The 57167-nt window shown below is 67.6% G+C and carries 55 protein-coding genes and 1 riboswitch (2 of these 56 running past the window's edge); of the genes, 28 read left to right on the top strand and 27 right to left on the bottom strand.

Annotated elements, in window-relative coordinates; all coding sequences use genetic code 11:
- Positions 1 to 25 carry the start of a Rho termination factor N-terminal domain-containing protein gene (locus tag ABZ789_RS13560; protein WP_358424424.1) on the bottom strand. The gene continues 233 nt to the left of window position 1, outside the view, so 25 of the gene's 258 nt are visible here — the first part of the coding sequence; its start codon is at positions 23 to 25; its stop codon lies off the left edge, out of view.
- 98 nt (positions 26 to 123) lie between these two features.
- Between ABZ789_RS13560 and ABZ789_RS13565 the strand changes: the two genes are divergently transcribed.
- The 5 genes from ABZ789_RS13565 to ABZ789_RS13585 are packed head-to-tail and all read left to right on the top strand — an operon-like array spanning position 124 to position 9044.
- Entirely contained in the window at positions 124 to 1674 is a 1551-nt protein-coding gene (locus ABZ789_RS13565; RefSeq protein WP_358424426.1) for an AMP-binding protein, read from the top strand.
- Entirely contained in the window at positions 1671 to 3053 is a 1383-nt protein-coding gene (locus tag ABZ789_RS13570; RefSeq protein ID WP_358424428.1) for an FAD-linked oxidase C-terminal domain-containing protein, read from the top strand. Before ABZ789_RS13565 ends, ABZ789_RS13570 begins: the two co-directional genes overlap by 4 nt.
- A gap of 37 nt (positions 3054 to 3090) precedes the next feature.
- Complete coding sequence (locus tag ABZ789_RS13575) at positions 3091 to 3651, top strand: hypothetical protein (protein ID WP_358424430.1); 561 nt, start codon at positions 3091 to 3093, stop codon at positions 3649 to 3651.
- 31 nt (positions 3652 to 3682) lie between these two features.
- Positions 3683 to 8242: an ATP-dependent helicase gene (locus ABZ789_RS13580; protein ID WP_358424432.1), complete on the top strand. Its 4560-nt coding sequence runs from the start codon at positions 3683 to 3685 to the stop codon at positions 8240 to 8242.
- 1 nt (position 8243) lies between these two features.
- Complete coding sequence (locus ABZ789_RS13585; protein ID WP_358424434.1) at positions 8244 to 9044, top strand: DNA-formamidopyrimidine glycosylase family protein; 801 nt, start codon at positions 8244 to 8246, stop codon at positions 9042 to 9044.
- Here ABZ789_RS13585 and ABZ789_RS13590 read toward each other — a convergent pair.
- A complete protein-coding gene (locus ABZ789_RS13590; protein WP_358424436.1) occupies positions 9014 to 9658 on the bottom strand; it encodes a TetR/AcrR family transcriptional regulator in 645 nt (214 codons plus the stop codon). The genes ABZ789_RS13585 and ABZ789_RS13590 overlap by 31 nt on opposite strands.
- A 25-nt stretch (positions 9659 to 9683) precedes the next feature.
- Between ABZ789_RS13590 and ABZ789_RS13595 the strand changes: the two genes are divergently transcribed.
- Positions 9684 to 10685 (top strand): oxygenase MpaB family protein, encoded by a 1002-nt coding sequence (locus ABZ789_RS13595; protein WP_358424438.1) that lies wholly within the window; start codon positions 9684 to 9686, stop codon positions 10683 to 10685.
- A 54-nt stretch (positions 10686 to 10739) separates the two neighbouring features.
- On the top strand, positions 10740 to 11261 hold the full coding sequence (locus ABZ789_RS13600; RefSeq protein ID WP_358424440.1) for a hypothetical protein: 522 nt from the start codon (positions 10740 to 10742) through the stop codon (positions 11259 to 11261).
- A gap of 7 nt (positions 11262 to 11268) precedes the next feature.
- On the opposite strand, the gene glpD is transcribed toward ABZ789_RS13600, so the two are convergent.
- Complete coding sequence (glpD, locus tag ABZ789_RS13605) at positions 11269 to 12999, bottom strand: glycerol-3-phosphate dehydrogenase (RefSeq protein ID WP_358424442.1); 1731 nt, start codon at positions 12997 to 12999, stop codon at positions 11269 to 11271.
- A gap of 117 nt (positions 13000 to 13116) precedes the next feature.
- Between glpD and glpK the strand changes: the two genes are divergently transcribed.
- Complete coding sequence (gene glpK / locus ABZ789_RS13610) at positions 13117 to 14631, top strand: glycerol kinase GlpK (RefSeq protein WP_358424444.1); 1515 nt, start codon at positions 13117 to 13119, stop codon at positions 14629 to 14631.
- Between the two features lie 57 nt (positions 14632 to 14688).
- On the opposite strand, the gene ABZ789_RS13615 is transcribed toward glpK, so the two are convergent.
- Positions 14689 to 16086 (bottom strand): NAD(P)H-quinone dehydrogenase, encoded by a 1398-nt coding sequence (locus ABZ789_RS13615; protein ID WP_358424445.1) that lies wholly within the window; start codon positions 16084 to 16086, stop codon positions 14689 to 14691.
- 178 nt (positions 16087 to 16264) lie between these two features.
- On the opposite strand from ABZ789_RS13615, the gene ABZ789_RS13620 reads away from it, so the two are divergent.
- Entirely contained in the window at positions 16265 to 16735 is a 471-nt protein-coding gene (locus ABZ789_RS13620; protein ID WP_358424447.1) for a gamma-glutamylcyclotransferase, read from the top strand.
- Positions 16736 to 16833: 98 nt separating this feature from the next.
- Here the strand turns inward: ABZ789_RS13620 and ABZ789_RS13625 are convergent, their stop codons facing one another.
- From ABZ789_RS13625 to ABZ789_RS13635, 3 genes are all read right to left on the bottom strand, one after another.
- Entirely contained in the window at positions 16834 to 17991 is a 1158-nt protein-coding gene (locus ABZ789_RS13625; protein WP_358424449.1) for a M20 family metallopeptidase, read from the bottom strand.
- The gene (locus ABZ789_RS13630; RefSeq protein WP_358424451.1) at positions 17988 to 19148 is read right to left on the bottom strand and encodes a M20 family metallopeptidase; all 1161 of its coding nucleotides are present in this window, start codon (positions 19146 to 19148) and stop codon (positions 17988 to 17990) included. Before ABZ789_RS13630 ends, ABZ789_RS13625 begins: the two co-directional genes overlap by 4 nt.
- Positions 19149 to 19212: 64 nt before the next feature.
- On the bottom strand, positions 19213 to 19911 hold the full coding sequence (locus ABZ789_RS13635) for an enoyl-CoA hydratase/isomerase family protein (RefSeq protein WP_358424453.1): 699 nt from the start codon (positions 19909 to 19911) through the stop codon (positions 19213 to 19215).
- A 66-nt stretch (positions 19912 to 19977) separates the two neighbouring features.
- On the opposite strand from ABZ789_RS13635, the gene ABZ789_RS13640 reads away from it, so the two are divergent.
- Entirely contained in the window at positions 19978 to 20790 is an 813-nt protein-coding gene (locus ABZ789_RS13640) for a purine-nucleoside phosphorylase (protein WP_358424455.1), read from the top strand.
- A complete protein-coding gene (locus tag ABZ789_RS13645) occupies positions 20787 to 22286 on the top strand; it encodes a phospho-sugar mutase (RefSeq protein WP_358424457.1) in 1500 nt (499 codons plus the stop codon). The genes ABZ789_RS13640 and ABZ789_RS13645 overlap by 4 nt, the downstream gene beginning before the upstream one ends.
- Positions 22287 to 22292: 6 nt before the next feature.
- Here ABZ789_RS13645 and ABZ789_RS13650 read toward each other — a convergent pair whose 3' ends face one another.
- Together ABZ789_RS13650 and upp are read right to left on the bottom strand one after the other, a co-directional pair.
- On the bottom strand, positions 22293 to 22988 hold the full coding sequence (locus ABZ789_RS13650; RefSeq protein WP_358424459.1) for an MspA family porin: 696 nt from the start codon (positions 22986 to 22988) through the stop codon (positions 22293 to 22295).
- 200 nt (positions 22989 to 23188) lie between these two features.
- Complete coding sequence (gene upp / locus ABZ789_RS13655) at positions 23189 to 23812, bottom strand: uracil phosphoribosyltransferase (protein ID WP_358424461.1); 624 nt, start codon at positions 23810 to 23812, stop codon at positions 23189 to 23191.
- A 112-nt stretch (positions 23813 to 23924) separates the two neighbouring features.
- On the opposite strand from upp, the gene ABZ789_RS13660 reads away from it, so the two are divergent.
- The 5 genes from ABZ789_RS13660 to ABZ789_RS13680 are packed head-to-tail and all read left to right on the top strand — an operon-like array spanning position 23925 to position 27248.
- Positions 23925 to 24260 (top strand): type VII secretion target, encoded by a 336-nt coding sequence (locus tag ABZ789_RS13660; RefSeq protein ID WP_358424463.1) that lies wholly within the window; start codon positions 23925 to 23927, stop codon positions 24258 to 24260.
- Positions 24257 to 25231, top strand: coding sequence for a C40 family peptidase (locus ABZ789_RS13665; protein ID WP_358424465.1), 975 nt, complete (start codon positions 24257 to 24259; stop codon positions 25229 to 25231). The genes ABZ789_RS13660 and ABZ789_RS13665 overlap by 4 nt, the downstream gene beginning before the upstream one ends.
- 60 nt (positions 25232 to 25291) lie before the next feature.
- Positions 25292 to 25612, top strand: a complete 321-nt coding sequence (locus ABZ789_RS13670) for a hypothetical protein (protein WP_358424467.1) — start codon at positions 25292 to 25294, stop codon at positions 25610 to 25612.
- Positions 25609 to 25956, top strand: coding sequence for a YbaB/EbfC family nucleoid-associated protein (locus ABZ789_RS13675; RefSeq protein WP_358424469.1), 348 nt, complete (start codon positions 25609 to 25611; stop codon positions 25954 to 25956). The genes ABZ789_RS13670 and ABZ789_RS13675 overlap by 4 nt, the downstream gene beginning before the upstream one ends.
- Positions 25957 to 26015: 59 nt before the next feature.
- The gene (locus tag ABZ789_RS13680; RefSeq protein ID WP_358424471.1) at positions 26016 to 27248 is read left to right on the top strand and encodes a primosomal protein; all 1233 of its coding nucleotides are present in this window, start codon (positions 26016 to 26018) and stop codon (positions 27246 to 27248) included.
- Between the two features lie 27 nt (positions 27249 to 27275).
- On the opposite strand, the gene ABZ789_RS13685 is transcribed toward ABZ789_RS13680, so the two are convergent.
- Genes ABZ789_RS13685 through ABZ789_RS13695 form a run of 3 tightly spaced genes read right to left on the bottom strand, consistent with a single transcriptional unit; the run spans position 27276 to position 30114 of the window.
- Positions 27276 to 28361, bottom strand: coding sequence for an adenosine deaminase (locus ABZ789_RS13685; protein WP_358424473.1), 1086 nt, complete (start codon positions 28359 to 28361; stop codon positions 27276 to 27278).
- Positions 28362 to 28418: 57 nt separating this feature from the next.
- Complete coding sequence (locus ABZ789_RS13690; RefSeq protein ID WP_358424475.1) at positions 28419 to 29702, bottom strand: thymidine phosphorylase; 1284 nt, start codon at positions 29700 to 29702, stop codon at positions 28419 to 28421.
- Entirely contained in the window at positions 29695 to 30114 is a 420-nt protein-coding gene (locus ABZ789_RS13695; RefSeq protein ID WP_358424477.1) for a cytidine deaminase, read from the bottom strand. The genes ABZ789_RS13690 and ABZ789_RS13695 overlap by 8 nt, the downstream gene beginning before the upstream one ends.
- 253 nt (positions 30115 to 30367) lie before the next feature.
- On the opposite strand from ABZ789_RS13695, the gene sdhC reads away from it, so the two are divergent.
- Genes sdhC through ABZ789_RS13715 form a run of 4 tightly spaced genes read left to right on the top strand, consistent with a single transcriptional unit; the run spans position 30368 to position 33760 of the window.
- Positions 30368 to 30775, top strand: a complete 408-nt coding sequence (gene sdhC, locus ABZ789_RS13700; RefSeq protein WP_358424479.1) for a succinate dehydrogenase, cytochrome b556 subunit — start codon at positions 30368 to 30370, stop codon at positions 30773 to 30775.
- 1 nt (position 30776) lies between these two features.
- Positions 30777 to 31217 (top strand): succinate dehydrogenase hydrophobic membrane anchor subunit, encoded by a 441-nt coding sequence (locus tag ABZ789_RS13705; protein ID WP_358424481.1) that lies wholly within the window; start codon positions 30777 to 30779, stop codon positions 31215 to 31217.
- 15 nt (positions 31218 to 31232) lie between these two features.
- A complete protein-coding gene (gene sdhA, locus ABZ789_RS13710) occupies positions 31233 to 32984 on the top strand; it encodes a succinate dehydrogenase flavoprotein subunit (protein ID WP_358424483.1) in 1752 nt (583 codons plus the stop codon).
- Complete coding sequence (locus ABZ789_RS13715) at positions 32984 to 33760, top strand: succinate dehydrogenase iron-sulfur subunit (protein WP_358424485.1); 777 nt, start codon at positions 32984 to 32986, stop codon at positions 33758 to 33760. The genes sdhA and ABZ789_RS13715 overlap by 1 nt, the downstream gene beginning before the upstream one ends.
- Before the next feature lie 81 nt (positions 33761 to 33841).
- Here ABZ789_RS13715 and ABZ789_RS13720 read toward each other — a convergent pair whose 3' ends face one another.
- From ABZ789_RS13720 to ABZ789_RS13745, 6 genes are all read right to left on the bottom strand, one after another.
- A complete protein-coding gene (locus ABZ789_RS13720; RefSeq protein WP_358424487.1) occupies positions 33842 to 34075 on the bottom strand; it encodes a LapA family protein in 234 nt (77 codons plus the stop codon).
- A 66-nt stretch (positions 34076 to 34141) separates the two neighbouring features.
- Positions 34142 to 35170, bottom strand: a complete 1029-nt coding sequence (gene yhjD, locus ABZ789_RS13725) for an inner membrane protein YhjD (protein WP_358424489.1) — start codon at positions 35168 to 35170, stop codon at positions 34142 to 34144.
- Positions 35171 to 35186: 16 nt separating this feature from the next.
- Positions 35187 to 36227, bottom strand: coding sequence for a tryptophan--tRNA ligase (gene trpS, locus ABZ789_RS13730; protein WP_358424490.1), 1041 nt, complete (start codon positions 36225 to 36227; stop codon positions 35187 to 35189).
- 74 nt (positions 36228 to 36301) lie between these two features.
- Entirely contained in the window at positions 36302 to 37105 is an 804-nt protein-coding gene (locus ABZ789_RS13735; protein ID WP_358424659.1) for an exodeoxyribonuclease III, read from the bottom strand.
- 87 nt (positions 37106 to 37192) lie between these two features.
- Positions 37193 to 38386: a hypothetical protein gene (locus ABZ789_RS13740; protein WP_358424492.1), complete on the bottom strand. Its 1194-nt coding sequence runs from the start codon at positions 38384 to 38386 to the stop codon at positions 37193 to 37195.
- A gap of 128 nt (positions 38387 to 38514) precedes the next feature.
- Positions 38515 to 39732 carry an NADP-dependent isocitrate dehydrogenase gene (locus tag ABZ789_RS13745; protein WP_358424494.1) on the bottom strand — a complete coding sequence of 406 codons (1218 nt, stop codon included), beginning with the start codon at positions 39730 to 39732 and terminating at the stop codon, positions 38515 to 38517.
- 268 nt (positions 39733 to 40000) lie between these two features.
- Positions 40001 to 40112, top strand: a riboswitch (SAM riboswitch).
- 134 nt (positions 40113 to 40246) lie between these two features.
- On the opposite strand from ABZ789_RS13745, the gene ABZ789_RS13750 reads away from it, so the two are divergent.
- On the top strand, positions 40247 to 41374 hold the full coding sequence (locus ABZ789_RS13750) for a homoserine O-acetyltransferase (RefSeq protein WP_358424496.1): 1128 nt from the start codon (positions 40247 to 40249) through the stop codon (positions 41372 to 41374).
- Here ABZ789_RS13750 and ABZ789_RS13755 read toward each other — a convergent pair.
- The 3 genes from ABZ789_RS13755 to ABZ789_RS13765 all read right to left on the bottom strand — a co-directional run bounded on the left by ABZ789_RS13755 (position 41371) and on the right by ABZ789_RS13765 (position 43221).
- The gene (locus ABZ789_RS13755) at positions 41371 to 41655 is read right to left on the bottom strand and encodes a DUF3017 domain-containing protein (RefSeq protein WP_358424498.1); all 285 of its coding nucleotides are present in this window, start codon (positions 41653 to 41655) and stop codon (positions 41371 to 41373) included. The two genes, ABZ789_RS13750 and ABZ789_RS13755, sit on opposite strands and share 4 nt — an antisense overlap.
- 26 nt (positions 41656 to 41681) lie before the next feature.
- Positions 41682 to 42536, bottom strand: a complete 855-nt coding sequence (locus ABZ789_RS13760) for a bifunctional methylenetetrahydrofolate dehydrogenase/methenyltetrahydrofolate cyclohydrolase (RefSeq protein ID WP_358424500.1) — start codon at positions 42534 to 42536, stop codon at positions 41682 to 41684.
- A 70-nt stretch (positions 42537 to 42606) separates the two neighbouring features.
- Complete coding sequence (locus ABZ789_RS13765; RefSeq protein WP_358424502.1) at positions 42607 to 43221, bottom strand: maleylpyruvate isomerase N-terminal domain-containing protein; 615 nt, start codon at positions 43219 to 43221, stop codon at positions 42607 to 42609.
- Between the two features lie 170 nt (positions 43222 to 43391).
- Between ABZ789_RS13765 and ABZ789_RS13770 the strand changes: the two genes are divergently transcribed.
- Positions 43392 to 43856: a tRNA (cytidine(34)-2'-O)-methyltransferase gene (locus tag ABZ789_RS13770; protein ID WP_358424504.1), complete on the top strand. Its 465-nt coding sequence runs from the start codon at positions 43392 to 43394 to the stop codon at positions 43854 to 43856.
- On the opposite strand, the gene ABZ789_RS13775 is transcribed toward ABZ789_RS13770, so the two are convergent.
- Both ABZ789_RS13775 and ABZ789_RS13780 read right to left on the bottom strand, forming a co-directional pair.
- The gene (locus ABZ789_RS13775) at positions 43853 to 44161 is read right to left on the bottom strand and encodes a rhodanese-like domain-containing protein (RefSeq protein WP_358424506.1); all 309 of its coding nucleotides are present in this window, start codon (positions 44159 to 44161) and stop codon (positions 43853 to 43855) included. The genes ABZ789_RS13770 and ABZ789_RS13775 overlap by 4 nt on opposite strands.
- Before the next feature lie 196 nt (positions 44162 to 44357).
- Complete coding sequence (locus tag ABZ789_RS13780) at positions 44358 to 47612, bottom strand: error-prone DNA polymerase (RefSeq protein ID WP_358424508.1); 3255 nt, start codon at positions 47610 to 47612, stop codon at positions 44358 to 44360.
- 183 nt (positions 47613 to 47795) lie between these two features.
- Between ABZ789_RS13780 and ABZ789_RS13785 the strand changes: the two genes are divergently transcribed.
- Both ABZ789_RS13785 and ABZ789_RS13790 read left to right on the top strand, forming a co-directional pair.
- Complete coding sequence (locus ABZ789_RS13785; RefSeq protein WP_358424510.1) at positions 47796 to 48254, top strand: SRPBCC domain-containing protein; 459 nt, start codon at positions 47796 to 47798, stop codon at positions 48252 to 48254.
- A gap of 4 nt (positions 48255 to 48258) precedes the next feature.
- On the top strand, positions 48259 to 48576 hold the full coding sequence (locus ABZ789_RS13790; protein WP_358424512.1) for a metalloregulator ArsR/SmtB family transcription factor: 318 nt from the start codon (positions 48259 to 48261) through the stop codon (positions 48574 to 48576).
- On the opposite strand, the gene ABZ789_RS13795 is transcribed toward ABZ789_RS13790, so the two are convergent.
- The gene (locus ABZ789_RS13795) at positions 48570 to 49475 is read right to left on the bottom strand and encodes a D-isomer specific 2-hydroxyacid dehydrogenase family protein (RefSeq protein ID WP_358424514.1); all 906 of its coding nucleotides are present in this window, start codon (positions 49473 to 49475) and stop codon (positions 48570 to 48572) included. The genes ABZ789_RS13790 and ABZ789_RS13795 overlap by 7 nt on opposite strands.
- Before the next feature lie 112 nt (positions 49476 to 49587).
- Between ABZ789_RS13795 and ABZ789_RS13800 the strand changes: the two genes are divergently transcribed.
- From ABZ789_RS13800 to ABZ789_RS13810, 3 genes are all read left to right on the top strand, one after another.
- Complete coding sequence (locus ABZ789_RS13800) at positions 49588 to 49995, top strand: YciI family protein (protein WP_358424516.1); 408 nt, start codon at positions 49588 to 49590, stop codon at positions 49993 to 49995.
- A gap of 5 nt (positions 49996 to 50000) precedes the next feature.
- The gene (locus tag ABZ789_RS13805) at positions 50001 to 51155 is read left to right on the top strand and encodes a DUF6596 domain-containing protein (protein ID WP_358424518.1); all 1155 of its coding nucleotides are present in this window, start codon (positions 50001 to 50003) and stop codon (positions 51153 to 51155) included.
- Positions 51156 to 51651: 496 nt separating this feature from the next.
- Positions 51652 to 53775: an MMPL family transporter gene (locus ABZ789_RS13810; RefSeq protein WP_358424520.1), complete on the top strand. Its 2124-nt coding sequence runs from the start codon at positions 51652 to 51654 to the stop codon at positions 53773 to 53775.
- Positions 53776 to 53805: 30 nt separating this feature from the next.
- On the opposite strand, the gene ABZ789_RS13815 is transcribed toward ABZ789_RS13810, so the two are convergent.
- Positions 53806 to 54654, bottom strand: a complete 849-nt coding sequence (locus tag ABZ789_RS13815; RefSeq protein WP_358424661.1) for a sucrase ferredoxin — start codon at positions 54652 to 54654, stop codon at positions 53806 to 53808.
- Between the two features lie 89 nt (positions 54655 to 54743).
- The gene (locus ABZ789_RS13820) at positions 54744 to 55271 is read right to left on the bottom strand and encodes a hypothetical protein (RefSeq protein WP_358424522.1); all 528 of its coding nucleotides are present in this window, start codon (positions 55269 to 55271) and stop codon (positions 54744 to 54746) included.
- Positions 55272 to 55339: 68 nt separating this feature from the next.
- Here ABZ789_RS13820 and ABZ789_RS13825 point away from each other — a divergent pair, with 68 nt between their 5' ends.
- Positions 55340 to 56446 (top strand): alcohol dehydrogenase catalytic domain-containing protein, encoded by a 1107-nt coding sequence (locus ABZ789_RS13825; protein ID WP_358424524.1) that lies wholly within the window; start codon positions 55340 to 55342, stop codon positions 56444 to 56446.
- Here ABZ789_RS13825 and ABZ789_RS13830 read toward each other — a convergent pair whose 3' ends face one another.
- Positions 56447 to 57167: the 3' portion of an exodeoxyribonuclease III gene (locus ABZ789_RS13830; protein ID WP_358424526.1), read on the bottom strand. The gene runs 194 nt beyond the window's last position; the window shows 721 of its 915 coding nt (coding positions 195–915); its start codon lies off the right edge, out of view; it ends in the stop codon at positions 56447 to 56449.

Raw genomic sequence — 57167 nt, forward strand, 5'->3', positions numbered from 1 at the left:
CGTTCTTGATCGAGGAATTCGGCATCGTCCTCTCCCTTCGCCTCTTCCCACGTGAGTACCCTCCAGCGCTCTCCCCAATCAGAGATGCTGTGGTCCGGGACACATCCGTGGTAGACCAGGGGCATGTACCCGGGGAACTTCGTCGCCACCACGCCCGACAAACCCGCCGTCATCCGGCCCGCCACCGGAGAATCGCTGACCTACCGCGAACTCGACGAGCATTCGCTCCAGCTGGCGAAGTACCTGCGGTCCCTCGGTCTCGTGCGCGGCGACCACATCGCACTGATCTCGAACAACGACCTGCGCGTGATGGAGGTGTACTGGGCGGCGCTGCGCTCGGGTCTGTACATCACGGTGGTCAACCGGCATCTGACTCCCGCCGAAGCCGCCTACATCGTCGACGACTGCGGTGCGAAGGCACTCGTGGTGTCGGCTCAGGCCCTCGATGCCGTCGATTCGTCCCCCGACGCCTATCCCCGTGTGGCCCACCGCCTCGTGTTCGGCGGGTCGTCGGACGGTTTCGAGGACTACGAGGCCGCGCTCGGCCGGTTCGACACGACACCGCTCGACGACCAACCGCGGGGCCAGGACATGCTGTATTCGTCGGGCACCACCGGACGCCCCAAGGGAATCAAGCCGAAGCTTCCGGACGGGCAGGTGCAGGACATCCCCGACCCGTACACCGCGGTCTTCGCCCCGATGTACGGCTTCGACGACAGCACCGTCTACCTGTGCCCCGCCCCGCTCTACCACGCGGCGCCGCTGCGATTCTGCGGCACGATCCAGTCGGTCGGCGGCACCGTGATCCTCATGGACCGCTTCGATCCCGAGGAAGCGCTCGCGCTCATCGACCGGTACTCGGTCACGGCGAGCCAATGGGTGCCGACGATGTTCGTCCGGATGCTCAAGCTCCCCGAGGAGACCCGCGCGAAATACGACGTGACGAGCATGAAGGTCGCCGTCCACGCGGCCGCACCGTGTCCGCCCGAGATCAAGCGCGCGATGATCGAGTGGTGGGGTCCGGTGATCCACGAGTACTACGCGTCCACCGAGGGGGCGGGAGCGACGTTCATCGATTCGGAACAGGCTCTCGCTCATCCGGGTTCGGTCGGCCGCGACGGCACCTTGGGTGTCGTCCACATCTGCGACGACCAGGGCCGGGAATTGCCCACCGGCTCGACCGGGACGGTGTGGTGGGAGCGCGACGAGCGACCGTTCGAGTACCACAACGACCCGGTGAAGACCGAGGAAGCCACCCACCCCGAGCATCCGACCTGGACGACCAGCGGTGACATCGGTTATCTGGACGAGGAGCGCTTTCTCTATCTCACCGATCGCGCCGCGTTCACCATCATCTCCGGAGGCGTGAACATCTATCCGCAGGAAGCCGAGAATGTTCTCACGCTGCATCCCAAGGTTTTCGACGTCGCGGTGATCGGCATACCGAACGAGGAGATGGGCGAGGAGGTCAAGGCCGTCGTGCAGCTCGTCGAGGGAGTGGAGCCGAGTCCCGAACTCGAGCAGGAACTGCTCGCCTACGTGCGCGAACGCGTGTCGCACTTCAAGGCCCCTCGCAGCGTCGACTTCTCCGACGACCTTCCGCGCACCCCGACGGGAAAGCTCGTCAAACACAAGCTGCGCGCCCGATACATCCCGCAGGTGCACGGATCATGACCTCCGAGATCGGAACCGCGCTGCCACTCGGCGAACTCGCCGAGTTTCTGCCTGCCGGTGCGCTCGTCACCGATCCGGACATCCTGGCGGGCTACCGGCAGGACCGCGCACAGGATCCGGATGCCGAGATCCCGCGCGCGCTCGTCCGGGCCACCTCCACCGCGGACGTGCAGGCGACCCTGCGATGGGCGAACACCCACCGGGTTCCGGTGGTTCCCCGCGGCGCCGGCACGAGCTTGTCCGGCGGGTCGGGCGGGCTCGCCGCCGGCATCGTGCTGAGCACCGAGAAGATGCGGGCGATCACCGTCGACACCGCAACCCGTACCGCAGTGGCGCAGCCCGGACTGCTCAACGTCGAGGTCAAGCAGGCTGCGGCCGACCACGGACTCTGGTACCCACCGGATCCGTCGTCGTTCGAGATCTGCACGATCGGAGGGAACGCGGCAACCAACGCCGGAGGCCTGTGCTGCGTGAAGTACGGCGTGACCACCGATTACGTGCTGGGCCTCGAAGTGGTCCTCGCCGACGGCACCGCGGTGCGGCTCGGCGGCCCACGGGTCAAGGACGTCGCCGGTCTGTCGCTGACGAAACTGTTCGTCGGAAGCGAGGGGACGCTCGGTGTCATCACCGAGGTGACGCTGCGCCTCGTCCCGCCGCCCCCACCTGCATCGACGATGGTCGCGACGTTCGCCACCGTCCAGGCCGCCGCCGATGCGGTCGTCGCCATCACCGCCGTCCTACGGCCTGCCATGCTCGAGTTCATGGACAAGACCTCGATCGCCGCGGTGGAGGACATGTTGCGGATGGGGCTCGAACGCTCCAGCGAGGCGATGCTCATAGCCCGCTCGGATGCGCCCGGTGCCGCAGCCGCGGAAGAAATCGAGATCATGGTGCGGGCGTGCCGCGAGGCCGGGGCCCAGGACGTCTTCGCGACGGACGACACGGAGGAGGGTGAAGCGTTCGCCGCCGCCCGGCGAATGGCGATCCCGGCCGTGGAACGCACCGGAAGTCTCCTGCTCGAGGATGTCGGCGTGCCGATCCCTGCCCTGCCGGCGCTCGTGGGCGGGATCGCCGAACTTGCTACCGAACACGACGTCACCGTGGCCGTGATCGCCCACGCCGGAGACGGCAACACCCATCCACTCATCGTCTACGACCCCGCCGACGAGGACATGGCCGCACGGGCTCAGGTGGTCTTCGGGAAGATCATGGATCTCGCGATCGAACTCGGAGGCACGATCACGGGTGAGCACGGTGTCGGCCGCCTCAAGAAGGCATGGCTGCCCGACCAGGTGGGTCCGGACGTGATGGCGTTGACGAAGCGGATCAAGGATGCGCTCGATCCGAATGCGATCCTGAATCCCGGCGTGGTGATCTGATGAGCCGTCCCACACCGTCAGCGGTCATAATCGTCGCGTGAATACCCGTGTGCCCCAGTCGACGGCCGACCTACCGCTGCGCGAGACCAAGTACCGCGAACTCGAGCGGTACCCCGAGTTCGGTTCCGTCACGGCCTGGCTTCGAGACGTCGTGTCGTCGATCGTGCCCAACGCCCGCATGAGCGAATGCGAGTACTGGTCGGTCGTATGCCTTCCCCCAGGGGATCCGGCCGATCCGAGAGAGCCGCTGGTCTCGGTTCATGCGGGTGACATGGCGGTCGCCGGTGTGTTCCTCGACCTCTCCGAAGGACGGCGCAGCCTCGCCGGCTACGTCCGGGTGTCGGGCACCGAACTCGAACAGGCCATGGGATCGACACGCGAGCAGTTCGCGGCAGCCTTCCCCGCCCTCACCTTCGTCGACGAGGGGTCCATCGTGTCCGTCGTGTGGAGCGACGAAGCCGCCGCCAAGGCGCAGTTCGACGCTCTTCCGTGGCGCGAGCCGGGGCGGTCGCTGGTCGCGGAGCTGATGCGAGGCGGACGTAATTCGTGGGCCGACGAGCACTGTCGTCAGATCGCCCGATTCGCGTTCGACGACTGACCGTGTCGGCCGGGGGGTACACCATGGAGTGGTGACCGACATCCTCGACCGATTCTCCGCGCCGACCCGTGCGTGGTTCGCCGGGGCATTCGAGTCCCCGACGCCGGCACAGCTCGGCGCGTGGGACTCGATCTCCTCGGGAGCCCACACCCTCGTCGTCGCACCCACCGGTTCGGGCAAGACCCTGTCGGCGTTCCTGTGGTCGCTCGACCGGCTCTCGTCCACTCCTGCGCAAGAGCATGCCGCGCGCGAGCACCGCACCCGCGTCCTGTACGTCTCGCCTCTCAAGGCTCTCGCCGTCGACGTCGAACGCAACCTGAGATCCCCGCTGGTCGGGATCACCCAGACCGCGAAGCGACTCGGTCTCACCCCGCCCGACATCACCGTCGGGGTCCGTTCCGGCGACACCTCCCAGGCAGATCGGCGCGCCCTCGCCCGAACACCACCGGACATCCTCATCACGACCCCCGAGTCCCTGTTCCTCATGCTCACCTCGTCCGCCCGCGAGAATCTTGTCGGGGTCGAAACGGTGATCGTCGACGAGGTCCACGCCGTGGCGGGAACGAAACGCGGGGCGCATCTCGCGCTGTCGCTCGAACGCCTCGATCTGTTGCTGCGCGCGCCGGCCCAGCGCATCGGGCTGTCCGCCACGGTGCGTCCACACGAAGAGGTGGGCCGATTCCTCGCCGGCTCTGCTCCCATCCGGATCGTTGCGCCCCCGTCGCCGAAGACCTGGGATCTCTCCGTGCGCGTGCCGGTCGAGGACATGACCGAACTCGGCCTCTCGGAACCCGACGAGGAGTCACTGTCCCCCACACCGCAGGCCGGGTCGATCTGGCCCCATGTCGAGGAACAGATCGTCGATCTCATCACCGAGCACCGGTCGACGATCGTGTTCGCCAACTCCCGGCGACTGTCCGAGCGCCTCACCGCGCGGCTCAACGAGATCTATGCCGAGCGCTCAGGAAATCCGGTGAGCTCCGAACATGCACCACCGGCCCAACTCGGTTCACCCACCGAAACGGCCGCAGGGGCCGAACCGGTGCTCGCCCGCGCACACCACGGATCGGTGAGCAAGGATCAACGTGCTCTGATCGAGGACGATCTCAAGTCCGGCCGTCTCCGGTGTGTGGTGGCGACGTCGAGCCTCGAGCTCGGCATCGACATGGGCGCGGTCGACCTCGTGATCCAGGTCGAAGCTCCCCCGTCGGTAGCGAGCGGCCTGCAACGCGTCGGTCGCGCCGGGCACCAGGTGGGCGAGACCTCGCGCGGAGTACTCTTCCCGAAACACCGGACCGATCTCGCGCACTGTGCGGTGACCGTCGAGCGGATGGTCGCCGGACACATCGAAGCCCTTCAGGTTCCGGCCAATCCACTGGATGTGCTTGCACAACAGACGGTCGCGGCGACCGCGCTCGAACCCGTCGACGTCGACGACTGGTTCGACACGGTCCGGCGCAGCGGCTCGTTCGCAACGCTGTCCCGCGGAGTCTACGAATCGGTGCTCGACCTGCTCTCCGGCCGCTATCCCTCCGACGAGTTCGCCGAGTTGCGTCCCCGCGTCGTATGGGACCGCACGGCCGGCACCCTCACCGGCAGGCCCGGCGCCCAGCGACTCGCCGTCACCTCCGGCGGCACGATTCCTGATCGCGGCCTGTTCACCGTGTACATGGTGGGCGAGAAGAACACGCGCGTGGGCGAACTCGACGAAGAGATGGTGTACGAGTCGCGAGTGGGCGATGTGTTCGCGCTCGGTGCCACGAGCTGGCGGATCGAAGAGATCACCTTCGACCGCGTCCTGGTCTCCCCCGCCTACGGGCGCCCGGGTCGATTACCGTTCTGGCACGGCGACAGCCAGGGGCGACCCGCCGAACTCGGTGCCGCCTTCGGCGTCTTCCTCCGTGAGATGGGGCACGCCGCACCCGAGGACGCCGAGGCACGTTGCCGCAAGGCCGGACTGGACGACTACGCGACGGGGAACCTGATCCGGCTGCTCGACGAACAGCGCACCGCCACCGGGCACCTGCCCACCGACCGCACACTCGTGGTCGAGCGGTTCCGTGACGAGCTCGGCGACTGGCGACTGGTTCTGCATTCGCCGTTCGGATTGCGTGTGCACGCACCGTGGGCGCTCGCAGTGGGAGCGCGCCTGCTCGAGCGTTACGGTGTCGAGTCGCATCCCACCCCGTCCGACGACGGCATCATCGTCCGGCTGCCCGACACCGACGACGCCCCACCGGGTTCGGAGATCTTCGTCTTCGACACCGAGGAGATCGACGACATCGTCACCGAGCAGGTCGGCGGTTCGGCCCTGTTCGCGTCCCGCTTCCGCGAGTGCGCCGCCCGAGCTCTGCTGCTGCCCCGCCGTAATCCGGGCAAACGCGCCCCGCTCTGGCAGCAACGCCAGCGCTCCGCACAGCTGCTCGACGTCGCTCGCCGCTATCCGGACTTCCCGATCCTGCTCGAGACGGTCCGGGAGTGCCTGCAGGACGTCTACGATCTTCCGGCCCTGCGAAATCTGCTCGGCGGTATCGCGCAGCGCAGGATCCGCCTTGCCGAGGTGGAAACCCCCACGGCCTCGCCGTTCGCGACCTCACTTCTGTTCTCCTATGTCGGCGAGTTCCTGTACGAGGGCGACAGCCCTCTCGCCGAGCGTCGAGCCGCCGCGCTCTCGCTCGACTCGTCACTCCTCGCGGAACTTCTCGGCCGGGTGGAGTTGCGCGAGCTGCTCGATGCGGACGTCATCACCGAAGCCGAGCACGAACTGCAACGACTCACCCCGCAACGACGCGCACGCGACGCCGAGGGCGTCGCCGACCTGCTGCGGCTGCTCGGTCCGCTCACAGACGCCGAACTGAGGGAGCGGACCACGGACGACCCGGCGGCGTGGATCGAGGAGCTCGCGACGCAACGACGCGCACTTCGAGTGTCGTATGCCGGCGAGGGCTGGTGGGCTGCGGTCGAGGATGCCTCCCGGCTGCGCGACGCACTGGGTGTGCCGCTACCGATCGGGGTGCCCACCGCCTTCGTCGAGCCGGTGCCCGATCCACTCGGCGACCTTGTCGCTCGTTACGCCCGCACGCACGGCCCGTTCACCACCGCACAGGCTGCCGCCCGGTTCGGGCTGGGCACTGCGGTCGTCGAATCCGTCCTCGAACGACTCGCAGCCGACAAACGAGTCACCGCCGGCGAATTCCGGCCGGGTTCGAGCGGATCGGAATGGTGCGACAGCGAGGTGTTACGGCGGTTGCGGCGGCGCTCCCTCGCCGCCGCCCGGCAGGACGTCGAGCCCGTCAGCACCGCGACCCTCGGCCGGTTCCTGCCCGACTGGCATCACCTCGGAACGGGCCCGGGCACGAGTGCGCTCTACGGCATCGACGGCGTCCTCACCGTCGTCGAACAACTGGCCGGGGTGCCCGTGCCCGCGAGCGCGCTCGAACCGCTGATCCTCGCCCCGCGCGTGCGGGACTACACGCCGACGATGCTCGACGAACTCACCACGACCGGCGAGGTCCTCTGGTCGGGAGCCGGATCGATATCAGGAAAGGACGGCTGGGTGGCTCTGCATCCGGCCGATCTGGCACCGGCAAGCCTGGCGCCCATCGAAGATATCGAGCTCGGGCCGGTACACCTGGCCATCCTCGACTCGCTGTCCGGTGGAGGTGCGTACTTCTTCCGGCAATTGGCGGACGCGGTCACCGCGCTGCACACCACCGCGAGCGACTCGACGGTGGCCGATGCCCTGTGGGAACTGGTGTGGAGCGGGCACGTCGCGGGCGACAGCCTCGCACCCTTGCGCGCCCTGATCGGCGACACCTCGCGCGCCAAACCGGCTCACCGTACGCCGCGCAGGGCGCCACGCGCCCGCATGTACCGCCCTCGTCCGAACCTGCCCGGCCGCGCCGGACCGCCGACGGTGAGCGGGCGCTGGTCGATGCTTCCGGAACGGGAGACCGATCCGACGGTACGTGCCCACACCACCGCCGAACTGTTGCTCGAACGGTACGGCGTGGTCACCCGCGGCGTCGTCGCCGGAGAGGGTGTGCCCGGCGGTTTCGCGACGATGTACAAGGTGCTCAGCCGATTCGAGGAGACGGGTCGGTGTCGTCGCGGTTACTTCGTCGACTCGCTCGGTGGGGCGCAGTTCTCGACCCCGGCGGTCGTGGACCGTCTGCGGTCGTTCTCCGATTCGATCGAGGGTCGCCATTCGGAGACCGCAGCCGTCACGCTCGCTGCGTGCGATCCCGCCAATCCGTACGGTGCCGCCCTGCCGTGGCCGAAATCGTCCGCCGACGACAACGCTCCGCGACACCGGCCCGGCCGGAAAGCGGGCGGTCTCGTGGTGCTCGTCGACGGGGCGCTCGTGCTGTTCGTCGAACGCGGGGGACGCACCCTCCTCACCTTCGACGACGATCCGGGCCGGTTGCGCAATGCGTGCGCGTCGCTGGCCGCGACCGTCAAACGCGGCGGGGTCGACAAGATCGTGGTGGAGAAGGTCGACGGCGCCTCGATCCACGGGCACGAATTCGCCGAGCTCCTTGCCGAATCGGGATTCTCGGCGACGCCGCGTGGTTACCGGCTGAGGTCCTGACGTGCCCGAGGGAGACACCGTGTTCCGCACCGCGCACCGCCTCCGAGCCGCCCTGGAAGGAAAGCTCCTGACGGAAACGGATTTTCGTGTACCTCGTTTCGCCACAGCCGATTTCACCGGATCCACCGTCGACGAAGTGCTTTCACGGGGCAAACATCTGTTGATCCGGGTGGCGGACGTGTCCATCCATTCACATCTGAAGATGGAAGGTGAATGGCATGTCTATCCGCGTGGAAGTCGCTGGCGCAAGCCGGGATACAAGGCCCGCGTCGTGCTCGGCACCGAGGATGCGCAAGCGGTCGGGTTCGAACTCGGCATCGTCGAGGTGCTCGCCCGCGAGCGGGAACACGACGCCGTCGGGCACCTCGGCCCCGATCTGCTCGGTCCCGATTGGGATCCCGGCCGTGCCGCAGCGAATCTCGCACGCGACCCCGATCGCCCCGTCGGTGTGGCACTGCTCGATCAGCGCATCATGGCCGGCGTCGGCAATGTGTACCGCTCCGAACTGTGCTTCCTGCGGGGCGTCGATCCGTCGACACCCGTCGGCCGCGCGGGCGATCCGGCGGCATGGGTCGATCTCGCGCATCGACTACTGGTCGCCAACCGCGACCGGGCGATGCGCATCACCACCGGTGACCGCCGCCCGGGCCACAACCTGTGGGTCTACGGGCGGCGCGGCCGGCCGTGCCGACGCTGCCACACCCCGATCCGCGCCGGGGAGATCGGAACGGCGACCGATCCGGAACGGGTGGTCTACCGGTGCCCGCGCTGTCAGCCCCGGTCAGGCGGGACTCCCGCCTGACCGGCCTGCTCGACGAGCGCAACACAATGGTCGACGAGGGTGTCGCGCGAGACCGAGAGATCACCCTCGAGATAGCCCATGAAGAGGCTGGTGAGCGCCCCGACGACTCCGACCGCAACCATGTGGCGGTAGCCCTCGTCACCCCCGGGTGGAAGTTGATCACGGACGAGCGCGACGAACATCGGTGCGAGTTCGATGCCGCGCCGGGTGATCGCGGGTTCACGCAGCGGGGCGAGGAGTAGAACACGTCCTTTGGCGGGGTCGTCGACCATGAGTTCGACGAACGCCCGCACGGCCGCTTCGGCACGCCCGGTGGCCGGCGCGGAGACCACCGCCTGCGCCAGCGCCTGGCGGGCGCGATCGGCGACGTGGGCGTAGACCTCACGGACGAAGGTATCGCGGTCGGCGAAACTCTCGTAGAAATACCGTTCGGTGAGGGCGGCGGCGCGGCATACGGCGCGGACGTTGGCCGCCGCGCCACCGGCCGCTCCGAGCAGTTCGACACCCACCGCGAGGAGCCGTTCCCTGCGCAGGCGGCGGCGTTCGTCGATTCCGACGCCCGCCCAGCTGCGGCGCGTGGTGTCCACCCTGTTGCTTCCCGTCGTTGACTGCATGCCCGCCGAATCCTACTCTGACAACATGCGTAGTCAGGCATCCTCCGGGTCGGGTTCCGACGGGCCGTCGCGCGGCAGGACGCCGGAGCCGTTGGGTCCGGATTCTCTGACGTGGAGATATTTCGGCGGGTGGCGCGGCATGATCTTCGGGCCCTGGGCGGGGTCGATGCAGAACATGCATCCCGGTCTCGGGGCCGCCGTCGAAGAGCACTCGAAGTTCTTCGACGAGCGCTGGGAGCGTCTCTACCGGTCGCTGTACCCGATCTACGGTGTCGTCTTCGACGGCCCCCGCGCCCCGGAGACCGCGGCGAAAGTACGCGGCTACCACAACACCATCAAGGGAGTGGACAAGAAGGGCCGCAAGTATCACGCACTCGATCCGGACACCTTCTACTGGGCGCACGCGACCTTCTTCTACAGTCTCGTCGTCTCCATCGAATGGTTCGACGGGCCGCTCACCCTCGAGGAGAAGCACCGGTTGTTCGACGAGCACGTGCAGTGGTATCGGCTGTACGGAATGCCGATGCACTCGGTCCCGGAATCGTGGGAGGCATTCCTCGATTACTGGGATCACATGTGCCGAAATGTACTCGAGGACAACAAGGCCACTCGCGACGTGCTCGACCTGTCGAATATCGACCGCCCGCCCTACCTGCGGTGGTTCCCCGAGGTCGTCTGGAAGCTGATCCGCCCGCCGGTGACGGCGGGATTCCTGTGGCTCACCGTCGGGTTGTACGACCCGCCGGTACGCGAGCTACTCGGCTACGACTGGAGCAGGCGCGACGAGCGACTGCACGCTCTCGTCGGCCGTGCGATCGGTGTGTGCACCGCAGTCGTGCCGTGGCGCTACCGATATCATCCGCGCGCGCGTGCGGGCTGGGACCGCGTCTTCGGCCGCATCGCGGCCGACTCCGGTCTGCTCGAGACGCCCGGCCGCAACCTGCCTCCGCGCGACCGCCGCGACTCGCCGATGCACTACAGCCCCGAAGTGACGAACCGGCACCGCCCCACCACCGTTTCGCACTGACGGGTCCGGCCGGATCCCGTCCCGGCAAAGGCCAGTCCGTGTCACGCTTTCGACGTGTCCACGCCTCCGTACCTGCCGACCGAGCGGCGGCGCCCGCTGTCGCGAAGTTCGGCGGCCTCCCGCATCAGCGCCTACGTCTACGGCAACATACTCGTGCTGGCCGCGCTCGTCCCCATCACGACGTCGCCCGAGTACATCGGGATCGCGATCGTGGCGGGCACCGCACTCTCGACGTTCATCGCGCATGTCTTCGCCGAGTCGGTTTCCCAGACCGTGCGCACCGGTGAACAGATCTCGCGCAGCGAACGTCTCGAGGAACTCAGGGACTCGGTACCGATCCTCTCGTCCGCGGTGTTGCCGTGCCTGATTCTCGCCACAGCGTGGCTCGGCTGGCTCGAGCCCCGTACCGCACAGCTTCTCGCCGAGGTCGCAGTGCTGGTCCGTATCGGTTCGACGGTGCTCGTCGTGCGCCGGTTGCAGCACCGCAGACCGACAACCCGGACCGTTATGGCCGCGGTGGGAGTAGCCCTGCTCGCGACGGTCGTCGTCGTCGTGAAGGTCGTGCTCACGCACTGACCCCGGATCACATGATCGGGACCGGTTCCAGGATCTCCGGCCGGGCTTCGGGTGCCGCTGCCCTGAGCGCATCCGCCGACTCGTCGTCGGGACGGCTCTGCGACTCGATCTCGGCCACGACGCGTGCCCGGTACGTCGCGATCTCCCGATCGACGGTGGCGTCGTCCCACCCGAGAACGGGGGCGACCAGACGAGCCACCTGTTCGGCACAGTGCAGCCCGCGGTGCGGATACTCGATCGAGATGCGCGTCCGGCGTGCCAGCAGATCCTCGAGATGCAGGGCTCCCTCGGCCGCAGCACCGTAGACCACCTCGACCTGCAGGTACTGCGGAGCATCGGTGAGCGCTTCGAGAAGTTCGGGCCGTCCCTTCGCGAAGCTCAGCACGTCCTCGATGAGGGAACCGTAGCGATCGAGCAGGTGCTTGACCCGGTAGGGATGCAAGCCGTATTCCTCGGCGAGGTGCATGGTCTGGTTGACCAGTGCGAAATAGCCGTCTGCCCCGACGAGGGGCACCTTCTCGGTGATCGACGGCGCGATGCGGGCCGGGATGTCGTCGGCGGCGAGATCGACGGCGTCCTCGGCCATGACACGATAAGTGGTGTACTTGCCTCCCGCGATGGCCACGAGGCCGGGGGCCACGCGGGCAACGGCGTGCTCGCGCGACAGTTTCGACGTCTCGTCGCTCTCCCCCGCCAGGAGGGGGCGAAGTCCCGCGTAGACGCCGTCGATGTCGTCATGGGTGAGCGGCACGACCAGCACGCGATTGACATGGTCGAGGATGTAGTCGATGTCGGCCTTCGTCGCAGCGGGATGCGCCAGGTCGAGATTCCAGTCGGTGTCGGTGGTCCCGATGATCCAGTGATTGCCCCAGGGAATGACGAACAGCACCGACTTCTCGGTGCGCAGGATGATCGCCGAGTCGCTGACGATCCGATCGCGGGGCACGACGATGTGCACCCCCTTCGACGCGCGTACCCGGAAACGGCCCCGCTGCCGCGACAGCGACTGGATCTCGTCGGTCCACACACCGGTCGCGTTGATCACGACATGCGCGCGCACCTCGGTGACCGAACCGTCCTCGCTGTCACGCACTCGCACACCCGAGACGCGGTCGGCCTCCCGGAGAAATCCCACGACCTGGGTGGAGGTGCGCACCACGGCACCGTAGTGTGCTGCCGTCCGTGCGACCGTCATGGTGTGCCGGGCGTCGTCGACGACGGTGTCGTAGTAGCGAATTCCGCCGACGAGCGAGTTCCGTTTGAGGCCGGGAACCATCCGCAGGGCGCCCGACCGGGTCAGGTGTTTCTGGGCCGGAACGGACTTCGCGCCACCGAGCCGGTCGTACAGGAAGATCCCGGCTGCCATGTAGGGCCGCTCCCACACCCGGTGGGTGAGCGGGAACAGGAACTTCAACGGCTTGACGAGATGTGGAGCGAGGGTGGTCAGGGCGAGTTCGCGCTCGCGCAGCGCTTCCCGGACGAGCCCGAACTCGAGCTGTTCGAGATAACGCAGGCCACCGTGGAACATCTTCGACGACCGGCTCGACGTACCGGAGGCGTAGTCGCGGGCTTCGACGAGTGCCACCCGAAGGCCACGCGTGGCTGCGTCGAGCGCTGCACCCGCACCGACGACACCACCGCCGATGACCACGACGTCGAACTGTTCGGTGGCGAGACGACGCCAGGCATCGGCGCGCTGTTGCGGTCCGAGGAGTTGCACACCCGATTCGTTGGTCACCGCACCCGCTCCCGTGAGTCTCCGACGTATCCCGATCAAGGCTAGTAGTTTCGACCGCGCAGCGCGCAGCGGAAGCGTTGCCGAGCCGACTCGTCCCCTTCACTCCGAGGATCACCTGTGAACCAGTTCATCGCGGCGATCGACCAGGGCACCACGTCCAGTCGGTGCATCATCTTCGATCACGACGGGCGCATCGTGACGATTTCGCAGAAGGAACACCGCCAGTTCTTCCCGCGGTCGGGATGGGTCGAACACGATCCGGAAGAGCTGTGGCTCAACACCCGCGAGGTGGTCGCCGCCGCGGTGGCCAAGGCCGAGCTGCGGCGCCGCGACATCGCAGCGATCGGAGTGACCAATCAGCGCGAGACCACCGTGGTGTGGGATCGCAACACCGGCCGCCCCGTCTACAACGCGATCGTCTGGCAGGACACGCGTACCGATCGGCTCGTCGAGGAACTCGCCGGTGACACAGGGCCCGACCGGTATCGCGAGATCACCGGACTCCCGCTGTCGACCTATTTCGCCGGTCCCAAGGTCCGCTGGATTCTCGACAACGTCGACGGTGCCCGTGAGCGCGCGGAAGCCGGCGACCTCGTGTTCGGCACCATCGACAGCTGGATCCTGTGGAATCTCACCGGTGGTATCGGTGAAGAGGGCCAGCCACCCGGCGTGCACATCACCGACGTCACCAACGCTTCCCGGACCCTGTTGATGAACCTCCGGACCCAGCAGTGGGATCCGGAGATCTGTGCGGATTTCGGCATCCCGGAATCGATGCTGCCCGAGATCCGCAGTTCGGCCGAGGTGTACGGGCACGCGCGCGAACGTGGACCGCTCGCGGGCGTGCCGATCGCCGGTATTCTCGGCGACCAGCAGGCCGCGACCTTCGGCCAGGGCTGCTTGTCCCCCGGAGAGGCGAAGAACACCTACGGAACCGGCAACTTCCTGCTTCTCAATACCGGCACCACCCCGGTTCGCAGCGAGCACGGCCTGCTCACCACCGTGTGTTACCGGATCGGCGACGCACCTGCCGTCTACGCCCTCGAAGGGTCGGTGGCCGTGACCGGTTCGCTCGTGCAGTGGTTGCGCGACAATCTCGGGATCATCCGGTCCGCCGACGAGATCGAGGAGCTCGCCGCAAGCGTCCCCGACAACGGCGGGGCGTATTTCGTCCCGGCCTTCTCGGGATTGTTCGCGCCGCGATGGCGACCCGACGCCCGTGGCGTCGTCGCCGGGCTCACACGCTTCGTGGGGAAAGGGCACCTCGCGCGCGCGGCGCTCGAGGCGACGGCCTACCAGACCCGCGAGGTCATCGAGGCGATGAATGCCGACTCCGGTGTCGAATTGCACACTCTCAAGGTCGACGGCGGCATGGTGGTCAACGATCTGCTCATGCAGTTCCAGTCCGACATCCTCGGTGTCCCTGTCGTGCGGCCGGTGGTCGCGGAGACCACCGCGCTCGGCGCAGCCTATGCAGCCGGGCTCGCCGTCGGATTCTGGAAGGACGAGGAGGACATCCGCCGTAACTGGGCCGCGGACCACACCTGGGAACCCGGGATGGGCGCCGACGAACGCGAGCGGCTGTTCGGCGAATGGAACAAGGCGGTCGAACGCACCTACGACTGGGCCTGACCCGAGTCGAGCGGGACCGGCGTTCTCCGTCAGGGGCGCCGGCCCCGATGTGACGGCTCAGTCCAGATCGTCGTGCCGCATCAACTGACGTGCAGCCTCCGTCACCGATCCGCTCAGCGACGGATAAACCGAGAAGGTCTGCGCGAGATCGTTGACGGACAGGTTGTTCTGCACCGCCAGCGCGATGGGGAGGATCAATTCGGAAGCGTTCGGCGCCACGACCACTCCGCCGATGACCACGCCCGTCGCGGGACGGCAGAAGATCTTCACGAAACCTCGGCGCAGCCCGGACATCTTGGCCCGCGGGTTCGTGTTGAGAGGGAGCATCACGGTGCGGGCAGGGACCTCACCCACATCGATCGTCGCCTGGCTGACGCCGACGGCCGCGATCTCAGGGCGGGTGAACACCGCCGCCGCAACGGTTTTCAGCTTGATGGGGCTCACACCCTCACCGAGGGCGTGGTACATGGCGATACGTCCCTGCATCGCCGCGACCGATGCGAGCGGCAGCAGGCCCGTGCAGTCGCCCGCGGCGTAGATGCCGGGGACAGCGGTACGCGAGACCCGGTCCACGGGAAGGTATCCGCCCCGGTCGAGTTCGAGTCCGACCTTCTCGAGCCCGAGATTCTGGGTGTTCGGCACCGAACCGACGGTCATCAGCACGTGACTGCCCTCGACGATCCGGCCGTCGGCGAGAAGTACACGCACGCCGTCACCCGTGCGTTCGACGCGATCGGCGCGGGCGTGCTTGACCAACGTCACGCCGCGTTCGGTAAGGACGTCCTCGAGCACGAGCGCCGCATCCTCGTCTTCGTGCGGCAGGATGCGGTCACGGCTCGAGACCACGGTGACCTGCACGCCGACCTCGGTGTAGGCGGAGACGAACTCCGCACCGGTCACACCCGAGCCGACCACGACGAGATGTTCGGGCAACTTCTCGAGGTCGTAGAGCTGACGCCAGGTGAGGATCCGCTCGCCGTCCGGTTCCGCTCCCGGCAGCACACGAGGGCTCGCTCCGGTCGCGATCAGCACGACGTCGGCGTCGAGCACCTTCTCCTCGCCGGTCAGCAGCTTCGCGCGGACCTGATGGGCGGCCATGCCGGGCTGTGCGTCGACGAGTTCGCCGTATCCGGAGAACAGCTTCACACCGGCCGCCTCGAGCTTGGTCCGGATGTCCGCGGACTGTGCACGGGCGAGACTCTTCACGCGGTGGTGCACCTGCGGCAGCGAGACCGCGGCGCGTTCGAGCTCGATACCCAGGTCGGCGGCGCGCCGCATGTCGGTGCGCACGCCCGTCGAAGCGATGAAGGTCTTGGAAGGAACGCAGTCGAAGAGCACGCAGGCACCGCCGATCCCATCCGAATCGATCAGTGACACCGTCGCGCCGTACTGGGATGCCACCAGCGCCGCCTCGTATCCTGCGGGGCCGCCGCCGATGATGACGATCCGGGTCATTGCTCTCCTCTGTATCGATTCCGAAGGGTGCCGGTTCGGGCTGCACGTGGCGCCTGGTGGGCACACACGTCGACAACAACGCTATGTCACTGCCCCCACCTCGCGCACAGGGACCACCCGACCCGGCACACAACGCCCCTCCGCCGGATGCGCCGCGCGACAGGCTAGCCTTGTCCCCGTGCCGATCTACGCCGCCTACGGGTCCAACATGCATCCGGAGCAGATGCTGACGCGCTGCCCGCACTCGCCGATGGCGGGAACGGGCTGGTTGCACGGCTGGCGGCTGACCTTCGCCGGGGCCGATATCGGGTGGGAGGGTGCACTCGCGACCGTCGTCGAGGATGCCGATTCGAAGGTGTTTGTCGTGCTCTATGACGTTACCGAGGACGACGAGCGCAGCCTCGACCGGTGGGAGGGAGCCGAACTCGGGTTCCACCGCAAGATCCGCGTGCGCGTCGACACCGCCGACGGCCCCGTCCTCGCCTGGCTGTACGTCGTGGACGGATACGAGGGTGGGCTTCCGTCGGCGCGCTACCTGGGCGTGATGGCCGATGCGGCCGAGATCGCCGGTGCGCCGGCCGAGTACGTGCGGGATCTGCGGACCCGCAACAGCCGCAACGTCGGACCGGGGCGGCCCGACAGCTTCTAGAACGCCGTCGCCCTACCCTTCGCGGTAGAACGGCACCGGTCGCTGTACCCGAACCGTCACAGGGTCGCCGACCTGCAGACCGTACAGCACAGGGCGTCTCAGCCCGTGCCGAGTACCAGGTTCGTCATCACCCGCACACCCACGGCCAGTGCTCGCTCGTCGAGATCGAAAGTGGGCTGGTGGATGTCGAGTTCGGGTCCGACGCCCGACCACACCCCGAGCCGGCCCATGGCCCCGGGGATGTGTTCGAGATACCACGAGAAGTCTTCTCCCCCACCGGACTGCGGGGTGTCCGCCAAGGCGTCCGGTCCGAGCGTCCGGATGGCGTCCTCGAACATCCGCGCCGAGACCTCGTCGTTCACCACGGGCGGGACGCCGCGGCGGTAGTTCAGTTCGTAGCTGACACCGGTGGGCGCGAGCAGGCCGTGCACGATCTCCCGGACCATCGGTTCGAGCAGGTGCCAGGTCTCGTGATCGCCGGTCCGGACGGTGCCGGCCAGCATCCCGGTCCGAGGAATCGCATTGGGCGCCTTGCCCGCGCTGACCGCGCCCCACACCATGACCGTGCCGGTGCGCGGATCGATCCGGCGACTGAGCATCCCCGGCAGACCCGTGATGACGGCGCCGAGGCCGTAGACGAGGTCGCCGGTCAGGTGCGGTCGCGAGGTATGGCCACCGGGCGAGTCGAGGACGAGTTCGACGGTGTCGGCCGCCGAAGTGATCGCTCCGACCCGCATCCCCACCTTCCCCGCCTCGAGCCGGGGATCGCAGTGCAGCGCGAAGATGCGCGAGACGCCGTCCAGTCCCCCGGCCGCGACGACGTCGAGCGCCCCACCGGGCATGACCTCCTCCGCAGGCTGGAACACCAGTCGTACGCCGACCGGCAGTTCGGGCATCGAGGCCAGAGCCAGCCCCGCACCGAGTACGACGGTCGTGTGGGCGTCGTGCCCGCACGCGTGCGAGACCCCGGGGACGGTCGATTCGAAGGGCAGACCGGTCGTCTCCTGCATGGGCAGTGCGTCCATGTCGGCACGCAGGGCGATTCGCGGTCCACCGGACGGACCCAGATCACAGATCAGACCGGTGCCGCGAGGCAGGACCTTGGGTTCCAGTCCGGCGGCCCGCAGATGCTTGGCGACGAACTCGGTGGTGGCGTACTCCTGCCGGGCCAATTCCGGATTCGCATGGATGTGACGGCGCCAGAGCGAGAGATCCTCGACATGGCGGTCCAGCCACTTCTCCACGTAGGGGTTCATCGGCGTCCGGCCTGTTCGATGAGTCGTGCCCGCTGCACCGGATCGGTCGCCGCGCGCACTGCCGTTCCGGTGAGCCCGCGGGCTCCGTCGAGCACGGCCCGGTCGGCGGATTCGGTCACACACGCGGCTGCGAACGCCGGTTGGTGTGTGACCGCGCCACCGGAGTCGAGTCCGATGACGGGATGGATTCCCGGCATCACGTTCGTCACGTTTCCCATGTCGGTACTGCCCAGCGGGCGCGCTCCTTCCTCGTCGACGGGCAACGGCCGGCGCCCGAGACCGATGATCTCCTCACGATATGCCTGCACCAGCCACGGATCGGGAGTGAGTTCGGTGTAGGTCGGCGACACCGTCCGGATCCGGTGGTTGCATCCGGTGGCCAGAGCGCCGGCCGCGAAGCAGTTCCGCGCGCGTTCGGCGAGGTCGTCGAGGAGTTCGCTCGTCCCTGCCCGCAGGTAGTAGAGCAATTCGGTATGGCTGGGCACGATGTTCGGCGCGGTCCCGCCCTCGGCGACGATCCCGTGGATCTGCTGTCCGGGATGCAGGTGCTGCCGCAACAGCCCGACCGCGACCTGCGCGATCGTGGCCGCATCGGCGGCGTTGAGACCGTACTCCGGGGCGGCGGAGGCATGCGCTTCCCGGCCGTTGTACTCGACGGCTATATCGGCGAGGGCCAGCGACGTCGCGCCGGTGATGTCGACGGGACCGGGGTGCACCATCATCGCCGCTCCCACGCCGTCGAAGACACCGCGTTCGAGCATGAGCACCTTGCCCCCGCCCGTCTCCTCGGCCGGTGTCCCGATCACACGCACGGTGACGCCGAGTTCGTCGGCGAGCGCCGCGAGACCGAGGCCGGCGCCCACGGCCGCCGCCGCGATGATGTTGTGACCGCACGCGTGCCCGATACCCGGCAGCGCGTCGTACTCGGCACAGAAGGCGAGGACGAGTTCACCGCTTCCGAATCGCGCGTCGAAGGCGGTGGGGAGGTCGGCGATACCGGTCTTCACATCGAAACCGGAGGTGCGCAGCACCTCGACGATCTTCGCCGCGCTGCGATGCTCCTCGAAGGCGAGTTCCGGCTCTGCGTGGATCGAATGCGACAGGCCGACGAGGGTGTCGGAGGCAGCCTCGATCGCCGTGGCGTATTCGGTCGTCACAAGGTCCAGTCTGTCATGCCGACCGCGGGTCGATCGATCGGCGTACAGGCCGGTCCGGCCGGGATCAGCCCAGTCCGAAGTTCGATGCGTCGGTCCGGATCTCCAGCGCCGCGATCAGCGGCGCGTGCAAACCGCGCTTGATGCCCGCCAGGTTCGGGCCACGAGTCGCGGTGAGCGCTGCGGCACGCTCGACCGCGGTGGCGAGTACGTAGTCGTCGTCCACAGCCCGTTCGGCGATTCCTGCGGCCACGGCGTCCTCGCCGCCGTAACGACGGCCGGTGGTGATGGCCTCGACGGCCGTCTGGATGGGCAGTCGCGAGCGGATCAGGGCGGACATCCCGACCGTGAACGGCATGTTCAATTGCACCTCGGGCAGGCACCAGAATCCGCGATCGGCGCGCATCAGCCGGAAGTCGTGTGCGAGCGCGAGCATCGCTCCGGCGCCGAAGGCATGTCCCTGGACCGCCGCGACCGTCGCCGTAGGGAAGGTGAGAAGCCGGACATAGAGATCGTGAACCGAATCCAGATAGTCCGGCAGATCCGGCAGGTTCGCACCGACCCAGTCGATATCGAGTCCGTTGCTCCAGAACTTGCCGGTCGCCGCCGTGACGAGAGCGGCCGGGCCCTCGTGAGCCTCGACCTCGTCGAGCAGGGAGTGGATCGCCACGAGGCGGTCCGGGTGGAACCGATTCTCGGAGACCTCCACGTCGCGGTCACCGAGATGCAGCACGAAGACGTCGCCGTCGCGTTCGAGGTAAGGCATGGACGTCAGCCTACCCCGACTCCTTACCGACGAGTAACATCTCGGTACCGGCTAGGGTCCGATCCCATGGGAGAACCCGATCACATCTTCGATCCCGAAGCGGCCGCCGACGCCGCAGCCGCCGCCCTCGCCGAGCGGACGGGCGTGGCCGAACACCCCGTCGCCGTCGTCCTCGGGTCCGGTTGGCGGGCCGCTGTCGAGAGTTTCGGCATTCCCGTTGCCACGATCCCGATGAGCGACCTGCCCGGCTTCGCTCCGCCGACAGCCGCAGGGCACGCCGGGAACATCCACTCGGTACGCGCCGGCGACAATGCGGTGCTCGTGCTCGCGGGCCGGATCCACGCGTACGAGGGGCACGACCTCGCCCGCGTCGTGCATCCCGTGCGCACGGCGATCGCCGCGGGTGCGCGCACCGTCGTTCTCACCAACGCAGCCGGAGGGATCGACCCCGAGTTCTCGGTGGGCCAGCCGGTTCTCATCTCGGACCATCTCAACCTCACCGGTCGATCACCGCTGGTGGGCGCTCAGTTCGTCGATCTCGTCGACGCGTACTCGCCGGAACTTCGCGCCCTCGCCCGGGAGATCGAGCCCTCGCTGCGCGAAGGGGTCTACGCCGGGCTGCCCGGCCCGCACTACGAGACCCCGGCCGAGATCCGGATGCTGCGCACACTCGGCGCCGACCTCGTCGGCATGTCCACGGTGCACGAGACGATCGCCGCGCGCGCTGCCGGGGCACGGGTGCTCGCGGTGTCGTTGGTCACCAACGCCGCCGCCGGCATCACCGGCGCTCCGCTCGACCACACCGAGGTGCTCGCCGCGGGACGCGCGGCCGCGACCCGGATGGGCGACCTGCTACGAGATCTGGCGGCTCGGCTGTGACGCTGCGATTCGGCACCGCCGGTCTGCGTGGCCCGGTGGGCGACGGACCGGACTGCATGAACGTGCCCGTCGTCGTGCGCACCACCGCCGGGCTCGCGGCGTGGCTCGAAGCCAACGGACAGGGCGGCGGCACCATCGTCGTCGGGCGCGACGCCCGCACGGGCTCCGCCGAATTCCACAGCGCGGCCGCAGAAGTTCTCGCCGCAGCCGGTTTCCGCGTCGTCGCCCTCGACCGGCCTCTCCCCACTCCGGTGACGGCCTTCGCGGTCCGCGCACTGAATGCCGTTGCAGGCGTGCAGATCACGGCATCACACAATCCTGCCACCGACAACGGCTACAAGGTGTATCTCGCGGACGGAGCGCAGCTCGTCGTGCCTGCCGACCGTGAAATCGAAGCCGCGATCGACGCCGTCGACGACGTCGGCGAGGTGCCCCGGATGCCGGTCGCGGCGTCGGACGGCGATCTGGTCGAGCGGTACCTCGCCCGGGTCGCCACACTGCCCCGGTCCCCGCACCGGGCGGTGCGCATCGCCCTGACGGCACTGCACGGGGTCGGGGGTGAGGTGGCCGTGGCCGCACTGCGCCGCGCGGGATTCGACGACGTCCACGTCGTGGCGTCACAGTTCGCGCCGGACCCGGCATTCCCGACCGTGGCCTTCCCCAACCCGGAAGAACCCGGCGCGACCGACGCCCTCCTCGCCCTGGCGGCCGAGGTCGAGGCCGATATCGCCCTCGCACTCGATCCCGATGCCGACCGATGCGCCGTGGGCGTCCGGACCGCGCAGGGATGGACGATGCTGCGGGGTGACGAGACCGGGGTTCTGCTCGGCGACCGCATCCTCGCGTCCTCGGCGCCGGGCTCGCTGGTCGCGACCACCATCGTGTCGTCCACTATGCTCGGCCGGCTCGCGGCCGCGCGCGGCGCGCGGTACGCGCAGACTCCGACAGGGTTCAAATGGCTGGCGCGCGCGGGCGACGGACTCGTCTACGCCTACGAAGAGGCGATCGGGCACTGCGTGGATCCCGATGCGGTGCGCGACAAGGACGGTATCGCGACCGCGGTGGTGGTCGCCGACTACGCCGCCGAGCTGAAACAGGCCGGCCGGAGCCTGCCCGACGCACTCGACGAGTTGTATCGCGAGTTCGGCGTCCACATCGGCGATCAGGTATCGATCCGCGTCGACGACGTGCAGCGCATCGGCGCCGTCATGGCGCGACTGAGGTCGGAGCTACCGACGACCATCGCTGGTCTGTCCGTCACAGCGACCGATCTCGCCCGGACCTCCGGTCCGATGAACACCGATGCCCTCGTCTTCGAGAGTCCCGTCGACACCACCGGCGGTCCGTCGGTGCGCGCCGTCGTGCGCCCATCGGGCACCGAACCGAAACTCAAGGTCTATCTCGAGGTGGTCACCGAACGAGACCGCCCGGCCGCGGAGTCGGTGCTCGCCGCACTGCGCGGATGGGCGGTCTCGCTCGGCGACGAGAATCCCTGATTTCGGTCAGACGCGTTGTGGCACACCGTAGGTCACGACGGTGTCCCGGTCGGCCGTGACCGCTTTCAGGTACGGGCGGATCATCACAGGACCGACGGCCCCCGAAACGGAACCGTGCACGCCTGCGATCCGGATGGTCGTCGAGGCCCCGTCGAACGTGAAGTCCTCCACGATCGGAACATCCGTGATCCCTCCGGGCTCGAGCGGGATCTCGATCTCCTGGGACGGGATGATCTGGCCCCCGAGCGCTCCTCCCGATTCCAGCCCGAGCTCGAGCGCGAACTCGGGAGCGATTCCGATGTTCAGCGCCGCCCCGCTTTCGACGCCCCAGTCGAGGTTGGGTGTGTAGAGGGTGACGGTCGCTCCCGGAAGGAAGACCGGGTAACCGACCTGCAAGCCGACTTCCACTGCCGTACCAGCGGAGGTCTCCGCACCCGGGCCGGTGATCCGGACCGTGGCCACCTCGTCGTGGAAGAACTCCACACTCAGCGGAGAGCTGTCAAGCGGCGGAACCGACTGCGTCGACGTGTCGGCCTGTATGACCTCGATCGCACGCCCGTCGTCGAGCGGGAGGATCCTCGAGTTGTCGACGGCGGCCGCAGCCGTACCGTGACTCGCCGCCGCGGCGAGGACTGCGACAGCCCCCACCGATGCGACCCGCGCACATCCGCGAATCAGTTTGCGGGAAAAGAGCTCTGACATTCCGTGGACCCCCATCTCTGGCTGTTCCGGCACAGTGGACCTCATACGGAGCACACCGAGCGTAAGGAACAAACGAGACCTGCGGGTTCATTTTCGATAACGAGATGACTGCGGTGCGGCGTCACATCAGGACCGCCGACCACACCAGGCACACCAGTCACAAGCCGTTACAAGCTTGTCGCGGGCCGTAGTCGCGCCGGTTATCGCGGACCGAACTGCCGGTCTCCCGCGTCGCCGAGACCCGGCACGATGTACTTGTTCTCGTTGAGCCCCTCGTCGATGGAGGCCGTGACCAGCCGGACCGGATGCCCCGATGCGGCCAGCGCTTCCACACCTTGCGGTGCCGCAACCACACAGACCGCGGTGATGTCGGTGGCGCCGCGCTGAACGAGCATGTCGAGGGTGTGCACCATCGACCCGCCGGTTGCGAGCATCGGATCGAGAACGAAGACGGGCAGGCCCGACAGATCCTCCGGAAGCGACTCCAGATAGGGCACCGGCTCGAAGGTCTTCTCGTCCCGGGCGAGGCCCACGAAACCGACCTGTGCCTGAGGGATCAGGGCGTGGGCCTGCTCGACCATGCCGAGCCCGGCGCGCAGGACCGGAACGAGCAGCGGCGGTTGCTGCAACCGCACTCCCTCCGTCACGGCGACCGGCGTCTTGACCTCGAACGTCGCAATCGGAGCGTCACGAACCGCCTCGTAGACGAGCATCTGCGTGAGCTGGCTCAATGCGTGCCGGAAGGCCGCGTTGTCGCTGCGTTCGTCGCGCAGGATGGTGAGGAGCGAAGCAGCGAGCGGGTGGTCGACGACGAGCGAATCCATGTCCGAAGGATAGAACGACGGAACCGACCGGCATGCCGGTGCGTCGAACCCCGCAGGGGCGAAACCCGTCGAGGGTGTCCAAGCCCACAGCAACGACGCGAAAGGTGACGCGGTGAGCGGGCACGCCGACAGGGAAGCGATCCGGATCGACGCGACGGCCGTGAGGAGGTTCGGTGACGAGACCGCAGGGCTGGCCGGGCGCCTGCACGACGCCGCCGAACGAACACGCCGAGGCGACCCGGGCACGCTGAGCGTCGTACTGGGACCCATCGGAGTACCGGTCCTCACCGCGCTCACGGCGGCCCACAACGCCCACGTGCACGACCTCGACCGGCTCGGCCACCTGCTCGCCGGGATGGGCGACGCCGCGATCGCCTCGGCCACCGCCTACGAACAGGCCGTCAACGAGACCGGGACACGGCTGGGCTCCGCTGCGGAGGACCTGTGACGCCGGGCGAACTGCTCGCCGCGCCGCTGACCGAACTTCTCGAAGCCTTCGGCACCGCACTGCCACCGGAGGTCGACCCGAGCGAGATGGTCCGCATCGGGGCACGGTGGGCCGAGGAGGTACACGCCGCCGGGCGGGACGCCGTCGCCGAACTCGCCTGGGCCTGGGGAGGCCCGGCTGCCTCGCAGGCGATCGCGAGTGCGGAGCAGACACTGGCGGACGTGCTCGCTGCAGCCGATCGTGGCGCAGCACTCGCCGGTATCGCTCTCGAAGCCACGGTCACGGTGCTCGACGGCGCGGCCGAGTTGGCTCGCCTCGTCGAATCCTTCGTCACCTTCGCCGAGCGGTCCGGACCCGCGGCCGCGCTCCCACAGGGCGGGTTCACCCTCCTCACCGTGGCGATCGACCATCTGGCCACCGGGCTGGACGTGCTGAGCCGGGTGACCGCAACGCTGGCTGCCCTTGCGGACGATGCATCTACCCTCCTTCCGGCCGAGTCCGGAGAACGTCCCGCTCCCGGAACCCCCGTCGGCGATCCGCGAACGCTGCACCACTTCGGCGACGGGATCCCCGGCGGAGTGGAAGTGCGGCTTCCGGACGGCAGTGTCAGCCGAGCGCCGAACGAGACCGCCGCGACAGCCGTCCGTCACGCCCTCGCTCAGCAGGGCACCCCTTACGTGTGGGGCGGTACCACCCCGGGATCCGGGCTCGACTGCAGTGGGCTGACCCAGTACGCCTACGCCGAGGCCGGTGTGGACCTGCCGCGGCTGGCTCAGGAGCAGAACGTCGGCGCACAGGTGCATCCCGCGGACGCACTGCCCGGTGACCTCGTCGTCTGGGATGGGCACGTGGCGATGGTGATCGGCAACGGCATGATGGTCGAAGCCGGTGACCCGGTGGCCGTCACGCCCATGCGCACGACGAACAGCGGGATGGCGTTCTACGGCGTTTACCGCCCCACCGGCACCTGACACCTCGAAGAGATTCGTGCCGGAGGGAACCATCCGGTCCGGCGCTGCGTCCGACCCGATATGGACAGCACGACGACGGAGCCGATCACGGCCACGGCCCACAACCGGACGGGAACGATCTCGGTGCGGACCACGGACGGTGGACTGCCGGTGGATCTGCGCATCGACGAGCACGAGTTGCGGTACGGAGCGAAGCAGCTGGCCGCCCAGATCCTCGCTCTGAACAAGCAGGCCGCTCTCGAGGCTGCGGTGGTACGCGGCGAACGACTCGCTGCCGAGGGCGTACCCCGGGAGATCCTCGACCGGATGGGGCTTCCTTCCCGCGCAGACCTGGTCGACGGGACGGCTCCGATCGACGTTCCGCGAGGCGTCGCCCGATGAGCGAACGGATCGTGGAGTCCGTGGTCGAGCGGGCATACAGCCGGCTCGACGCGCTCGAGCGGACCGTGGAGGCGCTGCACGTGCTCCGGGGAACCGCGAGCAGTCCCGACGGGCGCGTGACCGCCCGCGTGGACGGTTCGGGAGCGCTCGAAGACCTGCAGTTGTCCGAAGCCATCCGCGGCGCCGACCCCCGGGAGCTGAGCGCCGTGATCCTCGCGACCGTGCACGAGGCCGCACGGAACGCCGGAGCCGCGCGGGTCGCGACGATGGAGGCACTGCGCTCGTCGCTCGCGGCGACAGCGGGCACTCCGTCCACTGTGGGCGACCGCTCCGTACCGATATGAATCACGATCGGACGGCCCCCGGGTATATTCTCGGCCGCGACATGGCTAGGCTTCGCGCCATGGCAGGAGATATCGTCCCGATCGAGCTCGGTCTCACCGACGGTGACCTCGTCACGCTCTGGGCGCCACGCTGGCGTGAAGGCGACGACGAGTGGGAGGCATTCCTCGGCCACGGCGACGATCTGTACGCATTCCCCACAGTTGCGGAACTCGTCGCGTTCGTGCGGTCGGGAGCCGAGAACGACCTCGTCGAGCACGAGGCATGGCCGGTCGTGTCGAAGCTCGCTGCCTCGGAGTTCGAACCCGACGACCAGCACTCGTACGATCTCGTGGGCGTGCCCGAACTCGTGGCCGACGACCCCGATCCGACCGCGGTGTCGGAACTGCAGGACACCTTCGACATCGTGAGCATCCTCGGCGACGTCTGCGAACTCGACGTCGTGACGAAGTTCGTCGAACGCGAGGAAATCGACACTCTGATCAGTCACGGCGTTTCCGCATTCCGGACGCGTGAAGGCCTCGACCTGTGGAATCGCATCGGAACGGCGGTCGCCGAGGACTGGGATGCGGTTGTCGACGCACTCGACGCCGTGATCTCCACACCCGATGTCGACGCATCCGTGGTGGCGGAGATCGAATCCGAACTCGTCGCTGTCGACGAGAACGAAGTCGAGGCCGACGACACGGTCGTGGACGTCGATTCCGACGACGAGTACGAGTTCCTCGACGGCGCCGACGACGAGTACGAGTTCTGGAACCGGGTGGGCATCGATCCCATCCGGATCATCACGAGCGACGGCACCTGGTACTCGCTGCGCTGCTATGTCGACGACGACGCCGTGTTCCTGGGCCGCGACGGCACGATCGACGTCTTCCCGTCCGAACGCGCGCTGGCCCGATTCCTGGCCGATCACCACGAACACGACCTTGCGACGCTCGAGCCGTACACGGAGATCCAGCTCGCCGCCGTCGACGGTTCGCTCGACGTGACGGTCACCGACGACAACGTCTACGTGCTCACCGGCATCGCCGACGACATCACCGAGGGCGTCGCGGCCGTCGATCCCGAACAGCTCGAACTCGCGGTCGAACTGTTCGGGGACGCAGCCAACTATGCGAACGACGACTCGACCGATGCCGCACTGGCCGGGTCCACGGAACTGGGATGGTTCGTCAACTTCGTGATCGAGCCCGACCCGGAACGACTGGAGCCCAGCCCACCCTTCGATGCCGAGGCGCTGGCCTGGCGGGAACTCGAGCGTGAGTTCGAAGCGCGGTTGCGCAGGCACTGATGCCCGAGGCCGACCGCCGACGAACGCCTACCCGACGAGGACTGCGTATCCGGGCTTGATGACGTCGTCGATCAGTTCCAGCCGCTGATCGAACGGCAGGAAGGCCGACTTCATGGCGTTGATGGTGAACCTTTCGAGATCGACCCACCCGTAATCGAAGGTCTCGACCAGCCGCACCATCTCCTGCGTCATGGTGGTGTCGCTCATGAGCCGGTTGTCGGTATTGACGGTGACGCGGAAACGCAGGCGGGCCAGCAGGTCGAAGGGGTGCTCCGACAGGGCACGCACCGCACCCGTCTGCACGTTCGAGGACGGGCACAGTTCGAGGGGGATGCGCTTGTCGCGGACATAGTTCGCGAGCCGGCCGAGAGTCGCCGATCCGTCCTCGTGAAGTTCGATGTCGTCGACGATCCGCACGCCGTGACCGAGCCGGTCGGTGCCGCAGAAGGCGACGGCCTCGTGAATGGACGGAAGGCCGAAGGCCTCCCCCGCATGAATCGTGAAGTGGGCGTTCGCGGCGTGGGTGTACTCGAAGGCGTCGAGATGACGGCTCGGCGGATTACCGGCCTCGGCACCGGCAATGTCGAATCCCGCCACGCCACGGTCCCGGAAACGCACGGCGAGTTCGGCGATCTCGAGGGACCGCGCTGCGTGCCGCATGGCGGTGAGCAGGCACCGCACCCGAATGCGGCGACCACCCGCGGCCACCTCGGATTCCCCGGCTCGGAAGCCCTCGAGAACGTGCTCGACGACCTGGTCCAGGGACAACCCCTTCTCGAGGTGCTGTTCGGGCGCGAAGCGCACCTCGGCGTAGACGACACCGTCGTCGGCGAGGTCGAGAACACACTCCCGTGCGACCCGTTCGAGTCCCTCCCCCGTCTGCATCACGGCCACGGTGTGCTCGAACGTCTCGAGATAGCGCTCGAGCGAACCGCTGTCTGCGGACTCCCGGAACCAGCGGGCCAGATCGGCCTCGGTGTGAGCGGGCAGCGCCCAGCCGCACGCATCCGCGAGTTCGAGGACCGTTCGCGGCCGGAGGCCACCGTCGAGGTGGTCGTGGAGGAGCACTTTGGGTGCGGTGCGGACGAGTTCGGAAGTCAGCCGGCCGTTCATGATCCGGACGGTAGTCGGCGCCGGCCGGTTCCGCTCGCTCTCGGACGACCCGCACTCCTAGGCGTGGATCCGTTCGATGATCAGCGGCCTCCTCGGCGGTGCCGTCTCGGCGATCCGGACGCCTTCGCGGAGAGCGGCGAGCGCATCCGGGATGCGTCCGGGAGTGTCGGTGTGCAGCGTCGCGAGGGGTTGTCCCGCTCGCACTCGCTCTCCGAGAACCGCGTGCAGTTCGACACCGGCACCGGCCTGGACATCCTGCCCCTGGTGTTCACGACCGGCCCCGAGGCGCCATGCGGCGATGCCGACGGCGAACGCGTCGAGTTCGGAGAGCACTCCGTCGGCATCGGCGCGGAAGGTCTCTGTGTGGGTGGCGACCGGCAGCGGCGCATGTGGGTCGCCACCCTGGGCGGCGATCATCGCGTTCCACCGATCCATCGCGGTGCCGTCGCGGAGCCGGTCGGTGGGATCGACGTCGTCCACACCCGCAGCCGCGAGCATCTCGCGGGCGAGTGCGAGAGTCAGTTCGACCACGTCCTCGGGGCCGCCGCCTGCGAGCACCTCGACGGCTTCTCGCACTTCGAGGGCGTTGCCCGCGGTCCGTCCGAGGGGGCTGTCCATCCGGGTGAGCAGGGCGGTCGTGGGCAGGCCCTCGTCGGTTCCGAGTTCGACCATCATGCGGGCGAGTTCCCGGGCTTCACCCAGTTCCTTCATGAAGGCGCCGCTTCCGACCTTCACGTCGAGGACCAGCGCTCCCGTGCCCTCGGCGATCTTCTTGCTCATGATCGAGCTCGCGATGAGCGGGATCGACTCGACGGTTCCGGTGACATCGCGGAGCGCGTAGAGCTTGCGGTCGGCGGGTGCGAGGTCTGCTCCCGCAGCGCACACGACCGCCCCCACTGCCGGGTTCGTGAGGATCTCGGCGATCTCCCCCGTGCTCAGGTCTGCCCTCCACCCGGGTACGGACTCGAGTTTGTCCAAGGTGCCGCCGGTATGTCCGAGTCCCCGGCCGGACAGCTGAGGGACGGCCACACCGCACGCCGCGACGAGAGGGGCGAGCGGCAGCGTGATCTTGTCACCGACCCCTCCGGTCGAATGCTTGTCGACGGTGCGCACACCCAATCCGGAGAAATCGAGGCGGCGACCGGAGTCGATCATCGCGGTGGTCCACCGCGCCGTCTCGGCCCGGTTCATCCCGCGGAACCAGACGGCCATCGCCAGGGCCGCCATCTGGGCGTCGGAGATCACGCCGTGGGTGAACGCCTCGACGACCCAATCGATCTCGGTACCGGAGAGCTCGTGACCGTCGCGTTTGCGGCGGATGACGGTGACGATGTCAGGCACGGGGGTCCCCGTTCTCCCGCACTGCCGCGAGATCGTCGGGACCGAAAGCGTCGGGAAGAAGATCGGAGAGTCGCCGCGGGCCACCGGGCGCGTCCACCTCGAGGTCGGGTCCGCCGTGTTCGAGCAGTAGTTGCCGGCAACGGCCGCACGGGGTCAGGACGTGACCCCTGGAATCGCAGACTGCGACGGCCCGAAGCCGGCCACCGCCCTGGGCGAACAGGTTACCGACGAGTACGCATTCGGCACATAGACCCAGTCCGTATGAGACATTTTCCACATTGCACCCGAGGACCATCCGCCCATCGAGGGTGAGCGCTGCGGCCCCCACCGAGAATCCGGAGTATGGAGCGTAGGCCCGCTCCATCACCTCATGTGCTTTGGCGCGCAACATTTTCCAGTCCGTGTCCGGCATGGTTGACCATCCTGTCACGGTGGCGTACACGACGGTGGACGAACCCTGCCGAGTCAGATCACAGTTGGAAAGGCAAACCTAACTTCGCATTTGAGCGCCGTACGATTGAGGCAGGAGATTAGTTCCCGAGTTTGGGATGGGTCTAGAGTCGGTCCAAGTCGGTTCAGGTTCACGTCGGGCCCGTACTGCGGAATCCCCCACAGGTAGGAGCAGCTCGACGCGTCCACCATTGACGTTGGAGGCACAGCACTCGATGAGCAGCACGACTGAAGCCGCCCCCGCAAAGGCGGGGCGCACACGGTCGCTTTACCGGGGAGACCCCGGCATGTGGTCCTGGGTATTGCACCGGATCACCGGCGTGGCGACATTCTTCTTCCTATTCGTACACGTCCTCGACACCGCACTCGTCCGGGTCAACCCCGAGACCTACGACGCGGTGATCGACACCTACAAGAACCCGATCGTCGGACTCATGGAGCTCGGCCTGGTCGCAATGGTTCTGTACCACGCGCTCAACGGCCTGCGGGTCATGCTCGTGGACTTCTGGTCGAAGGGCCCGAAGTACCAGCGCGTGATGCTCTGGACGATCCTCGCGATCTGGCTCGTGGCGATGATCCCCGCGTCCGTTCGCATCCTCTACAACACTTTTGCGGGGCACTGACATGAGCGAAGCGAAGACTCTGGGCAAGGAATACGACCGCCCCGCCGGCCTCGACAACCCGCGTGCGCCGCGCCGCGCCGCGAAGAACAACTTCGAGCTCTACGCCTGGTTGTTCATGCGTCTGTCCGGCCTCGCCCTGATCATTCTGGTCCTCGGTCACCTGTTCATCATGCTGATGCTCGACGAGGGCGTGCAGCGCATCAACTTCGCGTTCGTCGCAGGCCGCTGGTCCAGCCCCTTCTGGCAGATCTGGGACCTGTCGATGCTGTGGCTCGCACAACTGCACGGCGGTAACGGTCTGCGTACCGTCATCGCAGACTACGCACGTAAGGACTCCACCCGGTTCTGGCTCAACACGATTCTCCTCGTGTCGATGATCCTGATCATGGGCCTGGGCACCTACGTGATCTTCACCTTCGACCCGAACATCACGGCGAGCTAGGGGAGCCGAACCCACATGCAGGAACATCGTTACGACGTAGTCATCGTCGGCGCCGGCGGCGCCGGCATGCGCGCGGCCATCGAAGCCGGCCCGCGTGCGCGCACCGCAGTGCTCACGAAGCTCTACCCCACCCGCAGCCACACCGGCGCCGCTCAGGGTGGCATGTGTGCCGCCCTCGCGAACGTCGAAGAGGACAACTGGGAGTGGCACACCTTCGACACCGTCAAGGGTGGCGACTACCTGGTCGACCAGGATGCTGCGGAGATCATGGCCAAGGAGGCCATCGACGCGGTCCTCGACCTCGAGAAGATGGGCCTTCCGTTCAACCGGACGCCCGAGGGCAAGATCGACCAGCGTCGCTTCGGTGGTCACACCCGCGACCACGGTAAGGCCCCGGTCCGTCGTGCGTGCTACGCCGCCGACCGCACCGGCCACATGATCCTCCAGACGCTGTACCAGAACTGCGTCAAGCACGACGTCGAGTTCTTCAACGAGTTCTACGCGCTCGACATCACCCTCACCGAGACCGAGAACGGTCCCGTCGCGACGGGTGTCATCGCGTACGAACTCGCCACGGGCGAGATCCACGTCTTCCACGCCAAGGCGATCGTCTTCGCGACGGGTGGCTCCGGCCGCATGTACAAGACGACGTCGAACGCACACACCCTCACCGGTGACGGCCTCGGCATCATCTTCCGTAAGGGTCTGCCGCTCGAGGACATGGAGTTCCACCAGTTCCACCCGACAGGCCTGGCCGGCCTCGGCATCCTCATCTCGGAGGCCGTGCGTGGTGAGGGCGGCATTCTCCGCAACGCGGACGGTGAGCGCTTCATGGAGCGCTACGCCCCCACCATCAAGGACCTCGCACCGCGCGACATCGTCGCCCGCTCGATGGTGCTCGAGGTGCTCGAGGGTCGCGGTGCCGGACCGAACAAGGATTACGTCTACATCGACGTGACCCACCTCGGCGAGGACGTCCTCGAAGAGAAGCTGCCGGATATCACCGAGTTCTCCCGCACCTACCTCGGCGTCGACCCGGTCACCGAGCTCGTGCCGGTGTACCCGACCTGCCATTACGTCATGGGCGGTATCCCGACCAACATCAACGGCGAGGTCCTTCGCGACAACGAGAACGTCGTCCCCGGTCTGTACGCGGCGGGCGAATGCGCGTGCGTGTCCGTCCACGGCGCGAACCGTCTCGGCACCAACTCGCTGCTCGACATCAACGTCTTCGGCCGCCGCGCAGGTATCGCCGCTGCGGAGTACGCCAACAGCACGAAGCACGTGGAGATGCCGGAGCAGCCGACGAAGTACGTCGACGACTGGCTCGATCTGATCCTCCATCAGGGCGGCAAGGAGCGGGTCGCCGATATCCGCACCGAGCTGCAGCAGACGATGGACAACAACGCGTCGGTGTTCCGCACCGAGGAGACGTTGACGCAGGCGCTCAACGACATCCACGAACTGAAGAAGCGTTACAAGGAGATCACCGTCCACGACAAGGGCAAGCGCTACAACAGCGACCTGCTCGAGGCCGTCGAGCTCGGCTTCCTCCTCGAGATGGCCGAGGTGACGGTCGTCGGCGCTCTGAACCGCAAGGAATCGCGCGGCGGCCACGCCCGCGAGGACTACCCCAAGCGCGACGACGAGAACTACCTCAAGCACACCATGGCGTACAAGGTGGGCGAGGAACTGATCTCCGACATTCGTCTGGACTACAAGCCGGTGGTCCAGACCCGGTACGAGCCCATGGAGCGTAAGTACTGATGACAACCATCGAGAAGACCGACGCGGGCGCCTCCACACTGCCGCCCGTGCCCGAGGGCGCGACGATGGTCACGCTCAAGATCGCTCGGTTCAACCCGGAGGACGACAAGGGTCAGCACTGGGATTCGTTCCAGGTTCCGGCGCTGCCGTCCGACCGTCTGCTCAACCTGCTGAGCTACGTCAAGGGTTACCTCGACGGCACACTCACCTTCCGTCGCAGCTGCGCCCACGGCGTGTGCGGCTCGGACGCGATGCGTGTCAACGGCGTCAACCGTCTGGCCTGCAAGATCCTCATGAAGGACCTGCTGGACAAGAACGGCAAGGACGTGACGATCACGATCGAGCCGATCCGTGGTCTGCCGGTCGAGAAGGACCTCGTCGTCGACATGGAGCCCTTCTTCGACGCCTACCGCGCCGTGAAGCCGTTCCTCATCGCCTCCGGCAACGAGCCGACCCGCGAGCGTATCCAGTCGCAGGCCGACCGTGCCCGGTTCGACGACACCACCAAGTGCATCCTGTGCGCGTGCTGCACCACCTCGTGCCCGGTGTACTGGAGCGACGGCAGCTACTTCGGTCCCGCTGCAATCGTCAACGCACATCGATTCATCTTCGATTCGCGTGACGAGGGTGCCGCCGAGCGTCTGGACATCCTCAACGACAAGGAAGGTGTGTGGCGCTGCCGCACCACCTTCAACTGCACCGACGCGTGCCCTCGTGGCATCCAGGTGACGAAGGCGATCCAGGAGGTCAAGCGCGCGCTCATGTTCGCTCGCTGATCACCTCGCACGAGAGCGGGTCCGTCCCTTTCCCGGGGCGGGCCCGCTTTCGTATACGCTCCCGCGGGCGCCGTCGCCGGGTCACCGGCCCCGCTGGAACAGGATCCCCGCCACCCACCCGATGATGAAGATGACGACGAGCACGAGCCACAGCGGTGCCTGCACGGACATCCAGAACAGGTGGATACTGGCGCTCTCCCGGTTCTGGAGGATGAAGAGCACCGAGATCAGGACCAGGATGCCGGCGATCGCGGTACGCGGAGAGAGCCGGAACGAGCGCCCGTGCGCGTCGGATCGCGGTGTCTGTTTTCCCACGACCACATAGTGATCCGTCTACGGCCCGGTTACCACCCGATCCGCGTTTTCAGTTCTGACGTTCGGTCACTTCCTGCGCATCCCGATTCCTGCGAGAAGACCACCGAGCAGGCCCGCGGCGAGGAGCGCGATGCCACGTCGTGCACCGATGCCCTCATGGACCTCGAGACGAGGCGTGATGACTGCTCCGGCGGGGACGGGACGGTGTGCGAGTGCCAGACTCCTCCGCGACGTCGCTGCGAATGCGGTACAGAAGAGCACCAGGCGCGCAGTGAGGTTACCGAACACGAGGATCCCCAGGATGGGCCCGAACGCGATGCCTGCGGGCCCGTTTAGCACACGTTCCAGATAGAGGGACCCCGTCTGCTTGAGCAGTTCGAATCCGATTCCGGCGATCACGCCGGCGACGAGTGCGCTGCGGAAGCTGACCGGTTCGCGGGGAAGACGCGCGATCACCCACGTGAACACCAGGCTCGTGGCCGCGATCGCCGTGGCCAGCGCCACGATCCGCAGCAACACACCGATGCCGAAGAGATTGTCCATGTTGAGCAGTTCCACGATGCGGTGCGCGACCGGCCCACTGCTGAGCGCCGAGAGTCCCAGCGACACCGTCATCGCGAGTCCGAGACTCAACAGCGCGCCGCCGTCCCGCAGTTTCACCACGAGGAAGTTCCCGTTGGCACGCGGGTTTTCCCACATGGCCGTGAGGGCTTCTCGCAGGTTCGTGATCCAGCCCAGGCCCGCATAGGAGGCGGTCAGCAGACCGATGAGACCCACGGCGCCACGGGCTCCGATTGCGGAGTCGATCAGGCTCTGCACGGTGTCGCCGAGTTGACCGGGAATGTTCACCGCGATGATCTCCCGGATCTGGTCGAGCAGTTCGGGACGTCCGGCGAGCACGAAACCGGCCACCGAGAACACGACCATGATGATCGGGACGACCGCGAGGACCGTGAAATAGGTCAGACCGGCCGCGTAGTAGTCACCCTTGTTCTGCTGGTACCGCACACCGGCACGGATGACGCGATCGAGCGCAGGATGGGCCGCACGTCGACGATCGAGAAATCCCGGTTTCTCATCCGGTTCGCCGACCATCCTGGTACTCCTTCGTCTACGTTCGCGGCAGGAACCCCACCTTGTCATAGACCTGAGCCAAGGTGCGGGACGCGACTTCCCGAGCACGCTCCGCACCCCGGGACAGGACGCGGTTCAGTTCCGCCGGGTCGGTGAGATACTCGTCGACCTTCGCGCGGATCGGGGTGACGAACTCGGTGAGAACCTCTGCGGTGTCGGCCTTCAGGTCGCCGTATCCCTTGCCCTCGTAGCCGGCCACGAGTTCGTCGACGCTGCGCCCCGACAGGGCCGACTGGATCGTGAGCAGGTTCGACACGCCGGGCTTGTTCTCCCGGTCGAACCGGATCTCCCGATCGTTGTCGGTGACCGCCGAGCGGATCTTCTTGGCCGAGACCTTCGGGTCGTCGAGCAGGTTGATCAGTCCCGCGTCGGTCGCGGCGGACTTGCTCATCTTGGACGTCGGATCCTGCAGGTCGTAGATCTTCGCGGTCTCCTTCACGATCATCGGTTCGGGGACGACGAAGGTCTTACCGAAGCGGGAGTTGAAGCGCTGCGCGAGATCTCGGGTGAGTTCGAGGTGCTGACGCTGGTCCTCCCCCACCGGCACGTGGCTCGCACGGTAGAGCAGGATGTCGGCGGCCATGAGGATCGGATAGGTGAACAGGCCGACACCGGCGTGCTCGGTGCCCTGCTTGGCCGCCTTGTCCTTGAACTGGGTCATCCGGCTGGCCTCACCGAAACCGGTGATGCAGCTCAGCACCCAGGACAGCTCGGCGTGCTCGGGCACCTGGCTCTGCACGAACAGGACCGACTTCTCCGGGTCGATTCCGATCGCGAGCAACTGCGCCGCCGAGACGAGTACGCGCTTGCGCAGCAGCTTCGGCTCGTGCGGAACGGTGATCGCGTGCAGATCGGGGATGAAGTAGAAGGCGTCGTTCTCGTCCTGCGCCGGAACCCACTGCGCCAGCGCCCCGAGGAAGTTTCCGAGGTGGAACGAATCCGAGGTGGGCTGGATGCCGGACAGCACACGGGGGCGGGCCTTCGGCTTCGTGGCGTTCTGTTCTGCAGTGCTCGACATGCCGTCGATGATTTCACGCAGGCCGCGGCGTGCCGCGACCGAGGTACTCCCTCCCCCGACGCCCGCCGAGCGGATCAGCGGTCGAAGGTCACCGTCACCGGCGCGTGGTCGGACCACCGCTGGTCGTAGCTCGCCGCCCGTTCGACGCGGGCCTCGGTCGCGCGGGCCGCCAGAGCCGGGGTGACCAGGTGGTAGTCGATGCGCCAGCCGGCGTCTGTGTCGAAGGCCTTGCCGCGATAGGACCACCATGAATAGGGGCCTGCGACGTCGCCGTGGAGGTCGCGCACCACGTCTCGCCAGCCGGCTTCGAGGAGATCGGCGACCCAGGCACGCTCCTCCGGCAGGAAGCCGGACTTCTTGATGTTGCCCTTCCAGTTCTTGATGTCCCGCTCCGTGGGGGCGATGTTCCAGTCGCCGCACACCACCATGTCGTGCCCGGCAGCGGTTACTTCGGCATACTGCTCCGCGAGATAGGTCGCGAAGCTCTTCATGAAGTGTTCCTTCTCGTCCTGCTTCGGGGTCTGGGCTTCGCCGGTCGGCAGGTACAGGCTTCCCACGGTCACGTCGCCGAAGTCGGCCTCGATGTAGCGGCCTGCCGACGCGAATTCGTCGACGTCGAAACCGACCCGCACGGCGTCGGCCGGCACACGCGAGAGGATCGCCACCCCGGCACGTCCCTTGACGGACGATTCGGCGCCCACGCAGTGCCAGCCGGCCTCGAGCGCCGGAGCGATTGCGGCGTGGAACTGCTTCTCGGTGGCGCGCACCTCCTGCAGGCACACGATGTCGGCGGTGGACGCCGTCAGCCATTCGAGCAGGCCCTTGCCTGCCGCGGCACGGACGCCGTTGACGTTCACGGTGGTGATGACGAGAGGCACCGCGTCACCGTAGCCGACACCGGGGACGCGACCGCAGGTCGCTGCCGCGGATGTGGCGCGCACGACCTCCCGGAGCGAGACCGCCCGCTATCGCGAGGTGGTGTGGGCCAGCTTGCGAGCCCGCGCCACGAGAGGGCGCCAGCCAGGAACCGGACCCTCGCCGGCCTGCCCGGCATCAGTGCAGCGCAGTCGATATCGTTCGCGTAGGAGCGCAGCGTGCAGCGTCGCGGTGACGCCGGGAAAGTATCCCCGGCCCCGGACGCCGAGGGTGCCCACGAGCAGGGCGACCGGTGGGAGGAGCGTCCATCCGAGCAGGACGACCGCAGTGACGAACGCCTCGCCGATCGTGTCCTCGTCCAGTGCGGCCCAAACGATTCCCGCACACAGCACGACGTAGAGCGTGCCGCCGATCGCGACGGCGAGCACAGCACCGACGTACCGGCGGAGCAGCCAGCACCGGACAGTCCATGGCACGAGCACAACTGCCACCAGAACCGTGGCGATCGACGCCGCGACGACGAACACGGCGTCCACGGCCGCTACGACGGGCGCGGACGGCGGGGGGTCGTCGAATACCACCAGGAGCGACAGGCCCACGACTGCCGTGACGATCGTGAGGGCGAGCAACTCGGCCCCCAGGGCGACCGCGGGACGGGCTGCGGCAGGCCGGCCCCGAGGCCGGAACCGCGCGGCCGTCGCGAGCAACTCGCGGCGGCGCAGCAGGGAGGACTCGCGACGGAGCATGCGGCGGGCGCCGACGCCACGCTGAGTCGCGAGGTAGAGGTCCTGGCTGAGCACGACGATGACGAAGACAGCCGGGAACAGGAGCAGGGCCGCGAGATCCACAGATTCGGGAAGTCCGTCGAGCAAGGCTGCGACGAGGGCCATCGTCGCTCCCACACCGAACACCGAGCCGCACAGTTCGACATGTTCGAGGCGTATCGCCTCGGTCTGCCGGGGTGACGAATCGGCCGAGATCGCCGGCCCGAGCGACCAAGCGATGAGATTGAGAGCGATCACGAGTGCCGCGAGCACTCCGAGGACAGCCGCGGCCTCACCGAACGACAAGGTGGTGAGGACGCCACTGCGGGCGGGTGTGTAGCGGTCGTATGCCAGCTCGTCGGCCCGCCGGGCGACGAGCTGGAGAAGGTGCGGTGCCAGCGCGACAGGGATGTAGGCGAGCGCCGAGCCGAGCATGAGCATCCAGACCCGCGACCAGAACCGGCGACGGGCGTGAGCCCCGTCGCGGCCGCGACGTACGGCGCCGGATGTGTCGGTCACACTCGATTCCTCTTTCTCGTCACCTCGTGCCCGACGGTAACCGGTTCCCGGCCCTTCACAGGACACGACACGGGACGCCTCCTTGTCGGAGGCGTCCCGTGTCGTGTACTCCGCGAGCGGAGGACCTGTCAGGCGCGAGCCTTCTGCAGGTTCTCGTCGAGCGCGCCGAGGAACTCCTCGGTGGTCAGCCAGGACTGCTCCGGGCCGACGAGCAGCGCGAGGTCCTTGGTCATCTGACCGGATTCGACGGTCTTGATGACGACGTCCTCGAGCTGCTGTGCGAACTCGATGACCTCGGGGGTGTTGTCGAGCTTGCCGCGGTGCTCGAGGCCACGGGTCCAGGCGAAGATCGACGCGATCGGGTTGGTCGACGTCGGCTTGCCCTGCTGGTGCTGGCGGTAGTGCCGGGTGACGGTGCCGTGTGCGGCCTCCGCCTCGACGGTCTTGCCGTCCGGGGTCATCAGGACCGAGGTCATCAGGCCCAGCGAGCCGTAGCCCTGCGCAACGGTGTCCGACTGGACGTCGCCGTCGTAGTTCTTGCAGGCCCAGACGTAGCCGCCCTCCCACTTGAGGGACGACGCGACCATGTCGTCGATGAGGCGATGCTCGTAGGTGAGGCCGGCGGCGTCGAACTCCGCCTTGAACTCTTCCTCGTAGATCCGCTGGAACTCGTCCTTGAACATGCCGTCGTAGGCCTTGAGGATCGTGTTCTTGGTCGACAGGTAGACCGGGTAGTTGCGCTGCAGGCCGTAGGAGAGCGAGGCGCGCGCGAAGTCCTGGATCGACTTCTTGTAGTTGTACATACCCATGACGACGCCGCCGTCCTCGGGGATCTGGCAGACCTCGTGCTGGATCGGCTCGCTGCCGTCCTCGGGCGTGAAGGTGATGGTGACGGTGCCCGGGCGGTCGACCTTGAAGTCGGTGGCGCGGTACTGGTCGCCGAATGCGTGACGGCCGACGATGACGGGCTTGGTCCAGCCCGGAACCAGACGCGGCACGTTCGAGATGATGATCGGAGCACGGAAGATGGTGCCGCCGAGAATGTTACGGATGGTGCCGTTGGGCGAGCGCCACATCTTCTTCAGGCCGAACTCCTCGACGCGTGCTTCGTCAGGAGTGATGGTGGCGCACTTGACGCCGACGCCGTGCTTCTTGATGGCGTTCGCCGCGTCGATGGTGACCTGGTCGTCGGTCGCATCGCGATGCTCGATGCCGAGGTCGTAGTACTCCAGATCCACATCCAGGTACGGGTGAATCAGCTTGTCTTTGATGAACTGCCAGATGATGCGGGTCATCTCGTCGCCGTCGAGTTCGACGACCTTACCCTCAACCTTGATCTTGGACATATGCGCTTCGTGTCCTCCTAGGACGTTTCTGTGGTCCCCAATCGATCACACTTTGTGGGTGCGATCGCCGTCGGCTCGGTACGAGCGAGCATGGCCGTGTCCACGTCCTGGATCGCGGCCAAACATGACAAGCGTACTGCTATTCGCGGTATGCGCAAAGCGCCCCGTCCCGGTCCCCCGCCTTACCGACCGGTAACTTTCCTGCTGGTCAGGGGTGTTCAGAGGGTGCATAAGACCCAGCAGGGGGACAGTCGCTAGACTGCCGGGAAGTCATGAGTGCCAGCGTCAAGCCCCGGCTTGCTGGCCGGCAACCCTCCGACCGGGGTGGGGTGCTCCGGGTGATGACACGGTCGGCGGAAGACCGCCGACAAGCCTGTTGCCGGGAGGATCGAAATGATGACGAGCTGTCGCCTGCGAGTGCCGACCGAAACTCCCATCAACGCCCGAAGGACACCATGACCGACATCCGCAACCGGCCCCGCCGGCTCACCCCGCGCGCCGAGGCGGTCACCTCTTGACAGCGGGCACCGAACGACGTCGCGTCGAACTACCTCCCGCGGACGGCCGCCTGGAGAACATCGAGATCGGGGATCTCCCCCTCGAGAGTGGCGAGACGCTGCCGAACGTCACCATCGCCGTGCAGCGGTGGGGTGAACTCTCCCCCACCCGCGACAACGTCGTGCTCGTCGAACACGCCCTCACCGGCGACTCGCACGTGACCGGCCCGGCCGGGCCTGATCATCCGTCACCCGGCTGGTGGTCGGGCATGGTCGGACCGGGGGCTCCCATCGACACCGATCGGTGGTGCGTGGTCTCGACCAACATCCTCGGCGGCTGCCGCGGCACCACCGGGCCCGGCAGCATCGCTCCCGACGGCAAGGCCTGGGGCTCCCGCTTCCCGCTGATCACCGTGCGAGACCAGGTGCAGGCCGAGGTCGCGCTGCTCGACAAGCTCGGAATCGACGGTCTCGCCGCCGTGACCGGCGGCTCGATGGGCGGGATGCGCACCCTCGAATGGATCGTCACCTACCCGGAGAAGGTGCGTGCCTCCTTGGTCCTCGCCACCGGGGCCCGCGCCACCGCCGACCAGATCGGCACCCAGAGCGCGCAGATGGCCGCCATCAAGGCCGATCCCGACTGGCAGGGCGGCGACTACTACGGCACCGGACGGCGCCCCGAGACCGGACTGGCCATCGCCCGCCGCATCGCCCACCTCACCTACCGGACCGAACTCGAGCTCGACACGCGGTTCGGGAACCACCCCCAGGACGGCGAGGATCCGTGGCGAGGGGGCCGGTACGCCGTGCAGAGCTATCTCGAGCACCAGGCGCGCAAACTCGTCGCACGCTTCGATCCCGGCACCTATGTGGTGTTGTCCGACGTGATGAACCGGCACGACATCGGCCGCGGACGCGGCGGTGTCGAAGCTGCTCTGGCATCCACCCCGGTTCCGACGATCGTGGCCGGCGTGGACTCCGATCGGCTCTACCCGCTGCGCCTGCAGCAGGAGATCGCCGACCTGCTCCCGGGATCGGGAGATCTGAGGGTGCTCGTCTCCCGGGACGGACACGACGGATTCCTCACCGAGGCAGACGAGGTCGCCAAGCTCCTCAGCGAGCTGATGACGCTCGCCGAAGGCTAGTCGGTTCCCAGCGGATCGATCGACACGGCGAGTGCCACGACGATGCCGCCGACCACGATCATCGACGCGACGTCGAACCCCTTGCTGCGTACCGCGAGGACACCGACCGTGTCCTCATCGAGCACAAGGCGCAACAGGCCGGCGAGGATGGTCGCGCCGCCGAAGACGAACGCTCCACGTCGCCATCGGTCGGCGAGCACCAGGATCACCGCTGCCGCGATCACGAGGGTGACCGCGAGCAGCGGCAGGTTCAGACGTGTGAATCGCAGAGCCTGAGCCATTTCGTCTCCCGAGGTTCGACCCGTTGCTACCCGGCTGCGAGCTGTTCGGCCCGCTCCACGACATTGGTCAGCAGGAACGCGCGCGTGAGCGGGCCGACACCGCCCGGATTCGGCGAGATGTACCCCGCGACCTCGCGCACGTCCGCGGCGACGTCGCCGCGCAGTCCGTCCTCGGTACGGGAAACACCCACATCCAGCACAGCGGCGCCGGGCTTGACCATCTCGGCTGTGACGAGACCCGGCACTCCCGCGGCGGCGACGACGATGTCGGCCCGACGGACCTCGGCGGCGAGATCACGGGTGCCGGTGTGGCAGAGGGTGACGGTCGCATTCTCCGAACGACGTGTGAACAGCAGCCCGATCGGACGACCGACGGTGACACCACGTCCCACCACCACCACGTGCGCACCGGCGATCGGCACGTCGTAACGGCGCAGCAGGTGGATGATGCCGCGGGGAGTACACGGCAGCGGGGCCTCCTTGCCGAGCACGAGACGGCCGAGGTTCACCGGGTGCAGTCCGTCCGCGTCCTTGCCCGGATCCATGCGCTCGAGCGCCGCGTTCTCGTCGAGATGCTTCGGCAGCGGGAGCTGGACGATATAGCCGGTGCAGGCCGGATCGGCATTGAGTTCGTCGATCGCCTCGAACAGCTGCTCCTGGGTGATGTCGGCCGGCAGATCCTTGCGGATCGACGTGATGCCGACCTTCGCGCAGTCGTTGTGCTTGCCACGTACGTAGGCCGCGGAGCCCGGATCGTCACCGACGAGGATCGTGCCGAGACCGGGCGTGACGCCCTTGTCCTTCAGCGCGGCCACGCGGACCTTCAGGTCCTCGAAGATTTCGTCGCGGGTTGCTTTGCCGTCCAGGATCGTCGCAGTCACGTCGCCCATTCTTCCAGGCGCCCCTCCGGAGTCGAATCGCGGCCGGTATCCGCGCCATCCGGCCGAACACTCATACGACGGAATAACCTCCGGGCAGGGAGCTCCGGCCGGTCAGCGCCATCAGCACAGTCGTACCGTCGCCGAGCGCCAGAGCGATTCTCGCCGCCAACAGAGTCGCCTCCTCGAGGACGTCGGCAGCAGGGGTGAAGGGGACACCTGCGGCAGCGGCGATATCGAGACCGTGGACGGCGAGTTCGAAGGTCCGCGTCGGAAGGTAGGAATGCAGTCGCATACCCGCTCCTCCGATCACCCGGATCGGACGATCCTCCCCGGCACCGAGCCGGTCGATCACCGACCGCGACAGAGCGTCGACGGTGGTCGCCGGGTCGGCACCGAGATCGGCGCCCGCGCGACGACCGCGTTCGAGGACATCGTCCGGACCGAGGGCCGACATCAGCTCCGCGACGTGGACGTAGTACTGCTCCGGGCTCTCGATGTCCTCGGTGTCGGCAGGGCTGTCGAGATATGTCACGACCGTGGTCAGGGAACGCGAGGCGTGACCGGTCAGCGCACGCAGATCCCACCCGCCCAGACCCGGCCCGTCCCAACGATTCTCCGGAATCCTACGCACCAGATCCGCGAAGCTGCGCACCGCCGACAGGTACGTCGCTACCGGTGACTCCATACGCCCTCCCCGGTCGAACGCATCGAACCCGACGGGAGAATGAAATCACGCGTGTGGTCACCGTTACGGCCACGTTCACACGCGTGTCGGTGCAGATAGCCTCGCCGAGGCGGTCCCCTCACCCGGATGCCCAGCTCAGAACACGAACGCTCGACTTGTTAACCTGCGTTGTGTTCAGAGTGATGTTCCACGAGCCGCGCATTCCCCCCAACACCGGCAATGCCATCCGTATGGTCGCCGCGACGGGCGCGGAGCTGCACCTGGTGGAACCACTCGGTTTCGACCTGTCCGAGCCGAAGCTGCGACGCGCCGGCCTCGATTACCACGACCTTGCATCGGTCACCGTGCACAGCGATCTGGAAGCGGCGTGGACGGCCTTGCAGCCGGAGCGGGTTTTCGCATTCACCGCTCACGGCACGGCGAACTACGCGGAGATCGAGTACCGGTCCGGCGACGTACTGCTGTTCGGTCCGGAGCCGACCGGGCTGTCGCCCGAGGTGCTCGCCGACCCGCATGTCACCGAGCAGGTCCGCATCCCGATGCTGCCCGGCCGACGGTCGCTGAATCTGTCCAATGCCGCCGCCGTCGCCTGCTACGAAGCGTGGCGGCAGCACGGATTTCCCGGAGCTGTCTAGGCGTCGCTCTCGACGGGGCGGCCCGAGCGGGCCCATCCGTCCGTGCCGCCCACGACGGACACCGCGTCGATGCCGCGGCCGGAGAGGTACTGTGCGGCTTGCAGGCTGCGGCCTCCCATTGCGCAGACGACGTAGACGGTGCCCTCGGTGGGGATCTCGTCGATTCGTGCGACGAATTCGCTGAGCGGAATGTTCTTGACGCCGGGCACACGTACCTGGGCGTATTCGTCGCGCTCACGGACGTCGATGACGGCTGCCCCCTCGGCGAGCCCGGATTCGAGTGCGGCCAGGTCGACCTCACGCATCGTTGTCGGTCCTCTCGGTGTCGGATGTCCCGGCGGTTCCGGACGAGCATTCCCGCCGGGTGACGAAGCGGACGGCCGGGTAGAGGACATCCGCGCACACGAACAGGAACGCCACACACGGTATCGCGATGCCGACACCACCCCGGCGCGCTCCCCCCTGCACATCTGTTTCCGGGCACGGCCGCCGTGGGGAACGCTAGTGAAAATCCCGCGATCTGCTCGGCATCCGCAGATCCATGCGCTCGAGGTGATCGGCGAGGAGCGTCACCACCCCCTCTGCATTCTGGAGCCGCCCCCGGACGAGCAGAGCCGGTGCGGTGTGCGCAAGGGTGCGGTAGCGCGCCCACAATCCCACCGAGCACACCACGTTCACCATTCCGGTCTCGTCCTCGAGGTTGAGGAAGGTGACACCCGCCGCGGTCGCCGGTCGCTGACGGTGGGTCACGGCACCGCCGACGAGGATTCGTGTCCCGTCGGGGATCCGGAACAGTTCCGCTGCGGGGATCACGCCGAGTTCGTCGAGGTGGTCGCGCAGGAACTGTGTCGGATAGCTGTCCGGCGATATTCCCGTTGCCCAGACGTCGGCTGCGGCGAGCTCGAGAGCACTCATCCCCGGGAGGGCCGGTGCCGGAACGGTCCCGACCCCCGGCAACCGTCCCGGGCGTTGCGCCGCAGCCGGAGCCGCAGCCCACAGGGCTTCGCGGCGGGTGATACCGAACGACGAGAACGCACCCGCGGTGGCCAGCGCCTCGACCTGCACCGTGGTGAGGCCGACCCTGGTGGCGAGGTCGGCAGGCGAGGCGTACCGGCCGTGGTCGCGGCGTTCGATCACGATCCGTTCGGCGAGCTCGTCGCCGATGTGCCGCACCGTGGCCAGGCCGAGTCGCACTTCCCGGCCCGATTTCTCGAGGGTGGCGTGCGCGAGGCTCGCCCCGATGTCGGGCCCGTGGACGACGACGCTGTGACGCCGGGCATCCGCGACCAGCGATTGCGGCGAGTAGAAACCCATCGGCTGAGCGCGCAGCAGACCCGCACAGAAGGCGGCGGGATGGTGCAGTTTGAACCACGCCGAATAGAACACGAGCGAGGCAAAACTCTGCGAATGACTCTCGGGAAAACCGAAATTCGCGAACGCATGCAGTTTCTCGTAGATGCGGTCCGCGACTTCTCCCGTGATGCCGTGCAATTCCCGCATCCCCTCGTAGAGGCGACCGCGCAGGCGCTCCATCTTCTCCGTCGACCGCTTGGACCCCATCGCGCGGCGCAACTGGTCGGCTTCCGCGGCACTGAATCCCGCGGCGTCGACGGCCATCTGCATGAGCTGCTCCTGGAACAGCGGAACCCCGAGCGTGCGTTCGAGGGCATTCTCGAGGCAGGGATGGTCGTAGGAGACGGGTTCGAGACCGTTGCGGCGTCGGATGTAGGGATGCACCGAACCACCCTGGATCGGGCCGGGCCGGATGATCGCCACCTCGATGACCAGATCGTAGAAACAACGGGGCTTCAACCGGGGCAGAGTGGCCATCTGCGCCCGCGACTCCACCTGGAAGACGCCCACCGAATCGGCGCGACACAGCATTTCGTAGACGCCCTCTTCGGAGAGGTCGAGGTGTGCGAGATCGACACGGACACCTTCGTGTTCGTCGACGAGGTCGATCATGTAGTGGAGCGCGGAGAGCATGCCGAGGCCGAGCAGGTCGAACTTCACGAGACCCGCTGCGGCACAATCGTCCTTGTCCCACTGCAGGACGGTGCGCCCTTCCATCCGTGCCCATTCGACGGGGCACACGTCTGCGATCGGCCGGTCGCAGATCACCATTCCGCCCGAGTGGATACCGAGATGCCTTGGGAGGCCTTCGATCTGTTCGGCGAGATCGAGGACTGCCTCGGGGATCTGCTCGTCGGTCTCGACCCGCACCCCGCCCCACCGGGCGACCAGCTTGCTCCACGCGTCCTGTTGTCCTTGCGAGTAGCCGAGAGCACGGGCCATGTCGCGGACAGCGGAACGGCCACGATAGGTGATGACGTTCGCGACCTGCGCCGCGTTGGCGCGCCCGTACTTCCGGTAGACGTACTGGATCGCTTCCTCCCGCCGGTCGGACTCGATGTCGAGGTCGATGTCGGGCGGGCCGTCGCGCTCGGGTGACAGGAACCGTTCGAAGAGCAGTTTGTTGCCGACGGGGTCGACATTGGTGATGCCGATGGCGTAACAGACCGCCGAGTTGGCGGCCGATCCCCTTCCCTGGCAAAGGATGTCGTTCCGTTTGCAGAAGTCGACGATGTCGTGGACGACGAGGAAGTATCCCGGGAACCCCAGCCGTCCGATGACGTCGAGTTCGTGTTCGATCTGCCGATAGGCGGCCGGATGCCGCTCGACCGGCCCGTAGCGACCACGTGCTCCGTCGTAGGTGAGCTCGCGCAACCAGGTGTCCTCGGTGTGCCCGGGGGGAACATCGAAGGGCGGTAGCTGCGGGGCGACGAGGCGCAGGTCGAAGGCACATTCGCGGCCGAGTTCGGCGGCAGTGCGCACGGCATCCGGAAAGGACTCGAACAGCCGCGCCATCTCCTCCCCCGACCGGAGATGTCCGCCGCCGCCCGGGTGAAGCCGGCCGGCGGCGTCGTCGAGACTCTGCCGGCCGGAGATCGCTGCCATGGCCATCGCCAGGCGTCGCCGCTGTGGCTGCGCAAAGTGCGCGGCCGTGCTCGCAATGCACGAGATCCGGTGGCGTGTCGCGAGATCGAAGAGAGCGACGTTGCGCTCGTGATCGTCGGGACAGCCGTGCCGGGTCAGTTCGACGGTCACGCGATCGGCACCGAACCGCTCGACGAGGTCGAGCAGCGCCGCCTCGGCCGCGGAGGTTCCTCCGGTATCGAGAGCCTGTCGCAGGTGTCCTCGGCGGCACCCGGTGAGGATCTGCCAGTGACCGCCGGCGGCGTCGGTGAGCGCGTCGTAATCGTATTTCGGGTTGTTCTTCTCCCCTCCCGCGAGGTGGGCCTCGGCGATCTGCCGCGACAAGCGTCGATAACCTTCCTGCCCGCGGGCGAGGACGAGCAGATGTGCGTCGTCGAGCGACAGTTCCGCACCGAAGACGGTGCGTATGCCGAGTTCACGAGCGGCTTCGGCGAATCGCACCGCCCCGTACAGACCGTCGCGATCTGTTATTGCGAGGGTTTCGAGCCCGAGCCGTACTGCTTCCTCGGTGAGTTCCTCCGGCGTCGAGGCACCGTCGAGAAAACTGAACGCGGAGTGTGCATGCAACTCCGCGTAGGGCACGACAGGCCCTACCGGTCGCCGAACCCGCGCCTCGTACTCGACACGGGTGCGCGACCACGCCGGACTGTCGCCCCCGTCGCCGGGATGTTCGACGTCCCGGCGGGAAGCGGGGTGTGGCCGCCCCGAGAGCACGCGTTCCATTTCCGACCAAGTCGGCGGACCGTTTCCCCATCCCACGCAGGCACCTCCTCGACGGCCCCAGTATCGCACATATGTTCGAACAGACGACTCGAAAGCGCAGCTCCCGTCGACACCGCTCGGCGCGGCGCGACGACAACCGCACGATCACCGCAACCCAGCGGTTGCATCACCGCACATTCAGTGCAACCCTGGAGTTGCTCTTCTATCGAAGGAGAAGTCATGGCCGACGAACTCGACCGCATCGAACGCGGCATCACGATCGACGCCCCCGTCGAGCGCGTGTGGGCGCTCGTATCCGAACCCGGCTGGTACATCAACGACCACGAGTGGACCGAGCACCGGCTCGAACGCGACGGAGACCTGACCACGGTGCACGATCCCGTCCACGGTGCCTTCGTCTTCCGTACGGTGACCCTCGACGAGCCGTACTACGCGGCCTTCCGATGGCTGGCCGATCACACCGACCCCGGCAGCCCCTCGACTCTCGTCGAGTTCCGGCTCACCGCACTCGACACCGGGGCCACCGAATTACGGGTGATCGAAACCGGATTCGAGTCGCTTCCCGGAGACGCCGGTGAGCGCCGTACCCGCTTCGAGGAGAATTCGAAGGGGTGGGTCACCGAATTGGAGATCGCCAAGAGCCATCTCGAGAAGGGCGGAACCGTTGCCTCGCGCTGACGAGATGCCCACCGATCTGCATCCCGTCTTCGCCGCCCTCGCGGACGACACCCGCTGGCGCATCCTGCAACGACTCGGACGCTCACCGGATTCGGCGTCCGGTCTCGCAGCCGAGTTCACCGTCTCCCGCCAGGCGATCGCCAAACATCTGACGGTGCTCGAGCGGTGCGGTCTCGTCACGTCGGAACGAGTGGGTCGCGAAATCCGGTTCTCCGCAGCCGGATCGAGGCTCAGCGCCGTGGGACGCGCGATCGACGCCGTGGGGGCGGGCTGGGAACGTCGCCTGTCGGCGATCAAGGAGGCTGCCGAGAGAGATCAGTAACCCGCGTTCGGGTCGACGCGGGCGATCGGTTCCTCGCCCGCGGCGAACCGACGTACGTTCTCCTCGAGTGTGGGGGCGAAGGTCTCCGTCAGACGGCTGCGGGTGTTGGCGATGTGCGGAGTGATCACGGCATTGTCGAGATCCCACAGGGGATGACCCTCCGGCAACGGTTCGGGATCGGTGACGTCGAGTACCGCCCCGGCGATCACTCCGTTCCGGAGCGCTTCCACCAGCGCATCGGTGTCGACGAGATTGCCTCGCGCAACGTTCACCAGCCACGCCGTCTCCGGCATCGCCCCGAGGGCTGCGGCGTCGACGAGACGGTCGGTCTCGGCGGTCGCAGGTGCGGCGACCACGAAGTGATCGGCCAGCGACCACACCTCCGCCGTCCGGTCGGCCGGCAAGGTCACCTTCGCCCCTTCCACCGGACGCCCCGACCGGTTGACCGCGACGACGTCCGCACCGAATGCCCGCAATCGGGGGATCATCGCCCGGCCGATGCCGCCGCACCCGACGATCGCGACGGTCGATCCGTGGAGCGTGCGGACCCGCGGGTCGAGCAGATCCTTGCTCCACCGCTTCGCGGCGATCGACGCGTGGAACTGCCGCAACCCCACGAGCAGCGCCCCGACCGCATATTCGGCCACATTGTCGGCGTACACACCGGATGCATTCGCCCACACCCGCCGGTCGTCGATCAGGCCCGCCCGGAAGAACGGTTCGATGCCGGCATAGGTGAGCTGCACCCATCGCACCCGATCGGGCAGAGCCGGGAACTCCTCGGCGCTTCCGTCCCACACCAGGGCGTCGGCCTCATCCAGCTCGGAGATGGTTCCGCCGCCGGCGACGATCGCCGCGGCGAGATGGTCGTCATGGCCGGGTCCGAGATGAATACGCATGCCGCGACCTTAACCTCGGAGACTCCGCGGCGGGATGTCGAGAATCGGGAAGCGGTTCCGTCTCCTCCATGAGCACGGCCACAATGGGCCGTACCGCACAGAGGAGAAGAGCATGGCCAAGTACCTGCTGCTCAAGCATTACCGCGGCGCCCCGGCTGCGGTGAACGACGTACCCATGGATCAGTGGGAGCCGGACGAGGTCTCCGCCCACATCGGGTTCATGAACGATTTCGCCGCCCGCCTCGAGAGCACCGGCGAGTTCGTCGACGCCCAGGCGCTCTCACCCGAGGGCACCTTCGTCCGGTACGACGGCGAGGGGCGTCCCCCCGTCACCGACGGGCCGTTCCCGGAGACGAAGGAGCTCATCGCCGGGTGGATGGTGATCGACGTCGACAGCTACGACCGGGCCCTCGAACTGGCCGGCGAACTCTCCGCCGCGCCGGGAGCGGGCGGAAAGCCCATCCACGAATGGCTCGAGGTCCGGCCGTTTCTCACGGCGCCTCCCACCGTCACGGAGTGAGGGCCGTGGCGGCAACTATCGGCGACGACACTCTTCTGCGCACGCTGGTTCCCGCCGTGATCGGCATCCTCGTCCGCCGCGGATCGGATTTCGCGGCGGCCGAGGATGCCGTGCAGGACGCACTCGTCGAAGCCCTCCGGGTATGGCCGGAGGAGCCGCCGCGCGACCCGAAGGGCTGGCTGGTCTCGGTGGCCTGGCGCAGATTCCTCGACACCGTGCGCGCGGACAGCTCCCGCAGACGCCGCGAGATCCTCGTCGAGGCGGAGCCCCGCCCGGGCCCGGCGGGGTCGGTGGACGACACGCTGGCCCTGTACTTCCTGTGCGCCCATCCGTCCCTCACTCCCGCATCGGCCGTCGCGCTGACCCTGCGCGCCGTGGGAGGACTGACCACCAAGCAGATCGCCCAGGCATATCTCGTCCCGGAAGCGACGATGGCCCAGCGGATCAGCCGGGCCAAACGCACGGTCGCGGACGTGCGGCTGGACCGGCCGGGTGACGTGGCCACGGTGCTGCGAGTGCTCTATCTCGTCTTCAACGAGGGCTATTCGGGCGACGTCGACCTGGCCACCGAGTCCATCCGCCTCACGCGCCGGCTGGCGGCGGTGATCGACCACGAAGAGGTGGCGGGCCTGCTCGCCTTGATGTTGCTCCACCACGCCCGCCGGGCGGCACGAACCCGGCCGGACGGCAGCCTCGTCCCCCTCGCCGAACAGGACCGCCGGTTGTGGGACACGCAGATGATCGGTGAGGGAGTGCAGATCCTCCAGGCCGCGCTCGCTCGCGACAGGCTCGGGGAGTTCCAGGCACAGGCGGCCGTGGCCGCGCTGCACGCCGACGCGCGCACCTCCGAGGAGACCGACTGGGTACAGATCGCCGAGTGGTACGACGAACTCCTGCGGTTCACGGACAATCCCGTGGCACGCCTCAACCGCGCCGTCGCGCTCGGTGAGGCAGACGGCCCCCAGGCAGGCCTGGCCGCTTTGGCGGAGCTCGATCCCACCTTGCCCCGATACACGGCGGCCTCCGCCTATCTCCACGAGCGCGCCGGCGACACGGCAACGGCAGCACGGCTGTACGCGGAGGCCGCGCATCTCGCGACCAGCGTCCCCGAGCGCGACCATCTCGTGCGCCGGGCCGCGCGCCTGCGCAGCATCTCCTGAGTGTCCGTCAGGGTTCTCCCCCACCGCGAGATCCGGTTCCACGCCGGATGTGCCGACGGTGTGGGAGCGCGAGCATGAATGTCGTGAAACTCCTGGTACACAGGACAGCGGCATGATGGGACAGTTCGTGGTGGTCGGCGCCGACGAGGTGCACGAGGTGACGCACGCGACCGGCGCCGCGCATCATGCGCACGACGGTGGATGAACCCCGTCACTTCCACCGCTTCGGGAATGGATCGGCGGCCACCCCTGTTGAGGAGTGTGGATCGGCGCGTCGCGTACGCCCCGGAGCCGATGAGAAAACGCCTTCGTGGAATACCGTCCGGCTGGAGCCACGTTGCGCAACGTGCCGTGAGGCATCCGGCGCGTCGGTCCGCCCCTCCTTCCCTCCGTCGGAGACCTCCCTCCCGGTTGCGCCGAGCGCGGTGAAATCCTCCCCGTCAGGCGCCAGTACAGTTGCCGATCGTCACAATCGTCAGCGGAACCGGGAGTGCGCATGAATCGCTGGGCCGAGATCGTCGTCACCAGGAGCCGGTGGGTACTGGCGATCGTGTTGCTCATCGTGCTCTTCGCGGGCGCCTGGGGTGTCGGGATCTTCGGCAAGCTGGCGGGTACGGGCTACTACGACCCAGACAGCGAAGCCGTCGAGGTCGAGCGGATCATCTACGAGAACTTCGGGTCGCAGGCCGCGGACATCATCGCGCTCTACACCGCACCCGAAGGGCGCACGATCGACGACATCCGTCCCGACGTCGAGAGAACTCTCGCCGAGTTCCAGGAGGCGGTCCCCGCCGAGACGATCTCGACCTACTGGACCGCTCCCCCGCCGCTGAACCAGATGCTGCTGTCGACCGATCAACGCAGCGTAGCCGCGTCGATCACACTCGGCGCGAACTCCGGCGTCACCACCGCGAACTTCCCCGATGCGCTCGAACTGCTCGAGGTCCCGGGCGTGGAGTCGCAGTTCGCCGGCAACACCGTGGTCGCCATCGAGTTCACGGACACCTTGGAAAGCGACCTCGTCCGATCCGAACTCATCGCGATTCCGATCACGCTGGTGTTGCTCGTGTTCATCTTCGGCGGTGTGATCGCCGCCGCGGTTCCGGTGTTCGTGGGAGTGCTGGCGATCTTCTCGTCCCTCGCCACGCTGCGCCTGTTGTCGATCTTCACCGACGTGTCGTCCTATGCGCTCAACATCACGTCGCTGATCGGCCTGGGTCTGGCCATCGACTACGGACTGTTCATCGTCGGCCGCTATCGCGAGGAACTCGCCGCGGGCTCGGACGTCGCCTCGGCGGTGAAACGGACGATGGCCACCGCCGGTCACACCGTGATGTTCTCCGCAGCCCTGCTGATCTGCGCTTTCGCCGGCATGCTCGTCTTCCCGCAGACGGTGCTGCGATCGCTCGGCCTCGGCGCCATGGCCGCTGTCCTCGGCGCTGCCGTGTTGTCGCTGACCGCCGTTCCGGCGCTGCTGACGATGCTCGGCCACCGTATCAACGCGTGGACCTGGGATCGGGAGAGCTCCACTCGCAGCGAGGCCCGGGCGCGACGCTTCTGGGGAGGTGTCGTCCGCAGGGTGGTGCGCCGTCCCGCGACGATCGCCGTGGTGATCACCGCGGGTCTGCTCGTACTGGCTTCGCCCGTGGTCGAGGCCCGCTTCGGGGAGATCGAGTACACGGCTCTGCCCGAGGACAGTGAGGCCCGCGCGGCCACCCAGACCCTGCTCGACGAGTTCCCGAGCACCGGCAACGGCGCGACGCTCGTCCTGCGCGGGGAGAACGGGCAGGCCCCTGACAGTGCTGCCGTGCGCACGGTGGCCGGTGAGGTCGCCAAGGTCGACGGCATCTCGCAGACCGTCATCGTCGGTGAGGAATCCGACGTGGTGGTTCTCCAGGCCCTCTACGCGCAGGGCGTCGACGGCACCGAGCGGGCGAGTGCGATCACCGGTGAACTACGCGCCCTCCCCGTGCCGGACGGCACCGACCTGTTGGTCGGAGGTGGTCGGGCCCTCGTCGACGATGCGAACCAGGCCGTCTCGGAATCTCTCCCCTGGATGATCGCGGTCATGGTGATCTCCACCCTGGTGCTGCTCTTCCTGGCGTTCGGGTCGGTGGCACTGCCGATCAAGGCGGTGCTCATGGCAGCCTTGAGCCTCGCTGCGACCTTCGGCGTTCTGACCTGGGTGTTCCAACTCGGGAACGGCGCCTCCCTGTTGCATGTCGTTCCCGCGGCGATGGAACCGACCTTCGTCGTCCTGATCCTGGCGGTGGTCTTCGGCCTGTCCACCGACTACGAGGTGTTCCTCATGTCCCGCATGATGGAGGCTCGCGCAGCCGGGGCGACAACGGTCGAAGCGGTCGAGTACGGCATCGCCCGCACGGGACGCGTCGTCACCGCCGCAGCGCTCCTGTTGATCGTGGTCACCGGCGCCTTCACCATCTCCGGCCTGTCGATCATGCGCTTCCTCGGGGTGGGCATGATCGTCGCGTTGATCATCGACGCGACGATCGTGCGCATGCTGCTCGTGCCGTCGTTGGTCAAGCTCATGGGCGAGGCCAACTGGTGGGCCCCGGCGTGGATGAAACGCGTGCACGCGAAGGTCGGTCTGGGGCACTGAGACCGCCCCTGCCGCTCGCTCCGTTCCTGGTTACCGGAGCGGGGTGATCGTCGTCGCGACCACGGGACGTATCGGCTTGGCAGCGGCACCGCAGCTCGCCGGTCGCGCCGGCAGTTCCGAGGTCTCCGTCCCGACCTGCCACGCCCGGCCGTCGCGGTGACGCACGATCGGCTCGTCTCCGTCCTCGACGGTCACGGCATCCATCGAGTAGTCGCCGATCGCCTCGCGGACAGCGATCTCGGCGACCTGCCCGGCCGCACTCCACGTGCTTCGACCCCGCAGCCCTCGGGTGTACACCCCTCCGCCTCGGAGCTCACGGAGGGCGGTGGCGCTGTCGTCCACGTCGAGGCGCCCGTAGGTGTAGCCCGTGGGAAGCACGATCATCGAGGGTGCGAAGCGGTGCCCGCCGGTGTGCGAGCACTCCCACACGTCCGCTCCGAACTCCGAGGTGAGAGCGGCAGCGATCGGACGGCCGAGCACGGCACAGCACCGGTCACGTTTGCCGTGAGCGCACACGAGGGCGATCGGACCCTGCACCGCAGTGCCGATGCCGGGAGCCGGACCCGCGAGCACTCGGGGGACGATGTCGAGCAGTTCTGCGGGATCGGCGATCTCGACCCGCTCGCACCAGGCGTTCTCCGGTTCGGTGCGGGCGATCAGGACCGTCCGGGTCTCGCGCACGACGTCACGACCGGGCCGCCGGACGAACAGGATCCGCACATCCGCCGTCTTCGCCCTCGCGGACAGTTCCTCCGACAGATCGGCACCGAGAGCGGTGCCGTCGAGCACGTCGCGGCCCCAGCCGGTCGGCACCTCGAAGCACACATAACCCGGAGCTGTCGCGGCCGTTCCGGGCAGCGGCTCGTCGAGAGCGGACATCGTGGCGCAGGTGGCAGCGGGGAGGGTCGTCACGCGGACATTGTGGCCCGCGTTCTCCCGCAGGGGGTCGGCACCCTCCACGCCGTGCCTCATCCCTCGCGGCGCAGACGGCGGAGTGCGGCCTTGCCCCACACTCGCAGGAATCCCTGCGAGAGATACGCGAAGCTGCCCAGCGCCAGCACCCATTTGGTCACACTGACGGTCGATGCGGCACGGACCGTCCGGTCGTCGATGCGAGTCCGGTGGTCGAGCAGATACAGGCCGACGACGTTCTCCACGTAGTCGCCCGCGGCGGCGATCACCGGTGCGGCCATCAGGATCCGGCGCGTGCGCGGCGAGAGCGGACGGTGTTCGTCGAGCGATCGCGCACCTGCGCGCAACGCGATGGCGAAGGTCGCCGGATGCACCATGTCCCAGTAGTAGTGCTGCCGGTAACGCTCGATCTCGTCGGGACCGAGATTGTCGAGGATCTTCCGGTACTTCGAGGCCGAGAAGGTGGTCTGCACGGTGCCCACCGTCGTGGCCGTGGATCCCAGAACCCGGCCGATGTTCGCCTGGGAGACGATGAAGACGGCGGTGGCGCCGACGAGGAAGCGATCCGCCCGAGTAAGTGACATGCTCACGATGCTAGGGGTACGAACGGCCAGGGGGACGAACGATCCACCGACCCACGGAAGGGAGACTCGTGCGGATCACGGGAGCAGTTCTGGAGGAGATCGGACGTGGGCGCCGTTACCGGCAGTCCACACCGCTGACTGTGGACACACTCGAATTGGATCCGCCGGGAGCGGGCGAAGCGCTCGTCCGGATCGAATGTGCCGGTGTGTGCCACTCCGATCTGTCCGTCGTCGACGGCAACCGGCCACGTCCGGTGCCCATGCTCCTCGGTCACGAAGCGGCCGGTCGCATCATCGAACTCGGTGACGACGTCACCGGATTCTCGGTCGGTGAGCGGGTCGTGATGACCTTCATGCCGCGCTGCGGAGAATGCGAAGGCTGCGCGAGCAACGGCACCCGCCCCTGCATCCCGGGTTCGTCCGCGAACGCCGCCGGAACGCTGCTGTCGGGTGCCCGGCGACTGCACCGCCGCGAGGGCGATGTCCACCACCACCTGGGGGTGTCGGCCTTCGCGACACATGCCGTCGTCGATACGCGATCCCTCGTCGGTGTCGGCGACGACGTACCCGCCGAAGTCGCCGCGCTCATGGGATGCGCCGTGCTGACCGGTGGCGGCGCGGTCGTCAATGCCGCTCGCCCACTGCCCGGAGACACCCTCGTCGTCGTCGGTCTCGGCGGAGTGGGCATGGCCGCCCTGCTCGTGGCCCTGGCTCACGACGACGTCACCGTAATCGCCGTGGACACTTCCCCGGACAAGCGGGAGACGGCCCGCGCGCTGGGCGCCGAGCACGTCTTCTCACCGGACGAGGCCATCGACCGGGGCGTGAAGGCGAGGCTGGTCGTCGAAGCCGCGGGAAGCGTGCCCGCACTCGTCACGGCGGTCGCGCTCACGGGTCCGGGAGGCACCACGGTGACCGTCGGGCTTCCCGCACCCGACGCCCGGCTCGAAGTCTCACCCGCAGCCCTCGTCGGCGAGGGGCGTTCGCTGGTCGGCAGCTATCTCGGCTCCGCCGTCCCGAGCCGCGACATCCCCCGGTTCGTGGACATGTGGCGCGAGGGACGCCTCCCGGTCGAACGCCTCGTCACCGGTCACCTGCCGCTCCGCCGGATCAACGAGGCGATGGACACTCTGGCCGACGGAGCAGCCCTTCGTCAGATCGTCACCATGTACTGATCACATGTCGTAGTCCACGACGACCGGCGCATGGTCGCTGATCCGCCGGTCCGGCGACGGATCACGGTCGGTCCCCGCGGAGATCGCGGTCTTGGCCAGTCGCGGGGTGGCGAGGTGGTAGTCGATCCGCCAGCCGGAGTCCGACGCGAACGAATCCCCCAGCCACGACCACCACGAATAGGGTCCGTCCGTCTCCGGATGATGCCGGCGGACGACGTCGACGAGGGTGCGCGGCGACAGCAGCGAGCCGAACCAGGCACGTTCCTCCGGGAGAAAGCCCTCGGCCCTGCCGCGGCGCCGCCAGTTGCGCACGTCGTATCGCGTGTGTGCGACGTTGAAGTCGCCCATCACGAGGAACTCACGGCCCCGGGCGTTCGCCGCGAGTCGGGTACGGGTCAGTTGCCGGGTGAAGGCGGCGAGAAAGCGCATCTTGCGTCGGTACCGGACACCTCCGTCCGGTTCGTCGCGCATGCGACCGGGTTTCTGGAGGTGCGCCGGAAGACCACCCTTCGGTAGGTACAGCGACGCCACGGTGATCGGCGCGTCGGCAAGGTCCACCTCCACGTATCGGCCTTCATGGGCGAACTCGGCCAGCCCCCGTGCCAGCGGTCCCCGGTCGAACTCGATCCGGTCGACGTGTTCCTCACCGGGTAACCGCACCAGGGCGGTGCCGCTCCAGGTGCGCACGGCCGCCGGCTCGTGGAGTGTCAGAATCCCGACG

This window comes from Rhodococcus sp. NPDC047139 (assembly GCF_040643435.1).
Taxonomy (GTDB): domain Bacteria; phylum Actinomycetota; class Actinomycetes; order Mycobacteriales; family Mycobacteriaceae; genus Rhodococcus.

Bases quoted from the DNA above. Each gene is read 5' to 3' on its own strand.
- ABZ789_RS13565 (WP_358424426.1), top strand. From the start codon at position 124: ATGTACCCGGGGAACTTCGTCGCCACCACGCCCGACAAACCCGCCGTC.
- ABZ789_RS13570 (WP_358424428.1), top strand. From the start codon at position 1,671: ATGACCTCCGAGATCGGAACCGCGCTGCCACTCGGCGAACTCGCCGAG.
- ABZ789_RS13590 (WP_358424436.1), bottom strand. From the start codon at position 9,658: ATGCAGTCAACGACGGGAAGCAACAGGGTGGACACCACGCGCCGCAGC.
- ABZ789_RS13595 (WP_358424438.1), top strand. From the start codon at position 9,684: ATGCGTAGTCAGGCATCCTCCGGGTCGGGTTCCGACGGGCCGTCGCGC.
- ABZ789_RS13615 (WP_358424445.1), bottom strand. From the start codon at position 16,086: ATGACCCGGATCGTCATCATCGGCGGCGGCCCCGCAGGATACGAGGCG.
- ABZ789_RS13625 (WP_358424449.1), bottom strand. From the start codon at position 17,991: ATGAACCCCTACGTGGAGAAGTGGCTGGACCGCCATGTCGAGGATCTC.
- ABZ789_RS13635 (WP_358424453.1), bottom strand. From the start codon at position 19,911: ATGCCTTACCTCGAACGCGACGGCGACGTCTTCGTGCTGCATCTCGGT.
- ABZ789_RS13640 (WP_358424455.1), top strand. From the start codon at position 19,978: ATGGGAGAACCCGATCACATCTTCGATCCCGAAGCGGCCGCCGACGCC.
- ABZ789_RS13650 (WP_358424459.1), bottom strand. From the start codon at position 22,988: ATGTCAGAGCTCTTTTCCCGCAAACTGATTCGCGGATGTGCGCGGGTC.
- upp (WP_358424461.1), bottom strand. From the start codon at position 23,812: ATGGATTCGCTCGTCGTCGACCACCCGCTCGCTGCTTCGCTCCTCACC.
- ABZ789_RS13670 (WP_358424467.1), top strand. From the start codon at position 25,292: ATGGACAGCACGACGACGGAGCCGATCACGGCCACGGCCCACAACCGG.
- ABZ789_RS13675 (WP_358424469.1), top strand. From the start codon at position 25,609: ATGAGCGAACGGATCGTGGAGTCCGTGGTCGAGCGGGCATACAGCCGG.
- ABZ789_RS13680 (WP_358424471.1), top strand. From the start codon at position 26,016: ATGGCAGGAGATATCGTCCCGATCGAGCTCGGTCTCACCGACGGTGAC.
- ABZ789_RS13685 (WP_358424473.1), bottom strand. From the start codon at position 28,361: ATGAACGGCCGGCTGACTTCCGAACTCGTCCGCACCGCACCCAAAGTG.
- ABZ789_RS13695 (WP_358424477.1), bottom strand. From the start codon at position 30,114: ATGCCGGACACGGACTGGAAAATGTTGCGCGCCAAAGCACATGAGGTG.
- sdhC (WP_358424479.1), top strand. From the start codon at position 30,368: ATGAGCAGCACGACTGAAGCCGCCCCCGCAAAGGCGGGGCGCACACGG.
- ABZ789_RS13705 (WP_358424481.1), top strand. From the start codon at position 30,777: ATGAGCGAAGCGAAGACTCTGGGCAAGGAATACGACCGCCCCGCCGGC.
- sdhA (WP_358424483.1), top strand. From the start codon at position 31,233: ATGCAGGAACATCGTTACGACGTAGTCATCGTCGGCGCCGGCGGCGCC.
- ABZ789_RS13715 (WP_358424485.1), top strand. From the start codon at position 32,984: ATGACAACCATCGAGAAGACCGACGCGGGCGCCTCCACACTGCCGCCC.
- yhjD (WP_358424489.1), bottom strand. From the start codon at position 35,170: ATGGTCGGCGAACCGGATGAGAAACCGGGATTTCTCGATCGTCGACGT.
- trpS (WP_358424490.1), bottom strand. From the start codon at position 36,227: ATGTCGAGCACTGCAGAACAGAACGCCACGAAGCCGAAGGCCCGCCCC.
- ABZ789_RS13745 (WP_358424494.1), bottom strand. From the start codon at position 39,732: ATGTCCAAGATCAAGGTTGAGGGTAAGGTCGTCGAACTCGACGGCGAC.
- ABZ789_RS13755 (WP_358424498.1), bottom strand. From the start codon at position 41,655: ATGGCTCAGGCTCTGCGATTCACACGTCTGAACCTGCCGCTGCTCGCG.
- ABZ789_RS13765 (WP_358424502.1), bottom strand. From the start codon at position 43,221: ATGGAGTCACCGGTAGCGACGTACCTGTCGGCGGTGCGCAGCTTCGCG.
- ABZ789_RS13775 (WP_358424506.1), bottom strand. From the start codon at position 44,161: ATGCGTGAGGTCGACCTGGCCGCACTCGAATCCGGGCTCGCCGAGGGG.
- ABZ789_RS13785 (WP_358424510.1), top strand. From the start codon at position 47,796: ATGGCCGACGAACTCGACCGCATCGAACGCGGCATCACGATCGACGCC.
- ABZ789_RS13790 (WP_358424512.1), top strand. From the start codon at position 48,259: ATGCCCACCGATCTGCATCCCGTCTTCGCCGCCCTCGCGGACGACACC.
- ABZ789_RS13795 (WP_358424514.1), bottom strand. From the start codon at position 49,475: ATGCGTATTCATCTCGGACCCGGCCATGACGACCATCTCGCCGCGGCG.
- ABZ789_RS13800 (WP_358424516.1), top strand. From the start codon at position 49,588: ATGGCCAAGTACCTGCTGCTCAAGCATTACCGCGGCGCCCCGGCTGCG.
- ABZ789_RS13810 (WP_358424520.1), top strand. From the start codon at position 51,652: ATGAATCGCTGGGCCGAGATCGTCGTCACCAGGAGCCGGTGGGTACTG.
- ABZ789_RS13815 (WP_358424661.1), bottom strand. From the start codon at position 54,654: ATGTCCGCTCTCGACGAGCCGCTGCCCGGAACGGCCGCGACAGCTCCG.
- ABZ789_RS13820 (WP_358424522.1), bottom strand. From the start codon at position 55,271: ATGTCACTTACTCGGGCGGATCGCTTCCTCGTCGGCGCCACCGCCGTC.